Raw genomic sequence first — 57671 nt, forward strand, 5'->3', positions numbered from 1 at the left:
GTCTGCGAGCCGTCCTCGCCGGTCGCGACGACCGCCACCGTCCGCGGGGTGCCACCCTCGTTCATCGCCTCGATCCCGGTCACCGAGAAGGTCTCGGTGCCGTCCAGCCCGAGGGAGTCGGCCGACTCACCCTGGGGGAACTGCAGGGGCAGCACGCCCATGCCGATGAGGTTGCTGCGGTGGATCCGCTCGTAGGACTCGGCGATGACCGCCGCGACCCCGAGCAGTGCGGTGCCCTTGGCCGCCCAGTCCCGCGAGGAGCCCGACCCGTACTCCTTGCCCGCGAGGACGACGAGCGGCACCCCGGCCTCCTGGTAGGCGGCCGAGGCGTCGAAGATCGTCGTCTGCTCGCCGCCGGCGAGGAAGTTGCGGGTGAACCCGCCCTCGACGCCGTCGAGGAGGAGGTTCTTCAGGCGGATGTTCGCGAAGGTCCCGCGGATCATCACCTCGTGGTTGCCGCGGCGGGAGCCGTAGGAGTTGAAGTCCTTGCGCTCGACGCCGTGCTCGGCGAGGTAGCGGCCGGCGGGGCTGTCGGCCTTGATCGACCCGGCCGGGCTGATGTGGTCGGTCGTCACCGAGTCCCCGAGCTTGGCGAGCACCCGGGCGCCGCTGATGTCCGAGACCGGCTGCGGGTCCGCGCCCATGCCCTCGAAGTACGGGGGCTTGCGCACGTACGTCGAGTCGGCGTCCCAGGCGAAGGTGTCGCCCTCCGGGGTCGGCAGCGAGCGCCAGCGCTCGTCGCCCGCGAAGACGTCGGCGTAGTCCTCGGTGAACATCTCCTGGCTGATCGCCTGCTGCACCGTGCGCTCGACGTCGGCGGCCGAGGGCCAGATGTCGGCGAGGAAGACGTCGGCGCCGGACTCGTCCTGGCCGAGGGGCTCGGTGGCGAAGTCGAAGTCCATCGTCCCCGCGAGGGCGTAGGCGATGACGAGCGGCGGGGAGGCGAGGTAGTTCATCTTGACGTCGGGGTTGATCCGGCCCTCGAAGTTGCGGTTGCCGGAGAGCACCGAGACCACGGCCAGGTCGTTGTCGTTGATGGCCGCGCTGATCTCCTCGGCGAGCGGGCCGGAGTTGCCGATGCACGTCGTGCAGCCGTAGCCGACGAGGTGGAAGCCGAGCTTCTCGAGGTAGGGCCACATGCCGGCCTTCTCGTAGTAGCCGGTGACCACCTTGGAGCCGGGGGCCATCGAGGTCTTCACCCAGGGCGCCACCGTCAGCCCTCGCTCGACGGCGTTCTTGGCGAGCATCGCGGCCGCCATCATCACCGAGGGGTTCGAGGTGTTGGTGCACGAGGTGATCGAGGCGATCGAGACGATGCCGTGGTCGATGGTGAACGACACGCCGTCGGCGGTGGTCACCGGTACCCGCGTCGTCGGGCGCTCGGAGCTGTCGACGTGCGGCGGGGCCTCACCGCCGTTGTTGGCGTCCTCCCCCTGCGGCGAGGGGTCGGAGGCGGGGAAGGAGGCCGCCTCGCCCTGCGCGCCCTCGGTGTGCTCGACGTAGGCGGGCAGGACCTCACGGAAGGCCTTCTTGGCGTCGGTGAGCACGATCCGGTCCTGGGGTCGCTTCGGACCGGCGATCGACGGGACGACGGTGGACAGGTCGAGCTCGAGGAACTCGCTGTAGCGGGCCTCGCGGCCGGGGTCCAGCCACATCCCCTGCTCCTTGGCGTAGGCCTCGACGAGCGCGACCTGCTCCTCGGAGCGGCCGGTGAGCCGCAGGTAGTCCAGGGTGACGTCGTCGATGGGGAAGATCGCGCAGGTGGAGCCGAACTCGGGGCTCATGTTGCCGATGGTCGCCCGGTTGGCGAGCGGCACCGCGGAGACGCCCTCGCCGTAGAACTCGACGAACTTGCCGACGACGCCGTGCCTGCGCAGCATCTCGGTGATCGTCAGGACGACGTCGGTGGCGGTGGCGCCGTCGGGGATGGCGCCGGAGAGCTTGAAGCCGACGACCCGCGGGATGAGCATCGAGACCGGCTGGCCGAGCATCGCGGCCTCGGCCTCGATGCCGCCGACGCCCCACCCGAGGACGCCGAGCCCGTTGACCATCGTCGTGTGGCTGTCGGTGCCGACGCAGGTGTCCGGGTAGGCGACGCCGTCGCGCACCATGACGGTGCGCGCCAGGTGCTCGATGTTCACCTGGTGGACGATGCCGGTGCCGGGCGGGACGACCTTGAAGTCGTCGAAGGCCGTCTGGCCCCACCGGAGGAACTTGTAGCGCTCGCCGTTGCGCTCGTACTCGATCTCGACGTTGCGCTCGAAGGCGTCGGCGCGGCCGAAGACGTCGATCTGCACCGAGTGGTCGATGACGAGCTCGGCCGGGGCCAGCGGGTTGATCTTCGTCGGGTCGCCGCCGAGGTCGGCCATCGCCTCGCGCATCGTCGCGAGGTCGACGATGCACGGCACACCGGTGAAGTCCTGCATGAGCACGCGCGCCGGGGTGAACTGGATCTCGGTGTCCGGCTCGGCGTTCTCGTCCCAGCCACCGAGGGCCCGCACGTGGTCGGCGGTGATGTTGGCGCCGTCCTCGGTGCGCAGCAGGTTCTCGAGGAGCACCTTGAGGCTGTACGGGAGGGAGTCGCTGCCCTCGACCGCCGAAAGCCGGTAGATCTCGTAGGAGTGCTCACCCACCTCGAGCGTTCCGTGGGCGTCGAAGCTGTTCGTGCTGGCCACCGGGGCTCCCTTCAGGGTCGTTGCGTCGTCGCACGGTCCCGCATTTATCTTGACGTCAAGATATCTAACCACACGGGGTCGACCTCCGTCGAGCCTATGCCGCCGCACGAGCGAGCGCGACAGTGCCTCTCGGCTGGCGGCGCGGGGGGCACGGGAGGACACTCGGAGGATCCGCGGGGGGTCTGCGGACGGGGGCCCGGTCACCCACGCCGACCGGGAGAACACTGGAGCAGTGCCATGTCCACCACCATCCGACGTCTCACCGGTGCCGGGGGCACCGCCGTCCTTCTCGCCGCCGGAGCGCTGGCCGGCGCGCCGACGGCCTCCGCAGGCACCCCGTGCCCGAGCAACCGGCTGTGCTTCTACTTCAACTCCGACTTCGCCGGGGCCCGGGCGGACTACCGGCGCAGCGACGCGACGATGACCAACGAGCTGTTCAGCGACGGGGGCGGAAGCGGGTACAACGTCGTCGTCAACAACAACGCGGCGTCCGTGCGCAACCGGACCGGCGAGGTCGTCTACCTGTTCAACCGCGCCCACTGCACCCTGGCCGCGGGCGAGAGCGCCCCGGGCCTGGCTCCGGGTGCCAACGTCAACCTCGCCTCGGTCGGGCTGAAGAACAAGGTCTCCTCCTTCCTCATCGTCAACAAGGGACGGTGCATCGACCGGGACCAGACCGGAGCCTGAGAGCCCGCGCCGGTGCGGTGGCGCCCGGCGCCACCGCACCGGCCGGAGCTGGGCGACGCGACCTCACGCCGGTCTGCGTACGAAGTGGGCCACGCACTCGACGTGGTGGGTCATCGGGAAGGCGTCGAAGGCACGCAGCCGGGAGAGCCGGTAGCCGTGCTCCTCGAGCGCCGCCGTGTCCCGGGCGAGCGCCGCCGGGTCGCACGCGACGTAGGCGAGCGCCCGTGGCCGCAGCCTCGCCACGGCCGCGACGACCGCCGTCCCGGCACCCGTCCGCGGCGGGTCGAGCACGACGAGGTCGGCCCGTGGCGGCAGCAGCGGCGACCTCGACGCACGCGTCGCCCGTCCGCGGCCGCGCCGGCGCTGGGGGCGCGGCACGCCGAAGGCGTCGTCGACGCGGGCGGCGAGGACGACGACGTTGCCCGCGCCGGCGAGCGCGGCCTCGGCCCGCGCCGCCGCGTCGCGGTCGGCCTCAACGGCCACGACCTGGCCGCTCGGGCCCACCGCCTCCGACAGCGCTGCGGCGAAGAGGCCGACGCCGCTGTACAGGTCCAGGGCCCGCTCCCCCGGCCGGACGGCCAGCTCCTCCATCGCCGCGGCGAGGAAGGTCGACGCGGCACCGGGATGGACCTGCCAGAAGCCACGGGCCGAGACGGTGAAGTCCCGCTCGAGCCGGCCCTCGCCCTCCACCGCCGTCCAGGCCGCCCGTACCCGCTCGACGACGTCGGGCGGGTCCTGGCCCGGCACGGCGACCGCCACCGGGTCGCCGACCGAGGGCGCGACCGCGTCGACGACCTCCGCCCCGGGCCAGGGGCGCCCGGGGACGTCGAGCGCGCTGACCCCGTCGGCGGCGATCCGGCAGACGTCGACCGGCACGACCTCGTGCGAGCGGTGCCGGCGCAGCCCCGCCCGGCCGCCGGGGTCGACGGCGAACTCGACGCGGGTGCGCCAGCCGAGCCCCGCCCGGTCCCCGGGCACCGCCTCGACCTCGACGTCGACGTCGACGTCGAGCCCGGCGAGCCGGGCCAGCTGCTCGCGCACGACCCCGGCCTTGAGACGGCGCTGGGCGGGGAGCGAGACGTGCTGGAGGTCGCAGCCGCCGCACCGGCCCGGGCCGCTCCACGGGCACGGCGGCTCCACCCGGTCCGGCGAGGCCTGGAGGACCCCGACGGCGTCGGCCCGCACGAACCGGCCCCCGGCGCCCACCTCGGTGACCCGGGCGCGCACCCGCTCCCCGGGCACCGTGTGCCGGACGAAGAGCACCTGTCCCGCGTGACGCGCCACGCAGTGACCACCGTGGGCGAACGCGGTCGCCTCGACCTCGACCTCGTCGTCGACGGCGAGCCCCGGCGGCCGCTCCCCCGTCACAGGTCGCCGCGCCGGACGTCGCCGGCGACCGGGCCGTCCATCCGCTCCTCCATGCCCTGGGAGGAGGCGAGCTGCCACGGCACGGTGGACACCATGACGCCGGGGGTGAAGATCAGCCGGGTCCGCAGCCGCAGCGCACTCTGGTTGTGCAGCACCTGCTCCCACCAGTGGCCGACGACGTACTGCGGGATGTACACGACGACGAGGTCGCGCGGGTTGTCGGTGCGGATCGACTTCACGTAGTCGACCACCGGCCGGGTGATCTCGCGGTACGGGCTGTCGAGCGCCTTGAGCGGCACCGGGATGTCGCGCCGGTCCCACTCCTGCTGCAGCGCCTTGGTCTCGTCGGGGTCGACGGCCACGGTGACGGCCTCGAGGACCGAGGGCCGGGTGGCCCGCGCGTAGGCGAGCGCCCGCAGCGTCGGCTTGTGGATCTTCGCGACGAGGACGATCGCGTGCACGCGCGAGGGCAGCATCTGGGCCTTGGTGTCGCCCTCGATGACGGTCAGCTCGTCGCTCACGTGGTCGTAGTGCCGGCGGATGGCGAGCATGAGGAAGAACAGCAGCGCCATCGCGGCGATGGCGTACCCGGCACCGTGGACGAACTTCGTCGCGAGGACGACGACGAGGACCAGCCCCGACATCGTCGCGCCCACCGCGTTGATGACCCGGCTGCGCAGCATCCGCGAGCGCACCGCCGGGTCCTTCTCGACCCGCAGGTGGCGGTTCCAGTGCCTGACCATGCCGGTCTGGGAGAGGGTGAAGGAGACGAAGACCCCGACGATGTACAGCTGGATGAGCCGGGTGACGTCGGCGTCGAAGATGACGACGAGGAACGCGGCACCACCGGCGAGGATGAGGATGCCGTTGGAGAAGGCCAGCCGGTCGCCGCGGGTGTGCAGCTGCCGGGGCAGGAAGCCGTCGCGGGCGAGGATCGAGCCGAGGACCGGGAAGCCGTTGAACGCGGTGTTCGCGGCGAGCACGAGGATGAGCCCGGTGACGACCGAGACGAGCACGACCCCGAGGTGGAAGTCGGAGAAGACCGCCTTGGACACCTGGCCCATGACGGTGTCCTGGACGTAGCCCTCGCCGACCGGGACACCGTCGCGCAGCAGCTGGTTGGCCTCGTCGTCGGCGTACTTGACCTGGGTCCACCCGGCGAGCGCGACCATCGACATGAGCATGGTCACCGAGATCGTGCCCATGAGCAGCAGAGTCGTCGCGGCGTTGCGGCTCTTGGGCTTCTGGAACGCCGGGACGCCGTTGGAGATCGCCTCGACACCGGTCAGGGCGGCACAGCCGGAGGAGAACGCCCGCAGGAACAGGAAGGCCATGGCGATCGAGCCGAGATGGGTGAAGCCGTCCTCGGGGCGCAGCTGCAGCGGTGCGCTCTCGGCGAGCGGCAGGTCGCCGGCGAGCTTGCGGTAGAAGCCGACACCGGCCATCCCGAGAACGGCCGTCATGAACAGGTAGGTGGGGATCGCGAAGGCCGTCCCCGACTCCCGGACGCCGCGCAGGTTCATCCCGGTGAGGACCGCGATGATGGTCACGGCCGCCAGGGCCTCGTGCCCCCGGATGAACGTGAAGGCCGAGGCGGCGTTCTGCACGCCCGAGGAGACCGACACCGCGACCGTGAGGACGTAGTCGACGAGCAGCGCGCTCGCCACCGACAGGCCGGCCCGGGGGCCGAGGTTGACGCTCGCCACCTCGTAGTCCCCGCCGCCGCTGGGGTAGGCGTGCACGTTCTGGCGGTAGCTCGTGATGACGACGGCCATGACCGCGACGACGACGAGCGCGATCTTCCACGACTGGGTCAGGGCCAGGGTGCCGCCGGCCAGGCCCAGGGTCAGCAGGATCTCGTCGGGGGCGTAGGCGACCGAGGAGAGGGCGTCGCTGGCGAAGACGGGCAGCGCGAGCTTCTTCGGCAGGAGGGTCTCACCCAGCCGGTCGCTGCGCATCGCCCGCCCCACGAGGACCCGCTTGACGAGGCGGCCGGGCGTAGACACGAGGACAACTGTATGCAGAGCGGGCACCCCCCGTGCGCCCGTCCCGGACGCGGGTTCCGACGGGGGGGCCGCGTAGTAGCGTCGGGCCCGTGCACTTCGTCATCATGGGCTGCGGCCGGGTCGGCGCCTCCCTCGCCCGAGCCATCGAGCGGGCCGGCCACGAGGTCGCCGTCGTCGACCAGGACGAGGCCTCCTTCCGGCGGCTCGGCACCGCGTTCGAGGGGCGCACGGTGACCGGCGTCGGCTTCGACCGCGACTGCCTGCGCGCGGCCGGCATCGAGGAGGCCTACGCGTTCGCCGCGGTCTCCAGCGGCGACAACTCCAACATCCTCGCCGCCCGCGTGGCCCGCGAGAAGTTCGGCGTCGAGAACGTCGTCGCGCGCATCTACGACCCCGGGCGCGCCGAGATCTACCAGCGCCTCGGCATCCCCACCGTGGCGACGGTGAAGTGGACCAGCGACCAGATGCTGCGCCGCCTGCTCCCCCAGGGCCACGTCCCCGAGCACACCGACCCCTCGGGCCGGGTGGTCATCGCCGAGATGCCCGTCGCGGCGAGCTGGATCGGCCACCGGGTCAGCGAGATCGAGGTCGCGACGGGAGGCCGGCTGGCCTACCTCACCCGCCTCGGCGACGGGTTCCTGCCGGGCCCCGACACCGTGTACCAGGAGGGCGACCTCGTCCACCTCGCCCTCCGGCGCGAGGACCTCGCCACCGCCGAGCGCGTCCTCGACGCGCCGCCCCCGAGCCACTGACCCCGAAAGGCCCCCGACCATGCGCGTCGTCATCGCCGGAGCCGGCAGCGTCGGGCGTTCCATCGCCCGCGAGCTGATCCGCAACGGCCACACCGTGCTCCTCGTCGACCGGGAGGCCGACGGCGAGCGGGTCTCGAAGGTGCCCGAGGCCAGCTGGCTGCAGGCGGACGCCTGCGAGATCGAGGCGCTGTCCGAGGCCGGCCTGGCCGACTGCGACGTCGTCGTCGCCGCGACCGGCGACGACAAGGCCAACCTCGTCCTCTCGCTGCTCGCCAAGACCGAGTTCGGCGTGCCGCGCACGGTCGCCCGGGTGAACAACCCCAAGAACGAGTGGATGTTCGACGAGGCGTGGGGGGTCGACGTCGCCGTCTCGACCCCGCGGCTGATGACCGCCCTCGTCGAGGAGGCGGTGAGCGTCGGCGACCTCGTGCGGATCTTCGAGTTCCAGCAGGGACGGGCGATGATGGTCGAGATGACCCTCCCCGTCGGCAGCCCCTACGCCGGCAGCCGCGTCGGCGACGTCACCTTCCCCGGCGACACCGTCCTCACCGGGATCATCCGCGACGGCTCCCCCATCGCCCCGAGCCGCGACGACGCCCTCGAGCCGCTCGACGAGCTGCTCTTCGTCACCACACCCGACGCCGAGGCCGAGCTGGAGTCGATGCTCTCGCCCGGGACCCGCCACCGGCGTGAGGACGAGGACGAGGACTGAGCGGCGCCTCAGCGCCCGTCGGGGGTCTGCGTCTGCGGTGACGGCTCGAGCGGCGTGTGCCCGGAGACGAGCAGCCACCCCATGACGGCGACCCCGCCCACCCACAGCGGCCAGCCGAGGACGACCTTGGCGACCCCGAGCAGGGCCACCTGGGAGCCGGCGTACAGGGGGACCATGACGGCGAGCCGCACGACGTAGACCGCGACGAGCACCCAGGTCAGCCGGACGCACACCTGGACCATCCCGCGGTCGCGGCGCCAGCCGAAGGGGTCCTCGGCGGCCCGTGGGTCACCGGCGCCGACGAGGAAGCCGACCACCGGCCAGCGCAGGGCGATGGAGGCCAGGGTGCCGACGAGGAATGCGGCGCTCGCGAGGATGCCCGGGAGGAAGGCCGCCTCGGCCCGACCGGAGCGCACCGCGAAGAAGGCGGCGATGCCGGTGGCCAGGAGCGCCCCGAGGACGTGCTGCAGCGAGGACCGCTGGACCAGGCGCAGCGCGGCGAGGACCACGGCGAGGGCGACGGCGACGACCGCCGCGGCCCGCACGTCGTGCCCCGAGAGCGACCACACGAGGACGAACGCGACGGTCGGCACGGCGGTCTCGAGCGACCCGCGCCAGCCCCCGAGCGCGACCGAGAGCCGGTGGCGGATCAGCGACTCGACCGTCTGTGCGCTCGGCGCCACGGTCACCGGGTCCTCGGCGGTCACTGCTTCGGCAGGATCTCGTAGGACGGGTTGAAGATCGTCGGCACGCCCTTGTGGGTCGCGACCCGCCCCCGGGCCCGCAGGAAGGCGCCCGGCTCCACCCCGCCGATCGAACGCCGACCCACCCAGACGAGGTTGACCGACCCCTTGCCGTCCCACACCTCGGCCACGAGCGCGGGGACGCTGCGCCGCGGCGGCAGCGTGACGGTGCGGACGGTGCCGCACACACAGGCGGGGTAGCGCGGCGCGAGCGCGGTGAGGTCGTCGCCGCCCTCGGAGGCCGACTGCTCCTGCAGCTCGTCGGCGTCCTCCTCCAGCGGGGTGCGGGCGAGGTTGCGCAGCCGCTCGTGGACGCCCATCAGCGCACCTCGGTGATCTCGGGGCCACGCTCGAACGGGTCGATGCCGGTGCCCTCGGCGCTCTCGTCGTCCTCCGGCTCGGGCTGGGCGTCACGGGGCAGGCGCAGCGGGAGCAGCTCGCGCGGGGCCATCGGCTCACCGCCGCGGACGACGACCAGGCCGCGGAAGACCTCGAGCAGGGGCGCGGCCGCCGCGTCGTCGATGGCCGCGCGTCCGGACAGGACGCCCCGGAGGAACCACCGGGGGCCGTCGACGCCGAGGAAGGTCGCCGGTGCGAAGACGGTGCGTCCGTCCGGGCCGGCCGAGGGCATCCGGGTGCGCAGCTCGGTGCCGAGGTCGCCGGTGCGCTCCTCGGCGGTACCGCCCTGCGCCTGGACCGTGCGCGCGATCTCGGCGCGGATGTCCTCCCAGAGCCCGCTCGAGCGCGGCGCGGCGAAGGCCTGCACCTGCAGCGCGGACTCGCCGAGGACGGCGGTCGCCGCGTTGACCTGCTGGCTCTCCTGCTCGACCTCCAGGCGCAGCTCCATCCCCTGGACCCCCCGCACCCAGAGCGCCCCGAGATCGAGCCGGCCCTCCCGCCCCTCGACGTCGTTGACGTCGAACGGCCCACCCGGGCGTGGGGATGCAGCCTGCGCGGTGGGGACCTCCTCGGCACCGGCCTCGTCGGTCACGGCCTCCTCGGCCGGGTCGGCCTCGTCGGGCGCGACCGGCTGCGGGTCGGCGGGCTTGCTCCTGCGGAAGATGCTCACGGCGGTGGTCCTCGGACGGTGTGGCGGTCGGCGGGTCACCGGGTGGTCGGTCGGCCGAAGCCGCCGGTGGACCCGTGCCCAGTCTCCCCCCGGGCGCTCTCGGGAAGCGAATCGGTCGGGACGAAGTCGGCGTGCAGGTAGCTCTGGACGACGAGCTGGGCGACCCGGTCACCGACGTGGACGGTGAACGGCTCGTGCGGGTCGAGGTTGACGAGGTTGACGAGGACCTCGCCGCGGTAGCCCGAGTCGAGCGTGCCCGGCGCGTTGACGACGGTCACGCCGTGCCGGGCCGCGAGCCCGGAGCGCGGGTGGACCAGGCCCACCGTGCCCGGCGGCAGCGCCAGGGCGATGCCCGTCGGCACGAGCGCCCGCTCCCCCGGCGCGAGGGTCACCTGGGCGACGCTCGCCAGGTCGGCCCCCGCGTCGCCGTCGGTGCTGTAGCACGGCAGGAGGGCGTCCTCGTGCAACCGGCGCACGGCGACCGGGACGCGGGTGGGGGTGCTCACGGACGCAGGGTCAGGCCGCGCAGTCGCGGCAGACGAGCACGCCCGCCTTCTCGCTCGCGAGCTGGCTGCGGTGATGGACGAGGAAGCACCGCGAGCAGGTGAACTCGTCGGACTGGCGCGGGAGGACCCGCACCGAGAGCTCCTCGCCGGAGAGGTCGGCGCCGGGGAGCTCGAAGCCCTCGGCCTGCTCGGTCTCGTCGACGTCGACGCTCGAGGACCGCTTGTCGACCCGACGGTTCTTCAGCTCCTCGATGGAGTCCTCGGAGAGCTCGTCGTCGGTCTTGCGCGGTGCGTCGTAGTCGGTTGCCATGCTGGGGTCCACCCTTCGTCGTGCCGTACCGGCCCGGACAACGCACAGGCGGCTCGGTTTGTGCCCGGCCCGCCCTCGTGTGCGCGCCAGATTGTGCACCATGGCGGCCTCGGCCGCCACGCCGGTCCGGCCGACGGGCCCGGTGCGCCGCCGGCCCCAGCGTCCGTGCAGGTCAGGCGGGTGCGTCCGGCAGGCCGACGTGCTCGCGCGTCAGGGCCCGTACCCGGTCCGAGAGCGCCTCGGCGACCCCCGGCGCCGCGGCCCACGTCAGGGCCTGGGCCGCCACCTCGTCGAAGGGCCCCCCGACGCGCGCGCCGGCCTCCCGGGCCACGAGCTCACCGGCGGCGCGGTCCCACGCGTGCAGACCCGTCTCGTAGTAGGCGTCGAGCCGGCCGGCGGCGACCGCGCACAGGTCGAGGGCCGCGCTGCCCTGACGCCGAATGTCGCGGACCGCCGGCAGCAGCTCGACGAGCAGCCGGGCCTGTCGGGCCCGCAGCTCGGGGGCGTAGCCGAAGCCGGTCCCGACGAGGGCCAGCGCCAGGTCGCCCGTCGAGCGGGCCCGCAGCCGGCGGGTGTCCCCGCGAGCGTCCAGCCAGGCCCCACCGCCCTCGCGCGCGTGGAAGAGCTCGCCGCTCTCGGGGTTGGCGACGGCCCCGGCGACCGCGCGCCAGCGGCCGCCCTCCCCGGGGTCGCCGACGACGGCGGCCACCGAGACGGCGTACTGCGGCACCCGGTAGAGGTAGTTCGTCGTGCCGTCGATGGGGTCGACGACCCAGGTGACCCCGCTCGTGCCGTCGCGTCCGCCCTCCTCCTCGCCGAGCACGGCGTCCCGCGGGCGCAGGGCGGCGAGCCGGTCCAGGAGCAGCTCCTGGCTGCGCTGGTCCATCTCGGTGACGACGTCGGTCGGGGTGGACTTGGCGGCCACCCCGAGGTCCTCGGGCCGTTCCTCGACGACGAGCCGGGCCGCCTCCCGGGCGACCCGGCAGGCGACCTCCTCGAGCTCCGCGAGGTCCACCCCGGCCGGGACGGCGGGCTCGGGGCCCGCGGCCGCGCTCATCCGTCCCGCCCGCACAGGGCCGGCTTGGCGACCCGCAGGTTGGGGCAGCAGCCGGGGTCGCACACCGAGGGCCGCACGTCGCCCGGCAGCCAGGTCGCGGGCACGACGACCTCGCCGCGCGCCTCGGCGGCCCGCTCGAGGAGCAGGTCGACCAGGCCCGGGGCGAACTCGTCGTCGCCGTGCGGGGTCGGGACGCGCACGAAGGGCACCCCGACCCGCCGGGCCGTCTCGGCGGCCTCGGTGTCGAGGTCGTGGACGACCTCCATGTGGTCGGAGACGAACCCGATGGGCGCGAGCACGACCGGGGCGGAGGACTCGGCGGCGAGCTGCTCGATGCGGTCGTTGACGTCCGGCTCGAGCCACGGCTGGCTCGGCGGACCCGAGCGCGAGCAGAAGACGAGCTCACCGCGCACCGTGGCCCCCAGCTCGGCTCCGACGACCTCGTCGAGCCGCCGGGCCAGGCGCAGGTGCTGGTCGGTGTAGAGGTTGCCCTCGCCGTCCCCCGGCCCCGAGGTGTCGTCCATCGCGACCGGGATGGAGTGGGTGACGTAGAGCACCCGCGCCGCGCCCGGCTCGGGCAGCTCGCGCAGCGCCGCCGTCAGGGCCCGCGCCCAGGCCCGGCCGAGGCCGGGGTGGTGGACGTACTGGCGGACCTTGTCGACGACGAGCCCGTCGCCGGCCGGCCCCACCTGCTCGAGGGCGGCGGCGAGGTCCTCGCGGTACTGCCGGCACGAGGAGTAGCAGGAGTACGCGCTGGTGAACAGCGCCACGACACGGGTGGCGCCGTGGCCGAGCGCCTCGTGCAGGGCGTCGGCGAAGAACGGCTCGCTGTTGCGGTTGCCCCACAGCACGGGGACCTCCAGCCCGCGGCGCTCCAGCTCGGCGCCGAGCCGGACGATGAGGTCGCGGTTGAGGTCGTTGATCGGGCTGCGGCCGCCGCGGGCGTAGTAGTGCTCACCCACCTCGACGAGCCGCTCGTCGGGGATGTTGCGTCCGGCGGTCACCCGCCGCAGGTACGGCACGACCTCCTCCGCGGACTCCGGGCCACCGAAGGAGCCCAGGAGGATGGCGTCGTACGGGGCGAGGTCGGCGGCGGCGGACATGGGACCACGCTATCCGCCCGATCCGGGCGCGTCCGGCGTGGGCTCCACGGCCGGGGCCCCGGTCGGTGGCATCGTCGAGGGGACGACCAGCGACCCGGGAGATTGCGACATGCAGGACCTGCGCCTCATCGGCGTCCACGAGGACGGTCAGCACCTCCTGCTCGCGGGCAGCGACGGGGGGCGCTACCGGCTGCCCCTCGACGAGCCCCTGCGGGCGGCAGCCCGCCGCGACCGCCCCCGGCTCGGACAGCTGCAGATCGAGATCGACGGCGGGATGCGCCCTCGCGAGGTGCAGGCGCTCATCCGCCGGGGGCTCTCCGCCGAGGAGGTCGCCGACCGGGCCGGCTGGACCCTGGAGAAGGTCCGCCGGTTCGAGGTCCCCATCCTCGCCGAGCGCGAGCACGTGGCCCGGGTCGCCCGCGGGTGCGCCGTCGGCACGCGCGGCGCCGGCCCGGTGACCCTCGAGGAGCGGGTCGGCGAGCGGCTGCGCGACCGCGGTGTCGAGCGCGACCTCGTCGAGTGGGACTCCGCCCGGGACGAGGACGGTGTCTGGCAGCTGTCGATGACCTTCGCCGCCGGCGGCCGCCGGCGCACGGCGACCTGGCACTACGAGCCGCTCGGGGGGTCGGTGAGCCCGACCAACGACGAGGCCCGCTGGCTGAGCGAGGAGGCGACCTCGGGGCTCATCCCGGCCCCGCACCAGGCCGGTCCCTCGGAGGACCTCGACGTCTACGACGTCGACGCCGACGGCGGGATCGAGCCCGTGCCCGTCGAGCGTGCCGGCCACGAGCCGATCGACCTCATGGCCGCGATGCGCGAGCACAGTGCCCGGGGTCGACGCTCGCGCCGCCGGACCTCCCCGACACACACCCCGGGCGAGGAGCAGCCGCGCACCGACGCGCTGCCCATCGAGGAGCTCTCCGGCGACCTGCTCCAGGCCGGCCCGCCTCCGGTCGCCCGGGCCCGCAAGCCGGTCGCCGAGCACCTCGAGCCCGGCGACCCCCAGGCGGAGGCCGACACGCTCGTCGGGGGGTGGCCACACGACGGCGCCCCGGCGCCGACGGAGCCCTCGCCCGACGACACCGAGGCACCCGAGGGCGAGCACCCACCGCGGCACGCCCGCCCGGCGGCGAACCCCTCGCGCAAGCCGCGCCCGAGCGTGCCCAGCTGGGACGACATCGTCTTCGGGACCAAGGGCTCCGGCCCCGCCTGAGGCTCGCCCGGCGTCAGGGCCGCGGCGGCAGGGGGCAGGCGTCGAGGTCGAACGGCAGGGTGTCCGGGGTCGGGGACGCCGCGAGCGCCGCCCGGCTGTTCATGCGGCGCATGTGGTGACGCCGGCAGAGGACCTCGTACTCGACGACCCCCGCGCGCGCCGAGGCGGTGTCGCCGACGACGACCTGCTCCCCCTCGACGACCATGACCCCGTCGACGACCCGGGCGTTGTGCGTGGCCCGACGCCCGCACCAGCACAGCGCCTCGACCTGGAGCACCTCGACCCGGTCGGCGAGCTCGATGAGCCGCCGCGAGCCGGGGAAGAGCTCGGTGCGGAAGTCCGCGGTGATCCCGAAGGCGGTCACCTCGACGCCCATCTCGTCGACGACCCGCGCCAGCTGCTCGACCTGCCGGGTCGTGTAGAACTGCGCCTCGTCGCAGATGAGGTAGTCCACCCGGCCACCGGCGGTCAGCTGCTCGACGACCGCGTCCCAGAAGTCGAGGTCGTCGCCCACCTCGACGGCGGTGGTCTCGAGCCCGAGGCGCGAGGAGAGCACCGACTCCCCGGCGCGGTCGAGCTTGGTGAAGATCAGCCCCTCTCGCCCCCGGGCGCGCTGGTTGTGGTCGATCTGCAGGGCCAGGGTGGACTTGCCGCAGTCCATCGTCCCGGAGAAGAACACCAGCTCGGCCACGGGCGCCAACCCTAGGCGACGGCGGCGGGCACGTGGAGGACCGGCACGGCCAGCTCCTCGGCGGTCAGCCCACCGTGCATCCCGAGCAGTGCGAGCAGGGGGGCACGCATCCGCCCGGAGTCCATGACCGCGAGGTCGCCGTCGGCGACGACGACGACGTCCCCGATCCGCTCGAGGTTCGCCGGGGCCACCGGGCCGAACCAGCCGGCGGCCACGGCCTCCTCGCGCCGGCGCACCCAGGCCCGGGTACCGAGCCGCTGCGCCCAGGTCGCGGCGACGTCGCCGGCGGCTCCGGCGCGGCAGTAGACGTGCGTCGCGCGCGGCTCGCCACCGAGGTGGCGCACCCCGTCGAGCAGGGCCGGCTCGCGCGCGACGTCGACCCGGGTCTCGTGCGGGCAGGCGACCATCCCGTGGTCGGCGGTCACGGTGAGCGAGGTGTCCGGGGGGAGCCCCGCGGCGAGCCGGGCCAGCTCGGCGTCGACGAGCTCCAGCTCGGCGGTCCACTCCAGGGACTCCGGGCCGTGGACGTGCCCGAGCTTGTCGACCTCGCCCCAGTAGAGGTAGGTGAGCGTGCGCGGCGCGCTGCGCGCGGCCCGCAGGGCCACGTCGACCCGGTCGGCCAGCGGGTCCGCCGCCGCGAACCGGCCACCCCGCAGCGCCGCACGGGTCAGCCCGGAGCCGTCGAAGAAGGCGGGGCCGATCCGGGTCACCGTGACGCCGGCCGCCTCGGCCCGCTGGAACCACGTGCGCAGTGGCTGCCAGGACTCCGGCGGCGGCCCGTCCTCCCAGGACAGCTCGTTGAACACCCGGTCCTCCCCGGGCAGGAGCACCTCGTACCCGAGCATGCCGTGCGCCCCCGGTGGCGCTCCGGTGCCGAAGGTGCCCATCGAGGTCGCGGTCGTCGAGGGGAAACCCGCCGGCACCCGGCGGGTGGCCCCCGCATGCTCCCGGAACCACGGCGCGTGCCCGAGGCGGCGGGTCAGCTGGTCGGCGCCGAGGCCGTCGACGAGGACGACGACGGCGCGCCGGGCGGGGGGCAGGGCCAGCCGCCCGGACCAGCCGGCACGCCCGTCGTCGGCGGGCACCCCGAGCGAGGCGCAGACGCTCGGCAGGACGTCGGCGAGGCTGCCCGCCGCGTAGTCCGGCGCGGCAGGGCGGGTCACCCGCTCAGCCCCGGCCGATGGCGGCCGACAGGTCGCGCGCGAAGGACAGGGCGCGCGAGAGCTGGTCCTCGCCGTCGGCGGCGGCGGCGATCCGCAGCGCGATGTCGTCGCCCGTGACCGTCCCCTCGTAGCCGTGGTCGGCCTCGCAGTCGGGGTCGCTGCACGAGGCGGGGACGAGGTCGACGCGCGCCACGGTGCCCCAGCCGAGGGTCAGGGTGACCTCGCGGCCGAGGGACCCGGGGACGTAGCGCTCCGGGCGCTCGACGACGTGGGTGAGCATGACCCCCTTGACGGCGTGCAGCGGGATCGCCTCCGTCGTGGCGGTCGCGACGTCCTGGGGCGCGGGCGGCTCGTCCGCGTGGTCGTCGGCGTGCGCGATGAGCAGCCGCGAGGGCGTGAGCACGAGGACGGTGATGTGCCGGCGCACGACGTCCCGGTCGAAGGTGGTCTCCAGGTGCACGAGGTGGTTCTCGACCCGCTCCCCCGCCAGGGCGGCGGCGACGATGTCGCCGACGAGCGCCGGGAAGTACCCGGCACGCTCGATGTCGGCGGTGAGCTCCGCCGGGAGGACGGGGGCGTCGTGGGCGCTGGTCATGCCCCCATTGTGCCGTCCCGCCGCCCCCCGGGGACGGCGAGGCGCCCCTAGGTGAGCGAGCGGCGGCCGGGGTCGATCCGCCGCGGGGCGGGCGCCACGGTGATCTCCGCCCCGAGCACCTCCACCCCGCCGGGGTGGGCGTTGACCGGGTTGAGCACGAGCGAGGCCACCTCGGGCATGTCGTCGGCGAGCACCGAGATCCGGCCGATGAGGTCGGCGAGCGCGGCGCGGTGCACGGGCGTCTGCCCCCGGTAGCCGTGCAGCACGGGCGCGGCCTTGACCGAGGAGATCAGCTCCGAGACCGTGACGTCGGTGAGCGGTGGGATCCGGTAGGCGACGTCGTCGAGCAGCTCGGTCGGCAGGCCCGCGACGGAGAAGCCGATGACCGGGCCGAAGAGCGGGTCCTCCTCGGAGGTCACGACGCACGCGACGCCCTGGCTGGCCATCGTCTGGATGACGAACCGGTCCGCCTGCAGCGGGGCGAGCCGCTCGCTCAGCGAGGCCCAGGCCGCGCGCAGGGCCGACTCGTCCCCGAGGTCGACCCGCACACCGCCGCTGCCGCCCTGGTGGCGCACCATCGGCGCGACGGACTTCAGGACCACCGGGTAGCCGGCCTCCCGCGCCGCCGCGACGGCCTCCTCGACCGAGCCGACCTCCCGCCGGCCCCACAGCTGCACGCCGTAGGCGGCGAGCAGGGCGGTCGCCTCGTCGTGGGTGAGCCGGCGTCCGTTCGGGCTGACCGACAGCACGGTCTCGACGACGTCCTCGGCGACCCGCCGGTTGATCCCCACGGGGGCCACCGGCGTGCCCTGGTCCCGGGCCCGCCACTGCCCGTAGCGGGTGGCCGCGGCGAGCGCCCGCACGGCGTCCTCGGGCATGGCGTACACCGGGATGGCCCGCCGCTCTCCCCCGGTGCCCTGGACCGAGCCCCGGTCGTCGACGCCGCGCATCCCGAGGAAGGTCGCGACGCACGGCTTGTCCGCGTCCGCCGCGGCACCGCGTACCGCCGCGGCGACGTCCTGGTCCCCCGTGGCCAGGGGCGGGATGAAGCAGGAGACCACCGAGTCCACCCCGGGGTCCTCGAACGCACGGTCGAGGGCGGCCCGGAAGTCCGCGGCCGAGGCCTCGCTCGGCAGGCACACCGGCCCGTGGGCGACGGTGAGCCCCCAGCTGGTGCAGGCGTCACCGGTCAGCGCACCGAGGGCGGCGGAGTTGCCGACGATCGCCACCCGGTCGCCGGCGGGCAGCGGCTGGTGCACGACGAGCTGGGCGACGTCGAAGAGCTGGTGGACGTTCTCGACGCGGATCACCCCGGCCTGCTTGAGCATCGCCGAGAAGACCGCCGGACGGGCCTTGGTCTCGCGCACGGTGTGACCCGGGGGCACGCCGAAGCGGGAGACCCCGGACTTCACGACCATGACCGGCTTGATGAGGGCGAGCTTGCGGGCGATGCGGGAGAACTTGCGCGGGTTGCCCATCGACTCCAGGTAGAGCCCGACCGCGTCGGTCGCGTCGTCGTCGATCCAGTACTGCATGAAGTCGTTGCCCGAGACGTCCGCCCGGTTGCCGGCCGACCCGAAGGTCGAGATGCCGAGGTTGCGGCGGGCGGCGGAGGCGAGCACGGCGATGCCGAGGGCGCCCGACTGGGCGAAGAGCCCGAGCCGCCCCGGGGGCGGCACCGTCGGGGCGAGCGTGGCGTTGAGGCGGACCTGCGGGTCGTTGTTGACGATCCCGAAGGAGTTGGGGCCGATGACCCGCATCCCCGCGCCGCGGGCCCGGCGGACGAGCTCCTGCTGCCGGGCGGCTCCCTCCGGGCCCTCCTCGGCGAACCCCGCGGAGACGACGAGCAGCGCCTTGACCCCGGCCCGGGCGCACTGCTCGACGACACCGAGCACCGCCGTCGAGGGCACCGCGACGATGGCCAGGTCCACCTGGCCGGGCACGTCGAGGACGCTGGGGTAGCACGTGAGCCGACGCAGCGTGCGCGCGCTGGGGTTGACCGGCACGACCCGCCCGGTGAACCCGGACTCGGTGAGCCGGTCCAGCAGCTGGCCGCCGAAGGTGTCCCGCCGCCGGCTGGCCCCGACGACGGCGATGGTCTCCGGCCGCAGCAGGGCGCGCAGCGACTGCGCCTCCGCGCGGTGCTCCCGGCTCATCTCGACCGCGCGGGAGCGGTCGGTCGGCTCGATGTCGAAGCCGACCTCGACGACGCCGTCCTCGACCCGGCGGGTGACCTCGTAGCCGGCGTCGGCGAACACGGCGAGCATCTTGCGGTTCTGGGGCAGGACCTCCGCGGTGAACCGCGCGATGCCGAGGTCGCGCGCCACGGCCGCGAGGTGCTCGAGCAGCACCGAGCCGATGCCCTTGCCCTGGTAGTGGTCGCTGATGTTGAACGCGACCTCGGCGCTGCGGGCGTCGATGCGGTCGAAGCGCCCGATCCCGATGATCTCCTCGCGCATGGTCACCACCAGCGCCACCCGGTCGGTGTAGTCGACGTGGGTGAAGCGGTGCACGTCGGCGTCCGAGAGCCGGCGCAGCGGCGCGAAGAAGCGCAGGTAGATCGACTCGTCGGACTGCGCCTCGTGGAAGCGGCGCAGGGCGTCGGCGTCGTCGGGGCGGATCGGGCGCAGGCTCGCCACGGTGCCGTCGCGCAGGACGACGTCGGCCTCCCACGCGGCCGGGTACCCGGGTGGGAGCGTCACCTCCGCCATGGCCGACATCCTGCCATCCGTCGCCCCCGGCCGCTGCCGGGCACACTGGCCTCATGGAGCTGCGCGAGGTGGTCCGTCGGCGGCGGATGGTGCGCCGGTTCGACCCGGGCCGGCCGGTCCCCGAGAGCGTCGTGCGCGACCTCGTGGCCCTCGCGGTGCGGGCCCCGAGCGCCGGCTTCAGCCAGGGCTGGGACTTCGTGGCGCTGCTCGCCCCCGAGGACCGCGAGCGGTTCTGGGGCGCAGCGGCCGGCAGCGGGCCGCCCGACGCGTGGCTGCGCGGGGTCTCGGCCGCACCCGCGCTGCTCGTCTGCCTCTCCAACCCGGGGGCCTACCTCGACCGCTACGCCGAGCCCGACAAGGGTTGGAGCGACCGCTCCCTCGAGCACTGGCCGGTCCCCTACTGGGACACCGACACGGCCATGGCGGCGATGCTCGTCCTGCTCGGGGCACAGGACGCCGGGCTCGGCGCCCTCTTCTTCGGCGTCCCCGCGGGCCGCCACGGCGCGGTCCTCGAGGCGCTCCGCGTGCCGGACGACCGGCACGTCGTCGGGGTGGTCGCCCTCGGGCACGAGGCGGAGCGGGTCGTGGGGTCGGCCGCCACCCGGCCCCGGCGAACCGTCGAGGACGTCCTCCACCTCGGGCGGTTCGGAGTGTCGTGACGCCCGGGGCCCGGGCGTTTGTGAGGATGGCCTGGACCCCTGCCGGCACCCCCGGCTCCCCCGAGGACGAGGACACCCGGCACCACCATGGCCAAGCGCACGAGCACTCCGCCCCCCGAGGACGCTCTCGGGCGGGTCGTCGACATCGACGTCGAGGAGGAGATGCGCACCGCGTTCCTCGAGTACTCCTACAGCGTCATCTACGCCCGCGCCCTGCCCGACGCCCGCGACGGGCTCAAGCCGGTCCAGCGCCGCATCCTCTACGGCATGGCCGAGCTCGGCCTGCGCCCGGACCGCCCGCACGTGAAGTCCAGCCGGGTCGTCGGCGAGGTCATGGGCAAGTACCACCCGCACGGCGACCAGGCGATCTACGACGCGCTCGTGCGGCTGGCCCAGCCCTTCACGATGCGGCTGCCGCTCGTCGACGGCCACGGCAACTTCGGCTCCCTCGACGACGGGCCGGCCGCCTCGCGCTACACCGAGGCCCGGATGGCACCCGCCGCGCTGCTCATGGTCACCGGGCTCGACGAGGACACCGTCGACTACGTCCCGAACTACGACGACAGCCTCGAGCAGCCCGGGGTGCTGCCCGCCGCCGTGCCCAACCTCCTCGTCAACGGCACGAGCGGCATCGCCGTGGGGATGGCGACGAACATGCCGCCGCACAACCTCGTCGAGGTCGTCGGCGCGGCCCGCCACCTCATCGACCACCCGAACTGCTCGCTCGAGGACCTCATGAAGTTCGTCCCGGGCCCCGACCTGCCCGGCGGCGGCCGGGTCGTCGGGCTCGAGGGCGTGCGCGACGCCTACCTCACCGGCCGCGGCCGGTTCGTCACCCGGGCCACCGCCCGGATCGAGAAGGTGACCGCCCGGCGCACGGGCATCGTCGTCACCGAGCTGCCCTATCTCGTCGGGCCGGAGAAGGTCATCGAGCGGGTCAAGGTCCTCGTGCAGTCCAAGAAGCTCCAGGGCATCAGCGACATCAAGGACCTCACCGACCGCAAGAACGGCCTGCGGCTCGTCATCGAGGTCAAGAACGGGTTCAACGCCGAGGCGGTCCTGGCGCAGCTGTACAAGCACACCCCGATGGAGGACTCCTTCGGCATCAACAACGTCGCCCTCGTCGACGGCCAGCCGCAGACCCTCGGCCTGAAGGACCTGCTGCGGGTCTACGTCGACTTCCGGATCGAGGTCGTGCGCCGCCGCACCGCCTACCGGCTGGCCCGACGGCGCGAGCGGCTGCACCTCGTCGAGGGCCTGCTCGTCGCCATCCTCGACATCGACGAGGTCATCCAGCTCATTCGCGCCAGCGACGACGCGGCCGCGGCCAAGGAACGGCTCGTCGCCGTCTTCGACCTCTCGAGCGCGCAGGCCGACTACATCCTCGAGCTCCAGCTGCGCCGGCTGACGAAGTTCTCCCGGATCGAGCTCGAGGCCGAGCGCGACGAGCTGCAGCGGGCCATCGAGGAGCTCGAGGCGATCCTCGCCGACGACCGCCTGCTGCGGCGGACGGTCTCGGGCGAGCTCGCCGAGGTCGCCAAGGCCCACGGCACGCCGCGGCGCACCGTCCTGCTCGAGTCCGCCGGCACCGCCGCGACCCCGACGACGCCGCTGGAGGTGAGCGACGACCCGTGCTGGGTGCTGCTCTCCTCCACCGGCCTGCTCGCCCGCACCTCGGGCGCCGACCCGGTCCCCGCGGACGGCCCGCGGGCCAAGCACGACGCCGTCGTCGGTGCCGTGCGCACGAGCGCGCGCGGCGAGTTCGCGCTCGTGACCTCCCGCGGCCGGATGGTGCGGATGTCGGCCCTCGAGCTGCCCGCGCTGCCTCCCCTCGGGGGCGCACCGAGCCTGTCCGGCGGCGCCCCGCTCGCGGTCTACGTCGACCTGCCTCGCGGTGAGGAGCCGCTGACGATCGTCTCGCTCGACCCCGGCGGTCCGGGCCTCGCCCTCGGCACCGCCCACGGGGTCGTCAAGCGGCTCACGCCCGACTACCCCAAGGGCGGCGACTGGGAGGCCATCGGCCTCAAGGACGGCGACACCGTCGTCGGCGCCGTCGAGCTGCGCACCGGCGAGGAGGACCTCGTCTTCGTCACGAGCGACGCCCAGCTGCTGCACTTCCCCGCCGCCGCCGTCCGCCCCCAGGGGCGCGCGGCAGGGGGGATGGCCGGCGTACGGCTCTCGCCGACGGCCTCCGCGGTGTTCTTCGGCGCCGCCGCCCCGGACGCCGAGAACGTCGTCGTCACCGCGGCCGGCTCCGCCGACGCCCTGCCCGGCACCCAGCCCGGCTCGCTCAAGGTGACCCCGTTGCAGGAGTACCCCGCCAAGGGCCGCGGCACCGGCGGCGTGCGCGCGCACCGGTTCCTGCGCGGCGAGGACACCCTCGTGCTCGCCTGGGTCGGCGCCACCCCGGCGCGGGCCTCCGGCGCCGGCGGCGTCGCGCTCGAGCTGCCCCCGGCCACCGGCCGGCGCGACGGGTCCGGTAGCCCGCACGGCGCGGTCATCGCCGGGATCGGCGCCCCCGTGCGCTGAGGTGCGCGCGGCCGGACGGCCGTCGTGTTACGGGATCGTTACCGCCGAACGCCTCGGAGGCGTTGACTCGGTGCGTAAACGCTTTTACCTTTCTTCAGGATTTCCTCAGCGCCGAGGCACCGGCCGCGGCGCGCCCAGTGAAGATGGAGGCGGGCTATGCCCCTGAACTCGACGCGCCGCGCCGCGGCGCTCTCCGGAGCCCTCGCGCTGGCTCTCGGCGTGAGCGCCTGCGGCTCGAGCGACAGCGACGCCGGATCCGACGAGACCGGAACCGAGATCGACTGCGCGCCCTACGAGGCGTTCGGCGACCTCGACGGCACGACGGTGACGGTCTACACCTCGATCACCGCGCCCGAGGACGAGCCGCACATCGCCTCGTACAAGCCGTTCGAGAACTGCACCGGGGTGACGATCAAGTACGAGGGCTCCAAGGAGTTCGAGGCCCAGCTGCCCGTGCGCGTCCAGGGCGGCAACGCCCCCGACATCGCCTACCTCCCCCAGCCCGGGCTGCTGCAGACGATGGTCGCGACGGGCAAGGTCGTCGCTCCGCCGCAGGAGGTCGAGGACAACGTCGACGCGAACATGCCCGACTTCAAGGAGTACGGGACCGTCGACGGCACGTTCTACGCCGCGCCGCTCGGCGCCAACGTCAAGTCCTTCGTCTGGTACTCGCCGCAGATGTTCGCCGACGGCGGGTACGAGATCCCCACGACGTGGGACGAGCTGATGTCGCTGACCCAGCAGATCGCCAGCGACAACCCCGACTCCAAGCCGTGGTGCGCGGGCATCGAGTCCGGTGACGCCACCGGGTGGCCGGCCACGGACTGGATCGAGGACGTCATGCTGCGCACCGCGGGTGCCGAGACCTACGACAAGTGGGTCAACCACGAGATCCCGTTCAACGACGCGTCGGTCGCCGAGGCCCTCAACGAGGTCGGCAAGATCCTCAAGAACCCCGACTACGTCAACGGCGGGTACGGCGACGTCAAGACGATCGCGACGACCTCCTTCCAGGACGCCGGGCTGCCGGTCCTCGACGGCTCGTGCTACATGCACCGCCAGGCCTCGTTCTACGCGGCGAACTGGCCCGAGGGGACCAACGTCGCCGAGGACGGCGACGTGTGGGCCTTCTACCTGCCGGCGATGACCGCCGAGGAGCACCCGGTGCTCGGCGGCGGCGAGTTCGTCGCGGCCTTCGCCGACCGCCCGGAGGTCAAGGCCTTCCAGACCTACCTCTCCTCGGTCGAGTGGGCCGACGAGCGGGCGCGCACGTGCGGCAGCGGCGGCTGCGTCACGGCGAACAAGAACGCCGACGCCTCCCTGCTGGAGAACCCCGTGGACAAGCTCTCCGCGGAGCAGCTGACCGACCCGAACGCCACCTTCCGGTTCGACGCGTCCGACCTGATGCCGGGCGCCGTCGGTGCGGGCACCTTCTGGAAGGGCATGACCGACTGGATCATCGGCCAGGACGACCAGACCACGCTGGACTACATCGAGAAGTCCTGGCCGAAGTCCTAAGGACCGGCCGCTGACCGGCCCACCGGTCCGTCCCGGGGGCGGGGCGCACACCGCCCCGCCCCCGGCCTCTCCGCTGAACCCAGCCCGACCCGAAAGGCGGACCGCATGGCGCCCGTGACCCTCGCCGCCCTGCCCGCAACGATCCTGCCCGAGCCCCTCCTGCGCGCCGAGAGCGTCGGCGGCAAGTTCGCCCTCATGATCTTCGCCGTCGTCGTCTTCGCCGTCGTCTTCGGTCTGGTGCTCCTCCTGGCCACGCTCTTCACCGGCCGGCGCGGCGAGCAGGTGCAGGGCGCCCTCTTCGCCCTGCCGGTGGTCGGGCTGCTCGGCGTCGGCCTGGTCTACCCGGCGCTGCGCACGATCAACCAGTCCTTCAAGGGGCGCACCGCCGACGGGCCGTACTCACTCGAGAACTACGCGACGATGTTCACCTCGCCGGACCTGCTCGTCGTGCTGCGGAACACGGCGATCTGGGTGGTCCTCGTGCCCTTCCTCGCCACCGGGATCGGCCTGCTCTACGCGATCCTCATCGACCGGGCGCGGGGCGAGGCGTTCGCCAAGGCGCTGATCTTCCTGCCGATGTCGATCTCCATGGTCGGGGCGAGCATCATCTGGAAGTTCGTCTACGAGTACAAGCAGACCTCACGCCCGCAGACCGGCCTGCTCAACGGCATCCTCAAGCTCCTCGGGTTCGAGACCCGACAGTGGCTGCTCGACGTCCCGCTGAACACGCTCATGCTCATCGTCGTCATGGTGTGGATCCAGGCCGGGTTCGCCATGACCGTCCTCTCGGCCGCGATCAAGGCCATCCCCGACGACATCATCGAGGCGGCCAAGCTCGACGGCGTCAAGGGCATGGCGATGTTCCGGTACATCACCCTCCCGAGCATCCGCTCGGCCCTCGTCGTCGTCCTGACGACGATCGGCATCGCGACGATGAAGATCTTCGACATCGTCCGGACGATGACCGCGGGGCAGTTCGACACCTCGGTCGTCGCCAACGAGTTCTACAACCAGATCTTCCGGTACAACGCGCCCGGGATCGGGGCCGCCCTCGCGGTGCTGCTCTTCGTGCTCGTCATCCCGATCGTCGCGTACAACGTCGTGCAGATGCGCAAGGAGGCCTGACGTGAGCACCCTCGAGCCCACCGCGCTCCCCGACAAGGTCAGCGAGGAGATGGAGCAGACCACCCACCCGGGCCGGCCGCGCCGCCGCCGCCGCCGCTCCGCCGCCGGTGACGCCGCGCGCGCGGTCACCTCGCCGTGGGCCTCGCTCGTCGCCGTCGTCATCGCCGTCCTGTGGACCATCCCGACCATCGGGCTGTTCGTCACCTCCTTCCGCAGCCAGCTGGACATCCAGCGCAGCGGCTGGTGGACCTCCTTCCTCCACCCGGGCGACTACACGCTCGACAACTACACGCAGGCGCTGTCCTCGACGAGTACCTCGAACATCGTCCAGGCCTTCATCAACACGATCGTCATCACCCTGCCGGCGGTGGTGCTGCCGATCTTCCTCGCCTCGCTCGCGGCCTACGCCTTCGCCTGGATCCCCTTCCCCGGGCGGGACGCGCTCTTCGTCGCGGTCTTCGCCCTCCAGATCGTCCCGCTGCAGATCGCGCTCGTGCCGCTGCTCGACATCTACGTCAACAAGCTCGGGTTCGGCGCCTCGTACTGGAGCGTGTGGCTCTCGCACACGATCTTCGCCCTCCCGCTGGCGACCTTCCTCATCCACAACTTCATGAAGGAGCTGCCCGGCGAGCTCATGGAGGCCGCCCGGGTCGACGGGGCCGGGCACGTGACGATCTTCTTCCGGATCCTCCTGCCCCTGCTCACCCCGGCGATCGCCGCGTTCGGCATCTTCCAGTTCCTCTGGGTCTGGAACGACCTGCTCGTCTCCCTCGTCTTCCTCGGTGGCACGCCCGACGTCGCGCCGATCACGGTCTTCATCGCGGCGCTCGCCGGCTCGCGAGGCAGCGCGTGGTACCTGCTCTCCGCCGGTGCGTTCATCTCGATGGTCGTCCCCGTCGCCGTCTTCCTCGGCCTCCAGCGCTACTTCGTGCGCGGCCTGCTCGCGGGCGGCCTCAAGGGCTGAGCCGCCGCCCGGGACGACGAGGAGGTCGCCATCAGCACGATCACCGACGTGGCCCGGGCGGCCGGGGTCTCGGTCGCGACCGTCTCACGCGCCCTACGGGGCCTGGACCGGGTCTCCCCCGAGACCCGCCGGCGCGTCCTGGCCGTCGCCGAGCAGCTGCACTACGTCGCGTCCCCGACGGCGACCTCGCTCGCGTCCGGGCGTACCCGGGTCGTCGCCGTCGTCGCGCCCTTCCTCACCCGGTGGTTCTTCGCGACCCTGCTCAGCGCCATCGAGAAGGAGCTGCGCGCCCACAGCCACCACGCCATCCTCTTCGACCTCGAGGACGACACCTACGACCGGCGGCTGCCGCTCACCCAGAACATGCTCTGGAAGCGGGTCGACGGCGTCATCACCCTGAACGTCCCGATGGACCCCGAGGAGGTCGCCGTCGTCGAGCGGCTGGAGGTGCCCCTCGTCTCGGTCGGCTCCCCCGTGCCCGGACGGCCGTGCGTGCGGATCGACGACCGGGCGGCCATGCGCACCGCGGTCGAGCACGTCCTGGGTCTCGGGCACGAGCGGGTCGGCTACGTCGGTGTCGTCCCGGACACCGCCGCCCACGTGCAGACCCCCCGCGACCGGCTCGCCGCCTTCCGCGAGACGATGACGGGCGCCGGTCTGCCGGTGCCGGCCGAGTGGGTCCTCGGCTCGGACTGGACCGCCTGGTCGGCCGCCCACGACGCCCGGGCGCTGCTCACCGCCGGCCGGCGGCCCACGGCCGTGGTCGCCGCCTCGGACGAGATGGCCATCGGCGTGCGCGAGTGCGCCCTGCGCCTCGGGCTGCGCGTCCCGGAGGACCTCTCGGTCGTCGGGATCGACGACCACGTCCTCTCCTCGGTCCTCGGGCTGACGACGGTCCGCCAGGACGTCACCGCCCAGGGCCGGCTCGCCGCCCGGCTGCTCCTCCAGGTGCTCGCCGGCGAGGAGGTGCCGGCGCAGGACGTCGTCCTGCCGACCGAGCTGGTCGTGCGGACCTCGACCGGCCCGGCGCCGTGCAGTGCGCCGCGGGTCAGTTGACCGTCTCGTCCCCGGAGAGGTCCTCGGGGTCGCGCAGGTAGGTGCGCTTTCCGAGGAAGGCCCGGTTGGCCAGCCAGGTCAGCACCCAGAGCACGACGCCGATGCCGAGCAGCCACGCGGCGATGACGTACTCGATCGTGTCCCGCCCGGTGACCGGGAGGACGAAGAAGAAGCACGCCACGGCACCGACGACCGGCAGCACGGTCGGGGTGACGAAGTGGTCGCGCTCGATGACGTCGCGCCGCAGCACGAGGACGGCGACGTTGACGATGGTGAACACCGCGAGCAGGAGCAGGGCCGTGGTGCCGCCGAGGGCCGCCACCGCGTCCCCGCTGTTCTCCGTGACGAGGACGACGAGGCCGAGGGCCAGCGCCGTCGTGAAGAGGATGGCGACCCACGGGGTACGCCGGCCGCGGTGCACCCACCCGAGGACCGGTGGCAGCACGTCCTGGCGGGCCATCCCGTAGATGAGCCGGCTCGCCATGAGCATGTTGATCAGGGCGGAGTTGGCGACGGCGAACATCGCGATGAACGGCATGACCGACTCGATGGGGAAGTCCGGCATGCCGGCCGAGACGACCTTGGTCAGCGGCGTGTCACCCTCGCCGAGCTCGCCCACGGGCACGAGGGCGACGGCGAAGACCGCGACGAGCACGTAGATCAGCCCGGTGACCCCGATGCCGGTGATCATCATCCGGGGGAAGGTCCGGACCGGGTCGTGGGTCTCCTCGGCCATGTTCACGGCATCCTCGAAGCCCACCATGGCGAAGAACGCGAGCGAGGTCGCGGCGGTCACGGCCACGAAGACGCTGCGGTCCCCCGAGGTGTCGAAGACCGCCACCCGGGAGAAGTCGGCCTGGCCGCCGGTCGCGGCGTAGACCCCGACGAGGATGACGAGCAGCAGCCCGGACAGCTCGATGCAGGTGAGGACGACGTTGGCCTTGACGCTCTCCCCGACGCCCCGGAAGTTGACCGCGGCGACGAGGAGCATGAAGGCGAGCGCGACGCCGAGGACGAGGCCGGAGCCCTCGCCCTCGAGGCCGAACCCGTCGACGAGGTTGGCCGCGAACGCCTTGCTCGCCGTCGAGGCCGAGGTGATCCCCGAGGACATGACCGTGAAGGCGACGAGGAAGGTCACGAAGTGGATGCCGAACGCCTTGTGCGTGTAGAGGGCCGCCCCGGCGGCGGTCGGGTACTTCGTCACGAGCTCGAGGTAGGAGAACGCCGTGACGAGCGCGACGGCGAAGGCCAGCAGGAAGGGGGCCCACGCGGCACCGCCCACCTCACCGGCGATCTTGCCGGTCAGCGAGTAGACACCGGTGCCGAGGATGTCGCCGACGATGAACAGCAGCAGCAGCTTCGGGCCGATGGCGCGGTGCAGCTCGGTGTCCTCCTCGCCCGAGACCGACCCGGCGCCGTCGGGCTCGCGGACCTGTGTGCTCATCGCGTGCTCCCCTCGCCAGGACGCCGCGGGTAGGCGTCGGTCGCACCACTGTGGCCCCTGTGGGCCGGCCCGGCAAGGCGCCGCGCGCGGGGCCTTGCCGGCTCAGGCGTCGATCCGCTCCCGGTCGAGGGACTCGGCGCCCTCGATGATGAAGTCCTTGCGCGGGCCGACCTCACTGCCCATGAGCAGCTCGAAGACCCGGGCCGCCGCGTCGACGTCGCGCAGCGTGACCTTGCGCAGGGTGCGGTGGGCCGGGTCCATCGTCGTCTCCGCGAGCTGGTCGGCATCCATCTCGCCGAGGCCCTTGTAGCGCTGCAGGGGCTTGGTCCGTCGGCCCCGCTTGGCCAGCGCCGCGAGCGTGCGGCGCAGCTCGGCCTCGGAGTAGGTGTAGATGACCTCGTTGGCCTTGGCGCCCGGGTTGACCACCTCGACGCGGTGCAGCGGCGGCACCGCCGCGTACACCCGACCGGCCTCGACGAGGGGGCGCATGTACCGGAAGAACAGGGTGAGCAGCAGCGTGCGGATGTGGGCGCCGTCGACATCGGCGTCGGTCATGATGATGACCTTGCCGTAGCGCGCCGACCCCAGGTCGAAGGTGCGCCCGGAGCCGGCGCCGATGACCTGGATGATCGAGGCGCACTCGGCGTTGCCGAGCATGTCGGTGACCGAGGCCTTCTGGACGTTGAGGATCTTGCCGCGGATCGGCAGGAGGGCCTGGTGGTCGCTGCTGCGGGCGAGCTTGGCCGTCCCGAGGGCGCTGTCGCCCTCGACGATGAACAGCTCGGTGTGCTCGGGGTCGCTGCTGCGGCAGTCGGCGAGCTTGGCCGGCAGCGTCGAGGACTCCAGGGCCGACTTGCGCCGCTGGGTCTCCTTGTGCAGCCGGGCGCTGATCCGCGACTTCATCTCGGCGACGACCTTCTCCAGCAGCGTCGCCGCCTGCTGCTTGACCGGCCGCCGGGTCGTCGTGAGCAGCGCGGTCAGCTCGCGCTCGACGACCCGCGCGACGATCTGGCGGACCGCGGCGGTGCCGAGGACCTCCTTGGTCTGGCCCTCGAACTGCGGCTCGGCGAGGCGCACGGTGACCACCGCGGTGAGCCCGGCGAGGACGTCGTCCTTGTCGAGCTTGTCGGTGCCGGCCTTGAGCCGGCGGGCGTTGGCCTCGACCTGCTTGCGCAGGACCTTCAGCAGGGACTGCTCGAAGCCGGCGATGTGAGTGCCGCCCTTGGGGGTGGCGATGATGTTGACGAACGAGCGGACGGTCGTGTCGTACCCCGTGCCCCAGCGCACGGCGACGTCGACCCCGCACTCGCGCTCGACCTCGGTGGGCGTCATGTGGCCCTGGGCGTCCAGGACGGGGACGGTCTCGGTGAAGGTGCCCGTGCCCTGGAGGCGCCAGACGTCGGTGACCGGGGCGTCGCTCGCGAGGTACTCGCAGAACTCCGAGATGCCGCCGTCGTGGAGGAAGACCTCCTCGGTGGGCTGCTCGCCGCGCTCGTCGCGCACGCTGAGGGTCAGCCCGGGGACGAGGAAGGAGGTCTGCCGGGCCCGGCCGAGGAGGCTCTCGAGGTCGAGGGCGGCGTCGGCGAGGAAGATCTGCGGGTCGGCCCAGTAGCGCACGCGCGTGCCGGTGACGCCGCGCTTGGGCTTGCCCACGACCTCGAGGTCGCTCGTGCGGGTGTACGGGGTGAACTCGTGGCCGGGGTCCTTGGCGCCGTGGGCGCCGGCGACGTCGGAGAACATGCCGGGCTCGCCGCGGCGGAAGCTCATCGCGTAGGTCTTGCCGCCGCGGTCGACCTCGACGTCCATCCGGGCCGAGAGGGCGTTGACGACGGACGCGCCGACGCCGTGCAGCCCGCCGGACGCGGTGTAGGAGCCGCCGCCGAACTTCCCGCCCGCGTGCAGCCGGGTGTAGACCAGCTCGACGCCGGTGAGCCCGGTGCGCGGCTCGATGTCGACCGGGACGCCGCGTCCGTTGTCCCGGACCTCGACCGACCCGTCGCGGTGGAGGATGACCTCGACCCGGTCGCAGAAGCCGCCGAGCGCCTCGTCGACGGCGTTGTCGATGATCTCCCACAGGCAGTGCATGAGCCCGCGGGAGTCCGTGGAGCCGATGTACATCCCGGGCCGCTTGCGCACCGCCTCGAGGCCCTCGAGGACCTGGAGGTGGTGGGCGGTGTACTCGGACGCGGACTTGCTCGTCGCGGTCTTCTTCGCAGCGGTCGCAGGCACCTCCGCAGGGTAGTCGTCCCCGCCGTCGCCCCCGGTGAGGCGCACCGCACGCCCCCAGGACGTCGCCTCGTCAACGCCCCCCGCCCCGCCCGTCTCGCTCCACCCCATCCCCCCGTCTCTCATTCGACCAATAGGTCACGACAGGAACGTCACCGACGTGACCTATTGGTCACTCAGGCGACAGGGAACGTCACCGACGTGACCTATTGGTCGATTCGAGGACGGGGGGAGCGACGCCGGGAAGGTCACGATCTCGACACCACGCGGGCCGTTCGTGGCCCCCCTGCGCTCGGGGAAGCATCCGGCGTGCTTGACTGTTGGACGAGTCGCCGACCCGAGCCGACGATGCCGACCGGGCCGGTGACCGAGAGACAGCAGGACCGACGCGAGCCGAGGAGGCCGACGTGAACGCCGCACTGGCACCCACCCTGACTCCCGCGGACCGCTGTGACCGTTGCGGGGCCCAGGCCTACATCCGGGCCCGGCTGCACGCGGGCGGGGAGCTGCTGTTCTGCGCCCACCACGGCCGCGAGCACGTGCCCGCCCTGGCCGACAAGGCCGAGATCATCGACGAGAGCGAGCGGCTGACCGAGCCGTCGGTCCCCATCACCGACGCCTGACGTGGAGTCGATGGCGCAGGACGCCTGGCTCGTCCTGCCGCCGCTGCTCATCCTCCTCGGGCTCGTGGGCATCGTCGTGCCCGCCCTGCCCGGTACCGCGTTCGTCCTCGCCGGCGTGGCCGTGTGGGCCGTGACCACGCACACCGCGACCGCCTGGGTCCTGCTCGTCCTCGCCGTGCTCGTCGCCGCCGCCGGACGGGTGCTGCAGTACCTGCTCCCGGGCCAGCGGATGCGGGAGGCGGGGGTGCGCACCTCGACGCTCGTCGTCGCGCTGCTGCTCGCCGTCGTCGGATTCTTCGTGGTCCCCGTCGTCGGTGCCGTGCTGGGCTTCGTCCTCGGCGTCTGGCTCGTCGAGACCGGGCGAGGGTCCTCGCGCGGCGAGGCGTGGGTGCGGACCCGGCACGCGGTGGTCGCCGTCGCCCAGAGCATGGGCATCGAGCTCGCGGCGGCGCTCGTCGTCGCCGGGCTCTACGTCGTCGGGCTGCTGCTCGGCTGAGCCGGGCGCCCGCGCCCGCTCACCAGTTGTTCTCGCGCCGCTCCCAGCGCTCGTCGAGCCGGTCCAGCAGGGAGCTGCCCCGCCGACGGCCCTTGGCCCCCTTGGGGGCCGAGACCTCGCCGTCCTCCTGGACGAGCCCGAGCCGCGCGGGCCGGGGCGGGGTGACGGCGTAGGCGACCGAGGCGACCATAAGGGCGAACCCGAGCGCGCCGACCCACATCGTCGTGCTGATGCCGACGAGCACGAGGCCGAGACCGGCCAGGACCCCGACGGCCCCGAGGACCCACCGGCGCCGCTGCAGCGCGGCCAACCCTCGCCCCTTCATCTGCGAGGCGAACTTCGGGTCCTCGGCGGCGAGCGCCTGCTCCATCTGGTCGAGCATGTTCTGCTCGTGGTCGGAGAGGGGCACAGATCCTCCCGTGGTCGGCCGGGGCGACCGGCTGGACGCCCCGGGTTGTCCCTGGGTACTCAGGATAGGTCGCGAGGTGCCCCGGCGGAAGCGGACGGGTCACGTTGGACGAGACTGGCGGGCCGGACGACGTCTGCCCCGAACCGGGCCCGGGCCCGGTCGACCGCCCGGTCGGCGTCCCGCCAGCCGTGCTCACGCTCCCCGAGGACCCCCTGGAGCGGTGCCTGCGCGACGGGGACCAGGCCGGACATCCGGACCCCGACGAGCCGCACCCGCGCCCGCTGCAGGGCGAGGGCGTCCAGCAGCCCGACCGCGCTCGCGTGGAGCGCGCGGGCGGTGTCGACCGGGTCCCGCAGGGTGCGCGAACGGGTGATCGTCGTGAAGTCGCTGAACCGCACGGTGAGGGTGAGGGTGCGCCCGGTGAGGCCCGCGGCGCGCATCCGGGCGGCGGTCCGCTCGGCCAGGGCGAGCAGGTGGCGGCGGATGAGGACAGCGTCGTCGAGGTCGGACTCGAACGTCGTGCTGCTGCCGATGCTCCGCTCCCGCTGCTCGCGTTCGACGCGGCGGGGGTCACGCCCCCAGGCGAGGTCGTGCAGGTGGCCGCCGGTCGCCGGGCCGAGCGCCCGCTCCAGGGTGGCCCGCGGCGTGTGGGCGAGGTCGGCGACGGTGTGCAGACCGAGCCGGACCAGAGCCTCCTCGGTGCGCTCCCCGACCCCCCACAGGGCCCCGACGGGCAGCTCGTGGAGGAACGGGAGGACCTCCTCGCGTGGCACGACGAGCATGCCGTCGGGCTTGGCCAGCGTCGAGGCCAGCTTGGCGACCACCAGGCTCGGGGCGACCCCCACCGAGCAGGTGATCCCCTGCTCGTCGTGGACGGTGTCGCGCAGGAGGCGCCCGATCGCCGCCGGGCTGCCGTGGCTGCGTGACGCGCCGGAGACGTCGAGGAACGCCTCGTCGAGGGAGAGCGGCTGGACCCGGGGGGTCACCGAGCGGAAGGTCTCCATGACCGCTGCGGAGATCCGTGCGTACAGGTCGTGGTCTGGACGCAGCACCGTCGCCTGGGGGCACAGCCGGCGGGCCCGGGACATCGGCATCGCCGAGGTGACCCCGAAGCGCCGGGCCTCGTACGTGGCGGAGAGGACGACCCCCCGGTGGCCGCCACCGACGATGACGGGGGTCCCGACGAGGTCGGGCCGGGACAGCAGCGTCGCCGAGGCGTAGAAGGCGTCCATGTCGACGTGCAGGACGGTGCACCCGGTGTCGTCCGGGACGGTGGTGGCCGCCGGCCGCGGCGGGGCGAAGGGGCGGCGGCTCACCGCGCGCTCCCCCGGCGGCCCGGGACCTCAGCCGCGACGGGCCAGGACGTGGAGGGCGCTGCCCAGGCTGCCGAGGAGGCGGTGCTCCTCCGCCTGCGCGGCGGCCTCCTCGAGCGCGAGCAGGGCCGCCCGGTCGGCCTCGGAGTCCAGCAGCGCGGACGGGACGAGGTCGGCGAAGACGCGCACCCCCTGGACGTGGACCGGGGTGAGGCCGTGCTCCTGCACGAGCGCGACGACGGCCGGCTCGTCGAACCGGCGCGGGACGGGGTCCTCCTCGCCCCAGCGGCCGTCCGGACGCTCCAGGACCGCCCGGGCACGCTCGAGCCGGCCCGCGAGGGCGTTGCTGAGGACGGCGTGCAGGCGCTGGGCGACGACGAGGCTGAGGGTCGCGTCGGGCGCGAGCAGCGCCGCGGCGGCCCCGACCGCCGCACCGGGGTCGTCGACGACCTCGAGGGTGCCGTGGAGGCAGACCAGGTCGAAGGCGGCCTCCGGGCCGACGAGGGCGCCGACGGTGTCGGCGTCGCCCTGGAGGGCACGCACCCGCTGCTCGACCCCCTGTTCCACCGCGCGCCGGCGCAGCGAGAAGAGGGCGTCGGGGCTGGGGTCGACGACGGTGAGCTCGTGCCCGGCGACGGCGAGGGGGACGGCGGTGCCGCCGGTGCCGCCGCCGAGGTCGAGGACCCGCAGGGCCCGCCCGCGCGTGGCCCGCAGCTGCTCGGCGTGGGCGTCGAGGACCCGCTGGACCGCCGTCGTGCGCGGCGCGCCCGCGGGGCGACGAGCGCGGTCGTCGGACACGGTGGGACTCCTCGTCGGCGCCGGGATGGGGCTGGTGCGGTGCCCACCCTAGTGTCCCGAGCTGCCCGGGCTGGCGTGCCACAGCTTGCGGGACGGCAGGGCCGGCACCACCGGGCCGGACGGGGTGCCACGCCCGGCGCGGGGGTCGGCGCCGGCCGGGCGGATGTCGGCGTACGGCGACTGCCTGAACCCCGAGGCGTGCACGAGGACCCGCCGGCCGGCCTGCTCCTCGGCCGCCCGGGCCGCCTGCTCGGCCGCCTCGGCCCGGGCCACCGCGTCGGCCTCCCCCGCGGCCACCGCGCAGCGCACGGCGTCGAGACCCCCGAGCCGCCAGGCGTCCCAGAGGGCCGCGAGCTCCCATGCGCCGGTGGCCCGGACCGACACCCCTCGGTCGCCGGTGCGGCGCAGCACGCCGCGGACGAGCAGCAGCCAGCTGTGGAAGACGACCTCGGCGTAGGGGCCCTGGACGTCCTCGAAGAACGTGCAGTCCGACGGGCCCGTCCCGTCGTCGAGGGTGAGGAAGACGACCCGTCGCCCGGAGCGCACCGGCGGGGTCTGGGTCGCGACCTTGACCCCGGCGACCCACACCTCGCCACGGCTGCGGGTGGCGAGCAGGTCGCGGCTGCGGGTGACCCCGAGCGCGGTGAGCAGCGGCTCGTAGAACGCGACGACGTGGTCCGAGACGTCGAGACCGAGGACGTCGAGCTCGGCGCGCACCCGCTCCGGACCGGTCATCTCCGGCAGCCCGGTGCCGGCGACGAGCCGGGGACGGTCACCGAGGTCGAGGGTCAGCTGGGTCGGCCGGGCCCGGGCCGGGAGGACCTCTCGGGCCGCCCGGCTCTGCGCGGCCGCCCGGGCCCGGACGTCGGCGCCGGCCGGCTCGACCTCACGGGCGGGGACCTGCGGCACGGCCCGCCGCCGACCACCCCGGGGGCCGGCCCGCCCCCGGTCCCAGCGCTCGAGCTCGGCGACGTGCAGGAGCAGGTCGCGCCGGGTGACCCGGCCCCGCCGGCCCGGCCCCCCGGCGAGGGTGGTGCCGTGGAGGGCGTCGAAGGCGCCGGCGAGGACGAGCCGCTCGGTGACCGGGCGGCTCGGCCGGGCCCGGGCCCAGAAGTCGCCGAGGTCGGTGTAGGGCTGGCCGGCGACGGTCCGGGCGACCTCGGCCTCGCTGATGCCCTTGACGTCGGCGAGGGAGAGCCGGATGCCGTACGGCTGCGGGTCGCGCTTCCAGCCGGCCACCCGCTCCGCGCCCGAGGCCGCCTCCTCACCCGGGGCCTCGAGGACGGGCTCGATGCGGTAGGTGTCGCCGGAGGCGTTGACGTCGAGCCCGAGGACCGGGATGCCGAAGCTGCGGGCGTCGTCGAGCAGGAGGCGTTTGGGGTACATCCCCGGGTCGTGGGTGAGGACGCCCGCGAGGAAGGCCGCCGGGTGGTGCGCCTTGAGCCACGCCGAGTGCACGGTCGGCAACGCGAACGCCGCCGCGTGCGCCTTGCAGAACCCGAAGCTCGCGAAGGACCTCAGCACCTCCCAGATCCGGTCGCGGTCCTCGGCGGCGTACCCCCGGGCGGCGGCCGCGGGCCGCCACCATGCCTCGACCTCCTCCTGGCCCCGCGGGGTGCCCATCGACCGGCGCACCTCGTCGGCCTGGGCGAGGGTGACCCCCGTGGTCTCGGCGACGATGAGCAGCACCTGCTCGTGGAAGACGACGACGCCCTCGGTCTCCTCGAGGGCGGGCACGAGGCTCGGGTGGAGGAAGCGCCGCTCCCGCCAGCCGTGCCGGGACTCGAGGAACGGCGTGATCATGTCGGACTTGACCGGTCCGGGCCGGAAGAGCGAGATGTCGACGACGAGGTCCTCGAAGGCGCTCGGGCCGAGCTTGCCGACGAGCTCACGCTGGCCGGGGCTCTCGATCTGGAACATCCCGAGGGTGCGGGTCGTGCGGATGAGCTCGAAGGTCTCCGGGTCCTCGAGGGAGACCTGGGCCTCGTCGTCGAGGTCGATGCGCTGCCCGCTCACCCGCTCGACCTCGGCGACGGCGTGGGCCATCGCGGACTGCATCCGGATGCCGAGCACGTCGAGCTTCAAGAAGCCGAGGGTCTCGACGTCGTCCTTGTCGAACTGGCTCATCGGGAAGCCGAGCCAGCTGGCCTCGACCGGTGTGCGGTCGAGCATCCCCGCGTTGGACAGGACCACCCCGCACGGGTGGAGGGCGATGTGCCGAGGCAGGCCGTCGAGCGCCTCGACGAGCTCGAAGAAGGCCGTCATCCGGGCCGACCCCAGGCCGCGGGAGCGCAGCTCGGGCAGGTCGGCGACGGCGTTGCGGGCGTCCCGGGCCCGGATGTGCGGGAACGCCTTGGCGATCTCGTCGACCTCGAGCGGCGGCATCCCGAGCGCGGCGCCGACGTCGCGCACGGCGTGACGCACCTTGTAGGTGTCCATCATCGACACGCAGGTGACCCGCTCACCGCCGAACCGCTGCAGGACCGCCTCGTAGACCTCGGTGCGCCGGGCGGACTCGACGTCGATGTCGATGTCGGGCAGCTCGGCCCGCAGCGGGGAGCAGAACCGCTCCATGAGCAGGCCGTGGCGGACCGGGTCGACGCCGCTGATGCCGAGCAGGTGGTTGACGAGGCTGCCCGCCCCCGACCCACGGGCCGCGACCCGCACCCCGCGCTCGCGCACGAGGTCGGTGACCTCGGCGACGGTGAGGAAGTACGTCGGGTAGCCGAGCGAGGCGATGACGGCGAGCTCGGCGTCGAGCCGGTCGTGGACAGTCCGCAGGCGGGCCTCGCCGGCCCCGGGATAGCGCCGCCCGACCCCGGCCCGGGCGCGCCGGGTGAGGACGTCCATGGGGTCGGTGCCGGGGGCGATGCCGAGGACCTCGGGCTCGGGCAGGTGGACCGCGCCGATGCCCAGGTCCGTGCGAGGGTGCTGGACGCACTCGGCGGCGAGCCGGGCGGTCATCGTCAGGAGCCGCTCGGCCCGGGCGGTGTCGCCCCCGGTGACCGCGAGGGCTCGCGCGCGCATCTCACCCGTGCCCGCGAGATGACCGGCGTCGGTGACCCGGTCCAGGTGGCGGGAGTCGAGGACGACGAGCCGGCGCGCGGCGTCGAGGACGTCGACGGTGCGGACCTGCCCGGGCTCGGCGTGCCGGACCGCGGCGCTGAGGACGGCCGGCACCCCGGCGGCGTCGGCGAGGCCGAGCAGGTGCGCCGCCTGGGAGCGACATCCCGGGGTGCCCTCCGGCCCGCCGTGGAGGACGACCTCGAGCGCGAGGGCGTCGCGTGGCAGGAGGGCCCGCCACCGGGCGAGCAGGTCGCGGGCCCGGGCACGCTGCCCGGCGAGCAGCGCCCGCCCGACGTCGGAGTCCGGACCGAGGAGGACGACGAGTCGGGCCGGTCCGGCGGGCCGGGTGGGGTCCGCGGCGCCCGCGGGGCCCGTGTCCTCCGCCGGGGCGGTGCCGTCCGCCGGGGCCGTGCCGTCCGCCGGGGCCGCCCGGCGGGCCAGGAGTGCCGGTGTCGTGACCGGGACGCCGCGCTCACCGCGCAGGTGGGTGTCGGTGACGAGCCGGACCAGCGCCGCCCAACCGGCACCCGGGGCCATCCCTCCGGCGCTGCCGCGGGCCAGGACGGTGACCCGGGGCCGGCGGGGGTCGACGAGCGCCCCGCCCCGGACCGGGGTGCGCTGGCGCGGGGGTGGGGGGCCCGGCTGCAGCTCCTCGGTGGCCAGGTCGACGCCGAGGACCGGGTCGACCCCCGCGGCGGCGCACGCCTGGGCGAACCGGACCGCGCCGTAGAGGCCGTCCCGGTCGGTGAGCGCGAGGACGCCCTGGTCGAGGTCGACGGCCCGGGCGACGAGGTCCTGCGGCATCGAGGCGCCGTAGCGCATCGAGAACCCGGAGGCGACGTGGAGGTGGGCGAACCCGTCGATGCCGGACACGGGCGACCTCAGGCGGAGCGGACGGGTGCGAGCCGCCGGTGCAGGGGGGCGACGGGGAGCCCGAGCCGGGCCGCGACGAGGTCGACGAAGGTCTCGGCCTCGCGCAGGAGGTCGTCGGCCTCGCGGGCGACGACGTGCACCAGCCCGGTCTCGACGCCGACGCGCTGGCCGGTGACCTCGGCGAACCGCTGCGCCCACTCGGCGAGCTCGGGGGCGGTGCGCGTGGCGAGCACCCAGACGTCGTGCGGCCCGGAGCCGGGGGCCTCGGGAGCGGGCCGCGCGGCGACGAGCGCGGCCGCGGCCCGCAGGGCGGCCAGCGAGGCGTCGAGATAGCGCGCGGAGGCGAGGGAGGCGGCATACCCGCTGGTCAGGGCCTCGCGGGAGCGCTCGAGGAGGTCGAGGGTCGTCGCGGCGTGGGGCATCGGGGTCGCTCCTCGTCAGTCGTGGGCTCGCAGGAGGAGCCAGTGGTCGTCGTCACGGGCGAGGTCGAAGACCCCGACGGGGCCGACCGGCGGGCGGGCCTCCACCCGCCACACCCGCCGCTCGGTGGCCGGGTGCGCGCCGGCGGTGCTCGGGGCATCGCCCTGCCCCACCGCGCGCCACCAGGGACGCCGCTCCTGCCAGGTGTCGAGGACCGCGCAGACGGTGTGGCGCCGTCCTCGCCAGACGAAGGTGCGCGGGGTCCCGTCACGTCCGCCCGTGGGGCTCGGGGCGTGGGTCGTCACGACGAGCGGGTCGTCGTGACGATGCGCCATGGCCACCTCCGGGGCGGTCGGCGACCGGGACACCACGGCCGCTGGGAAGAGCTCGAACATCTGTTCGAGCAAGCCCCCACTGTAGCCCCCGCTCCCGGCCTGCCGTCAAGGCGCCGACCGCCCCACCCCATCCCGCCGGAAGACCTCTCCGAACCATGCCGACCGCGCCGGCCCGAGGCGATCTCGCTCACCCCTGGCGTCATGGCAGCAGGGACGAGCGAGATCGCCATGGTCTGTCGACCTGAGCATGAGTCGGAGAGGTCTTCCCCCGGCGGGGGTGGGGTAGGGGCCGCGGGGGCCCGGGGCGTCACTACGCTTCGGTCATGTCGCCCGAACCCGCTGGGGTCGTTCCCGAGGTCCCGCCTCCCCAGCGTGACCTCACCGCCCACCGGCGCGTCGCCGCGGTCCTGCAGACCCTCGCCCTCCACCACGTCCACCCCGAGCTGCGCCAGCTGCCCGGCGCGGTCCGGACCGCGCAGGCCGCCGCCGAGGCGCTCGGGGTGACGCCCGCCGAGATCGCCAACAGCCTCGTCTTCGCCGCGAGGACCGCCGAGGGCGCGACCGAGCCCCTGCTCGTGCTCGCCTCCGGCGGCCACCGGGTCGACACGACGAAGGTCGCCGGCCTGCTCGAGCTCGCGGACCTCGCCCAGGCGACCCCGGAGTTCGTCCGCCGGTACACCGGGATGGCGATCGGCGGCGTCGCGCCCGTGGGACACCCCGAGCGGATCCGGACCGTCGTCGACGTCACCCTCGGCCGCTACGACCGCGTCTGGGCCGCGGCCGGGCACAGCCACGCCGTCTTCGCCACGACCTACGACGAGCTGATCCGGATCACCGGCGGCACCCCGATGGACGTCGCCTGAGCCCGCTCCGCCCCGCCCCGCTCGTCCATCCGAGGACCGGCGCCCTCAGGGCTCGAGCCCGAGTGCGTCGTGGACCTCGAGGGTGGCCGTCGAGCGGTTCATCGTGATGAAGTGCAGCCCGGGCGCCCCCTCCGCGAGCATCCGCTGCCCGAGCTCGACCGCGATCGCCACCCCGACCGCCCGCACGGCCGCCGGGTCGTCCTTGACCGCCTCGAGCCGTTCGACGACCTGGGGCGGCAGCGGGGTGCCCATGAGCTCGCTCATCCGCTGGGTCTGCCGGTAGCTCGTCACGGGCATCAGGCCCGGGGTCACCGGCAGGTCGCGCCGAGCCGCCACCCGGTCGCGCAGCCGCAGGTAGCTCTCGGCGTCGAAGACCATCTGGGTGATCGCGAACTCCGCACCGGCGTCGGCCTTGCGCACGAGCACGTCGACGTCGTGCTCGAGGCCGGGGCTGTCGGGGTGGACGTCGGGGAAGGCCGCGACCCCGAGCGTGAAGTCGCCGAGCCCCCGCACGAGCCGCACGAGGTCCTCGGCGTGCTCGAGACCGTCCGGGTGCGGGGTCCAGGCCCCCCGGACGTCCCCCGGCGGGTCGCCGCGCAGCGCGAGGACGTTGCGGACCCCCGAGGCGGCGTAGTTCCCGACGACGCGCCGCAGGTCGGCGACCGACTGCCCGACGCACGTCAGGTGCGCGAGCGGGGTGAGCGAGGTCTCGTCGGCGATCCGGGCGGTGACCCGCACGGTGCGGTCCTGGCTGGTCCCCCCGGCGCCGTACGTGACCGACACGAACGCCGGGCGCACCCGCTCCAGCCGGCGCACGGCGTCCCAGAGCGCGGCCTCGGCGGCGTCGTCCTTGGGCGGGAAGAACTCGAAGCTCACCGAGGGGCGCGGCTCGCGCAGGCGCGCCGGGATGGACGCCACGAGGTGCTCCGGGCGCCCGCCTCCGCCGTAGTGGGCCATGGCGCCGAGGGTACGCGGGCGGGGACACCGTAGGCTGCCGGGAGCCACCATCCGACCGCCTCCTGCCCGCCGAGGAGACCCTCAGTGACCAGCGTGCTCGACACCGCCGACCTGCGGCGCCGGGTCCAGCGCGTGCTCGACGACGAGCTCGCCGCCCAGACGCTCGTGCTCGCCGAGCTCGGTCCCGACGTCGAGGACCTCCTGCACGCCGTCGGCGACCTGCTGCGCGGTGGCAAGCGGCTGCGCGCCGCCTTCCTCTACTGGGGTGCGCGCGGTGCGGGGCTGCCGGACTCCGAGGAGCTCGTGCGGCTGAGCAGCGCGATGGAGCTGTTCCAGGCGGCGGCGCTCATCCACGACGACGTCATGGACGACTCCGACACCCGCCGCGGGATGCCCGCAGCGCACCGGGCCCTCGCGACGCGGCACGCGGCCCGCGGCTGGAGCGGTGACGACGAGCGGTTCGGACTCGCCGGCGCCGTCCTCGCCGGCAACCTTTGCCTCACCTGGACCGACGAGCTCTACGCCACGTGCGGCCTGCCCCCGGCCGCCCTGGCCCGCGGCCGCGCGGTCTTCGACCGGATGCGCACCCAGCTCATGGCCGGGCAGTTCCTCGACGTCGTCGAGTCGGCCCGCCCGTGGGAGGGTCTCGGCGACGAGGAGCGGGTCGCCCGGGCCGGGCGCGTCATCCGCTACAAGAGCGCCAAGTACACCGTCGAGCACCCGCTGCTCATCGGGGCCGGCGTCGGCGGGATGGATCCCGCCGGGGTCGAGGCGCTCTCCCGGTACGGGCTCGACGTCGGACGCGCCTTCCAGCTGCGCGACGACCTCCTCGGTGTGTTCGGCGACCCCGACGAGACGGGCAAGCCGGCCGGCGACGACCTGCGCGAGGGCAAGCGCACCGTGCTGCTCGCCCACGCCCTCGCGGGCGCCGACGCCGGGGGGCGGGCCCGGGTCGAGCGGCTGCTCGGACGGGCGGACCTGGCCGTGACCGACGTCGAGGAGCTGCGCGGCATCATCAACGGCTCCGGGGCGGTGGCGCTGCTCGAGGACGAGATCGCCCGGCTCGCCGGGAGCGCACGGGCGGCGCTCGCCGAGGTCCCCGCCCTGGACCCGCTCGCCCGCGAGGTGCTGCACGACCTCGTCGCGACGGCGACCGCCCGCTCGGCCTGAGGCCACGGCGCGGCCGCGGGCCCCGGTGCGCTAGAAGGCCTCCTCCATCGCGCGCCGGCGCACCTCGGTCTTGAAGCCCGCCCGGATGGCGTCCAGCGGCGCACCGGCGACGGGCAGGGTGGGGTCGGGGGTGTGCAGCCAGCGGATGATCTCCGCGTCGTCCATCCCCCCGTCGGCGAGCACGGTGAAGGTCCCACGCAGGGCGGGGATCGGGCCGTCGTCGTCGAGGAAGCCGGCCGGGACGCAGAGCACGCCGCGCTCGCCGCGGCGCACCCCGAGCAGCTCACGGTCCTCGAGGAGCCCGCGCACCGTGGACAGCCGCACCCCGAGCAGCTCGACGAGGTCGGGCAGCGTCAGCCACCGCGGCACGAGGGTCTCGAGGTCAGGCAGGGGGTCCGGGGTGGTCTCGCTCACGCGGCCAGCGTGCCACGCGGGTCACGGGCGTGACGAGTCGGATGTACCGAGCCCACCCGAAACACACGGCACTCCGCTACCGTATGCCACACAGATCACAGAAACCTCGTACGACACGCCCATGTCGGACCGTCGAAGGACATTCCTCATGTTCGCGCTCGCCGCCCCACCCGTCGCCTCCGCCGAGCAGGCCGTCCTGCCCCACCTGACGGCGCGCGCGTGGCGGAGCTACACCGTCCGCTCCGGAGACACCCTCGACGGCATCGCCCGCCGGCACGGGAGCACGGTCCGCGCCCTCGTCGCGCACAACGACGTCCGCAACCCCAACCTCATCTACCCCGGTGACCGGCTGCGTGTCCCGGGCGGCTCGACGAGCACGGCCGGCGCGGCCGGCGCCCGCTCCGGCGGGGCACCGGCGGTACGCACCGCGCGCAGCGTCCACGTCGTGCGCCCGGGCGACACGATGGGCCAGATCGCCGTCCGCTACCGCGTCTCGCTGGCGAGCCTGCTCAAGGCCAACCGGCTCTCGGCCCGGTCGGTGATCTACCCCGGCGACCGGATCGTCGTGCGCCGCACCACCTCGCGCGCGGCCCGCTCGCGGGCCGGCTCGGCATCCGGCTCGGCCGAACGCCGGGCCACGAGCAGCCGCGCCAGCGCGACCACGGCCCGGTCCTACACCGTCCGCTCCGGGGACACCCTGAGCGGCATCGCGGCCCGCTACGGCTCCTCGGTCACCGACATCGCCCGTGCCAGCGGAGTCTCCAGCGCCGCCCTGCTGCGCATCGGCCAGCGGCTGCGCGTCCCGGTCACGGCCGGCCATCCCGTCGCCGACACCTTCAACGGGGTGCGCTACCCGAGCTCGGTCGTCGGGGCCGCCCGCGGCAACCACGACCGTCTCGCCGGCCGGGCCGTCCCGAGCCGTGCCGAGACCAAGCGGCTCATCGTCGCCACCGCCCGCCGCCACGGCGTCGACCCCAAGCTCGCGCTCGCCATCGGCTACCAGGAGTCCGGCTGGAACCAGCGCGCGGTCTCCCCCGCCAACGCCGTCGGGGTGATGCAGGTCATCCCCTCCTCCGGTCAGTGGGCCTCGAGCCTCGTCGGCCGCCGGCTGGACCTGCTCGACGCCCGGGACAACATCACCGCCGGCGTCGTCATGCTCCGCGCACTCGGGCGCTCGGCCTCGAGCACCAAGCAGGCGGTCGCCGCGTACTACCAGGGGCTCGCGTCGGTCCGCGAGCGTGGGATGTACGCCGACACCAAGACCTACGTCCGCACGGTCCTCAGCCGGCGCGCCACGATGTGACGCGCCGGGCGGTGCCCCGGGGAGCGGCCCGCCACTACGTACACTCGCACGGTGTCATCCACCGTGGACGCCCTCGTCGGGCGCACCCTCGACGGGCGCTACCGCGTCCTGTCGCGGCTCGCCGACGGCGGGATGGCCACGGTCTACCTCGCCCTCGACGAGCGCCTCGAGCGCGAGGTCGCCCTCAAGGTGATGCGCCCGCACCTCGTGCACGACGAGACCTTCGTCAGCCGCTTCCGCCGCGAGGCCCGCTCGGCGGCCTCCCTCTCCCACCCCAACGTCGTCGCGGTGTACGACCAGGGCGAGGACGACGGCCAGGTCTTCCTCGCCATGGAGTACGTCCCCGGCGCGACCCTGCGCGAGATCCTCCGCGAGGAAGGGCTCCTCTCCCCCCGGGCCGCCCTCGACGTCCTCGAGTCGGTGCTCATGGCACTCGCCGAGGCGCACGCCAAGGGCCTGATCCACCGCGACGTCAAGCCCGAGAACGTCATCATCAACGACAACGGGACGGTCAAGGTCGCCGACTTCGGGCTCGCCCGGGCGGTCTCGGGCCAGACGATGACGAGCTCGACGGGCGTCCTGCTCGGGACGGTCGCCTACCTCTCGCCCGAACAGGTCGAGCGTGGGGTCGCGGACGCCCGCTCGGACGTCTACGCCGCCGGGCTCGTCCTGTTCGAGATGCTCACCGGGACCAAGGCGTTCACCGGGGAGACGCCGATCCACGTCGCCTACCAGCACGTCCACGGCGGGGTTCCGGTCCCCTCGGCCCGGGTCGAGGACCTCCCCCCGGCGCTGGACGACCTCGTCGCCGTCGCGACCGCCCGCGACCCCGACGAGCGCCCGGCCGACGCCGCCGAGCTGCTCGCGCTCGTGCGCCGCACCCGCGCCAGCCTCACGCCCGCCGTCCTCGACGCGCGGCCCGAGGGCCCGGCTGCCGCCGTCGCGGCGAGCGTCCCGACCGCCACGGCCGCCCTCCCGGTCCGCGACCGCTCCGCCGTCGTCCCCGCCCAGGACGCCGAGCGCACCACGACGATGAACGTACCGGCGGCACCGCTCGAGGGCGTCGTCGTCGGGCGCCGGCGCCGCGGACGCAACTGGTGGCCGGCTGCGGTCGCCTCGGTCCTCCTCGCCGCCGCGACGGCGTGGTTCTTCTTCCTCGGCCCGGGTGCGGCCGCCACCGTGCCCTCCGTCCTCGACCGACCGCGGGAGGCCGCGCTGAGCGCGGTCGGCGCGGCACACCTGGAGGCCTCGGTCGAGGAGTCCTTCTCCGAGACCGTCGCCAAGGGGACGGTCATGGCCGTCGACCCGGGCGTCGGCTCGACGGTGCGGCGCGGCACCGAGGTGACGCTCACCGTCTCCAAGGGTCCGGAGCGCTACGCCGTGCCGGACCTCGCCGGCTCGACCGTCGCCGAGGGCAAGCGGCGCCTCGCGGCGCGGCACCTGGCCCTGGGGAAGGTCACCGAGGAGTTCTCCGAGAAGGTCCCCGACGGCCAGATCCTCTCGGTCCGCCCCGCGGCCGGCAGCAAGGTCAAGCGCGACACGAAGGTCGCCCTCGTCGTCTCCAAGGGGCGCCGGCCGATCGAGGTCCCCGACTACACCGGCGAGGACGCCGACGAGGCCACCGCCGCGCTCGGCGACCTCGGGCTCACGGTCGACGCCTCCCGGCAGGAGAACAGCGACACCGTGCCCGAGGGTGCCGTCATCAGCCAGTCCCCGCGCGACGGCACCCTCTTCAAGGGCGACCCGGTCACCCTCGTCGTCTCCAAGGGGCCGGTCATGGTCGAGGTCCCGAACGTCGTCGGCAAGCAGCTGGGCGAGGCCCGGCGCATCCTGCAGGACGCCGGCTTCCAGGTCGCCGTCGAGAAGGCCCTCGGGGGGATCTTCGGCACGGTGCGCTTCCAGGACCCCGCGAGCGGAACCGCGCCCCACGGCAGCACGGTGACGGTGACGATCGTCTGAGCCCGGTTCGGAGGACCGGGCCGCCTGCACCGGGGGACGTCGGCGGGGCGCCCGGTGGCTCAGTCCTGGGAGAGCATCTCCGCGACGAGGAAGGCCAGCTCGAGGCTCTGCTGGTGGTTCAGCCGTGGGTCGCACACCGACTCGTAGCGGGTCCCGAGGTCGGCGTCGAGGATCTTCTCCGACCCGCCGATGCACTCGGTGACGTCGTTGCCGGTGAGCTCGACGTGGATGCCGCCGGGGTGCGTACCGAGGCTGCGGTGCACCTCGAAGAAGCCCCGCACCTCGTCGACGACGTCCTCGAAGTCACGGGTCTTGAAGCCGGACTCCGAGGCGAAGGTGTTGCCGTGCATGGGGTCGCACACCCAGGTGACGAGCGCACCGGAGGCCGTGACCTTCTCGACGACAGCCGGCAGCGCCTCGCGCACCCGCCCGGCACCCATCCGGGTGATGAACGTCAGCCGCCCCGGCCGGCGGTCGGGGTCGACGAGGTCGACGATCCGCAGGAGGTCGTCGACGTCGGCGTCGGCCGAGACCTTGACGCCGACCGGGTTGCGCACCCGGGAGACGAAGTCGAGGTGCGCGCCGTCGAGGTCGCGGGTGCGCTCCCCCACCCAGATGAAGTGCCCCGAGGTGTCGTAGAGCTCGCCGGTCCGCGAGTCGACCCGGGTCAGCGGGCGCTCGTAGTCCAGCAGGAGCGCCTCGTGGGCCGAGAAGAACTCCGTCGTGCGCATGGCCTCGAAGTCGGCGCCGCAGGCGGCCATGAAGCGCATCGCCTTGTCGATGTCGCGGGCCAACCGCTCGTAGCGGGCGTTCGCGGAGTTCGTCACGAACCCCTTGTTCCAGTCGTGGACGCGGCGCAGGTCGGCGAAGCCGCCGGTCGTGAAGGCCCGCACGAGGTTCAACGTGGCGCTGCTCGCGTGGTAGGCGCGCACGAGCCGCTGCGGGTCCGGGGTGCGGGCCTCGGGGGTGAACTCGAAGTCGTTGACCATGTCGCCGCGGTAGGCCGGCAGCGTCCGCCCGCCGCGGGTCTCCTCGTCGCTGGAGCGCGGCTTGGCGTACTGCCCGGCCATCCGGCCCACCTTGACGACGGGCATCGACGCGCCGTAGGTGAGCACCGCGGCCATCTGCAGGATCGTCTTGACCCGGTCGCGGATGTTGTCGGCGGTCGCCGACTGGAAGGTCTCCGCGCAGTCGCCGCCCTGGAGGACGAAGGCCTCGCCCCGGGCGACCGCCGCCATCCGCTCCTGCAGGACGTCGCACTCGCCGGCGAAGACGAGCGGCGGGTAGCTCGCGAGCGTCCCGACGGCGGCCTCGAGCGCGGCGGGCTCGGGCCACACCGGCTGCTGGGCAGCCGGGCGGTCGGCTCCGGCGGCGAGCCGCTGGAGCGGGTCGGAAGTCGGGGTCGGGCTCACGAGCGACCATGGTAGGTGGGCCCACGCCCGGCCGGCGACGCGGGCCGGATGCCGGATGTGCTCAGGCCGGGTCCTCGTCCTCGAGCCCGTGGGCGAGGGCGAAGCGCACGAGCTCGACCCGGTTGTGCAGGTGGAGCTTGCCGAGGGTGTTCTGCACGTGGTTCTGCACGGTGCGGTGCGACACGACGAGCTGGGCGGCGATCTCCTTGCTCGACATCCCGGTCGCGACGAGCCGCAGGATCTCGGTCTCCCGGGGCGTGAGCGCTGGGATCGGCCCGTCGCCCTCGGGCCGGCCCTGCGCCCCCTGGGCCGCGCCCATCCGCCGGTACTCCCCGAGGACGAGCCCGGCCAGACCGGGGGTGAACACCGCCTCACCCCGGCCGGTCGCGAGGACGGCCTCGAGGATCTCCTCCGGGGCGGCCGACTTCACGAGGTAGCCGGTCGCCCCCGCCTTGATCGCGGCGAGGACGTCCTGCTGCTCGCCGCTGGCGGAGAGGATGAGCACCCGGGTCGGCAGGTCACCGAGCGCGCGGCACACCTCGTCCCCGCGCATCCCGGGGAGGTTGAGGTCGAGGACGAGGACGTCGGGGCGGACCGCCCGGGTGCGGCGGACGGCCGAGGGCCCGTCGCTCGCGGTCCCGACGACGGCGACGCCGCGGGAGACCAGGTCACGCTCGAGGGCGGCGAGCCACAGCGGGTGGTCGTCGGCGACGAGCACCCGCGGCGGCACGGCCGCGGCCGGCCCCGGCTCCTCCCCGGTCACGGCGCCTCCCCCGGTGGACGGCGCGGCACGACGATGCGCACGGTGCACCCCGCACCGGGGCGGGTGGTCCACACCGCCGACCCCCCGAGGTCCTCGACACGACCCCGGATCGAGGAGCTGACCCCGAGCCGCCCGCGCCCGGCCGCCGCGTGCAGCACGGCCGGGTCGGCGCCCACGCCGTCGTCACGCACGGTGAGCTCCACGCCCGTGGTGTCACCCTCGAGGAGCACCCACGCCCGAGCACCCTCCCCGGCGTGCCGTGCCACGTTGTCCAGGACCGCGGCCAGCGCCGCGTCGAGCTCGTGCGCCACCTGCGGGTCGACGAGGACCGGGTCGCCCGGCGCGGCGACGCTCACCCCCGGGCGCTCGTGGGCGCTCACGAGCACCCGCAGGTCCACGTCACCTCCCGGTCGGCCACCGAGGCGTGCCGGCTCGCCCGAGGTCCCGGTGCCGCTGACGAACCGGCGCAGCGCCCGTTCCTGGTCGGCGGCGAGCTCCGCGAGCTCACCGGCCGGCCCCGCGAGCTCGGTGCCGCGGCGGTGGATGTACGCGAGCGTCTGCAGGACCCCGTCGTGGACCACCCTGGCCAGCCGCTCGCGCTCGCGCAGCCGCTCACGCTCGAGGAGGACCTGCTCCTCGCGCACGAGGGCCGAGCGCGACAGGTCGACGGCGAGCCCCACGAGGCCCCCGAGGAGGACGAGGATGACGATGTTGTGCACCGTGGCCTGGGTGGGCCGCCCGGCGATCTCGGCCAGGTCGGCCGCCGCGACCACCGCGGCGGCGAGCAGCCCGCCCCGGGCGCCCGCGAGCACCGCGCAGCCGGCGACCGAGCCGGCCGCCCACACGGTCGGGAGGGTGACCTCCCCGGCGGCCACCGCGCCGGTCCCGTCGGCGAGGGGTGTCGCGAGGATCCCGCCCACCGAGATCACGACCTCCAGGGCCATGAGCCGCCGGCTGCGGTGCCGGTAGAGCAGCAGCCCGAGCGACCAGGCCGCCATCACCGCGAGCACGGCCACGGCCACCCAGGGCCGGACCATCTCGGCGCGCCGCTGCCAGGCGAGCAGGACCGCGTAGGCGGCGGCGATCGGGCGGAAGAGGTCCAGGCCGCGCAGGAACGCGTCGACGACGACCGGCTCCTGCCTCCCCGTCCGCGGCGAACGCGCCGCCAGCACCCCCATCGGACCCCTCAGCTCGCGCGCCGCTGCGGCCCCTGCTCGCTGCGCCCCTCGCCGTCGGCGGTGAGCCCCTCGGCGTCCAGGGCCTCCTCGAGCTCGCCGGCGGCCCGGCCCGGCAGAGCGGCCTCGGCCGCCGCGCGCGCGGTGGACCGGCGCTCGCGGGCGAGCCGGTCCTTCATCGCCGTCGCGTACATGTCGACGTACTCCTGACCGGAGAGCTCCATGAGGGCGTACATGATCTCGTCGGTGACCGAGCGCAGGACGAAGCGGTCGCCCTCCATCCCCTCGTAGCGGGAGAAGTCCAGCGGCTCGCCGACCCGCACCCCGACCCGCACGAGCTTGGGGATGCGAGCGCCGGTGGGCTGGGCCTTGTCGGTGTCGATCATCGCGACCGGGATGACGGGCACCCGCGCCTCGAGGGCCATCCGGGCCACGCCGGTGCGGCCCTTGTACAGCCGGCCGTCGGGGCTGCGCGTCCCCTCGGGGTAGAGGCCGAGCAGCTCGCCCCGACGCAGCACCTTCAGGCCGGAGCGCAGGGCGGCCTCGCTGGCCCGTCCACCGGAGCGGTCGATCGGCAGCTGGCCGACCCCCTTGAAGAAGGCCGCCGTGAGCCACCCCTTCAGGCCGGCGCCGGTGAAGTAGTCGGCCTTGGCGAGGAAGGTCATCCGCCGGGGCACGAGGAGCGGCAGGAAGATCGAGTCGGAGAAGGAGAGGTGGTTGCTCGCGAAGATCGCGGCGCCCTCCTGCGGGATGTTCTCCTCCCCCTCGACCCACGGCCGGAAGAGGAGGCGCAGGATCGGCCCGAGGACGACCGTCTTCAGCACCCAGTAGAACACCCGACCACCCTTCTGACCTTGTCGCGGGCAGCCTAGTGCACCCCTGCCCCGCCTCCCGGTGCGACGACGGCCGGGCTGCGCCCACCGGGTGTTCGCGTGCGAAGATCGTCCCGAGCACCGTGGAGCGAGGAGCGACCCGTGGACGAGCGGCCCGAGGAGATGGACGAGCGGGACGTCGACGCCCGGTTCGCCTCCATCGTCGCGGCCTGGGAGTCCGGCCCGCAGCCCCCCGCGGAGGCGTCGGGCACCGACCCCGAGCCCGTCGACCCCACCGGGCTCACGGGCGAGGAGCCTCCGGGCGACGGCGAGCCGGCGACGGACGGCGAGGACGCCCGCCCCCCGTGGGTCAACCCCTCCCCCGTCGAGCTCGTCCTCGGCGGGAGCCGGTGGCGCGCCCCTGACCCGGAGACCGGGGCACCCACGCCGCTCGACGAGGAGCACTTCGAGCCGCCCGCGGTCCAGCTGCCACCCCAGGAGGACCTGCACTTCTGGGGGGCGGTCGTCGGCCTCGTCGCCGGCCCGCTGTGCCTGCTCTACGTGGCGCTGGCCCGGCCCTTCCACAGCACCCGCTGGTTCCTCGCCGGGGTCGGCCTCTCGCTGCTCGGGTTCGTCCTGCTCGTCCTGCGCCAGCCCCGCCACCGCGACGAGGACGACGACGGCGCCCGGGTGTGAGCGGCCCCCTCGGCCCGGGCTGCAGTACCGGGCCCCGGGTGCGGCGCGAGAGCCGCCCGCCCTACCAGGCCAGCTCCCCGTCCTTGTCGAAGAAGCCACCCGTCGGGCCGTCCACACCGATCGACGCGAGGCGCGCCACGACCTCGGCACCGACGGCGGGGTCCGCCGCGGCCGCGTTGCCGTGGAGGTCGGTCGCCAGGAAGCCGGGGTCGACCGCGTTGAACCTCACCGACGGGACCGCCTGGGCGTACCTGACCGTGAGCATGTCGACCGCAGCCTTCGTCGCCGAGTAGACGATCGAGTGCACGCCGAACTGGTGGGACGTCGGCTCGGTGACGAGGGCGAAGGAGCCGAGCCCGCTGGAGACGTTCACGACCACCGGACAGTCCGAGCGGTGCAGCAGCGCGAGCGCGGCCTGGGTCACCCGGACCACACCGACGGCGTTGGTCTCGAACTGGTCGTGGGCGATCGGTCCGGTGAGCCCGTCCGCCCCGTCCAGACCGTCGAACACGCCGGCGTTGTTGACCAGGACGTCGAGCCGACCCTCCGCGTCCTCGATGGTGCCCAGGGCATCCTCCACGGAGTCGTCGTCGGTGACGTCGAGCTGGACGAACCGGGCGCCGAGCTCCTCCGCCGCCGCCCGGCCGCGCTCTGGGGACCTGGCCGCCGCGTACACGATGTGACCATCCCTCACGAGGCGACGGGCAGTCTCGTATCCCAGTCCCTTGTTGGCCCCGGTGACCAGGACGACCGACACCTCGAGATCCCTCCGCACATCGTCTCGTCCGATGCTGCTCTCCACCGGCAGGATACGGGTTCGTCGTCGGCAGGCCCGCTCCTGCGTGCGCACAGAGCGACCGGACCCCGACCCGCCGACGAGGCAGTGGCCACTCGCCCCACCGCGACCGAGAGCTCAGGCCCGCCCTCGGCTGCGCAGAGGTCCGCCGAGCTCGAGGTCGACCCAGGCGGGCCGGTGGTCGCTCGCCCGCTGCCACACGCCGTCGGGGACGGCGACCTCCCCGGCGTCGAGCACCCGGATGCCGGGCGAGACGAGGAGCACGTCGAGCCGGCGGCGGGGGGCCCGCGCCGGGTAGGTCGGCAGCGGCGGCCCGGCGAGCCGCAGGCCACCGGCGAGGAGCAGGCGGCCGACGGGACCCTCGGGCTCCTCGTTGAGGTCACCGGCGAGCACGACCGGCCCGCGTCCCGCGAGCGCGGCGAGCACCGAGCGGGCGTGCCGCACCCGCTCACTGGCCCGCAGCCCGAGGTGCACCGAGACGGCCGTGAGGACGGCGCCGTCGGCCAGCCCGACCTCTGCCTCGGCCCAGCCCCGGGTGCGGTCCGGCCAGCGTACGGGCAGCCGGTGGTGGGCCGCCCGCAGCAGGCTCGTGCGGGGTGAGGTGAGCACGGTCGTCCCACCGCTGCCGGTGTGCCGCCCGCTCCAGCGCATCCCGCACGCGTCGGCGAAGCGCCGCACCCGGGTGGGCCCCCCGAGCCGGCGGGGCACCTCCTGGAGGCAGAGGAGGTCCGGGTCGAGTGCGCGGACCAGGCGCGCGGCGAGGCGGTGGTCGTCGAGGAAGTCGCGGGTGTTGTACGTCGCCACCCGCAGCCGCTGTCCGGGCACGGTCAGCCGGCCGGCGAGGGCTCGGCGTCCCCGGCCCCCTCGGCGTGCTCGACGGCCTCGGACCACGCGAGGTCGGCGGCACCGACCCGGGCCAGGTCGGCCGCCCCGACGAGGCCGGCCTCGTTGCCGAGCTGGGCGGCGACGATCGCCGCCTCGGGCCGGTAGCCGCGGCCGGTGAGCTGCCCGCGGAAGGCGGCCCGGGCGGGCTCGAGGAGCAGCTCGCCCGCGGCGCTCACGCCCCCGCCGACGACGAACGTGCCGGGGTCGAGCGCGGCCGCGAGGTTCGCGATGCCGATGCCGAGCCACCGGCCGATCTCGCCGAGCAGCTCGCGCGCCAGGGCGTCGCCGTCGCGGGCGGCCTCGGTGACGAGCGGCCCGGTCAGCTCGCCGGGGTCGCCCCCCACCCGGGCGAAGAGGTCGGAGACGACGGGGCTGCCCGCCGACATCAGGGAGCGTGCCTCGCGCACGAGGGCGTTGCCGGAGGCGTACTGCTCCCAGCAGCCCCGGTTGCCGCACTCGCAGCGGATCCCGTCCGGCACGACCTGGAGGTGGCCGAACTCGCCGGCGATCCCGAACCGGCCCCGCAGGACGCGGCCGTCGATGACGATCCCGCCGCCGATGCCCGTCCCGAGGTTGACCATGACCAGCTGGCTCTCGCCACGCCCGGCACCGAAGCGGTGCTCGGCCCAGGCCGCGGCGTTGGCGTCGTTGTCGACGAAGATCGGCAGCGCGAGCCGCTCCCCGAGGGCGGTGCGCAGGGGCTCGTTGCGCCACGACAGGTGCGGGGCGAAGACGACCGTCGCCCGGTCGGCCGCGACGAAGCCCGCGGCGCCGACCCCGACGGCGACGACGTCCGCCTCCTGGGCGAGCAGCTCCTCGACGGCCGAGACGATGGTGTCCTCGACGACCCGCGGGCTCGTCGAGCGGTGGGGGGTGTCCCGGCGGGCGCGCCGGCGCACCCGGCCGGAGGCGTCGACCACGCCGGCGGCCACCTTCGTGCCACCGATGTCGACCCCGATGGCGAGCGGCCCGTCAGCCATCGCGGCCCTCCTGCTCGGGGTGGTCCTGCGGCGAACGGGCAGCGGCGAGGTCGGTGAGGACCGCCTGGGCGAACCCGGCGAGCTCGGCGAGCCCGCCGAGCGCCTCCGGGCTCAGCTGACGCACGAACGCCGAGGCCCGGCACAGCGGGCACCACCGGCACACGGGGTCCTCGCAGTGGAAGCCGGAGCCGTCCTCGCGCGAGCCGGTCTCCTTCGGTGACGTCCGTCCCGGGCCGGCGCCCGCGCCGTCGTCACCCTCCTGGCCGGCCCGCCGGATGCTCTCGAGGAGCCGCCCCGCCTCGTCGGCGACGCTGCCCACCTCCTCGTGCCAGCCCTTGGCGGCCATCGTCGCGTTCAGCCCTCGACGCGCTTCTTCAGCTCGGTCAGGGCGGTGCTGATGATGTGCTTCTCGGCCTTGCGCTTGAGCATCCCGAGCATCGGCATCGTCAGGTCGACCTCGAGGTCGTAGGTCACCCGGGTGCCGTCGCCGGCCTCCTCGAGGGTGTAGCTGCCGGTGAGCCCCTTGAGCAGGGTCGCCCGCACGAGGTGCCACGAGACGGTCCCGGTGCCGCCGTCGGTGACGTCCCAGTCGTACTCGAGGACGTACTGGTCCTTGATGGCGCCGGCGTCGAGGGTGAACTCGACCTGGTCGGCCCACCCGTCGCCGTCCTCGGTGAGCACGCTGCACTCCTTGACCTGCTCGGCCCACTGCGGGTAGGCCTCGAAGTCCGCGATGACGTCGAGCACCTCGCCGGGAGCGGCGGCGATCTCGACAAAGGAGCGGGTGCGGTCGGCCATGGCACCGCAGGCTACCCGGCCCGCGGGGCCTAGAGTTGTGGGGCTGCCCCACCCGCGTACGAAGGAGTCCGACGGTGCCCGAGACCTCCAGGCCGCTCGTCCTGCCCGCCACGAGCGAGGGGACGCTGGGCGAGGTGCCCGCCCGCCGTGCCGCGGAGCACCCGGACCGGGTGGCCTTCTCCGTCCGGGAGGAGGACGGCTGGCGGAGCGTGACGAGCGCGGGCTTCGCGGCGGAGGTCGACGCGCTCGCCAAGGGGCTCCTCGCCGCGGGGGTCGGGACGGGCGACGTCGTCGGCATCATGAGCCGCACGCGCTACGAGTGGACCCTCGCCGACTTCGCCCTGTGGGCGGTCGGGGCGGTGCCGGTGCCGGTGTACGAGACCTCCTCGCCCGACCAGGTCGAGTGGATCCTCGGCGACTCCGGCGCGGTCGCCGTGCTCGTCGAGACCGAGACCCACCTCGCGGCGGTCGAGAAGGTGCGCGGGCGGCTGCCCGCCCTCGAGCACGTCTGGGTCCTCGACCACGGCGACCTGGAGACGCTGGCGCGCGACGGCGCCGACGTCGGCGACGACGAGCTGCGCGCTCGGGGCGAGGGGCTCTCGCGCGAGAGCCTGGCGACGGTCATCTACACCTCGGGCACCACCGGCCGGCCCAAGGGCGTCGAGCTGACCCACGGCAACTTCCTCACCCTCGCCGAGAACACCGCCGAGGAGATCGCCGAGGTGGTCAAGGGCGAGGACTCGGCGACCCTGCTCTTCCTCCCGCTCGCGCACGTCTTCGCCCGGTTCATCGAGGTGCTCGCGGTCGCCGCCGGCGTGCGGATGGGCCACTCGGCGGACCTGAAGACCCTCATGGAGGACTTCGCCTCCTTCCGGCCGACCTTCATCCTCGCCGTGCCGCGCGTCTTCGAGAAGGTCTACAACTCGGCCGAGGCGAGCGCCGAGGCCGACGGCAAGGGGCGGATCTTCGCCGCCGCCGCCTCGAGCGCCATCGCCTGGTCGGAGGCCCTGGACGCTGGCACCGTCCCGCTCGGCCTGCGCCTGCGGCACGCCGTGTTCGACCGCCTCGTCTACGCCCGGCTGCGGGCGGCGATGGGCGGGCGGGTCCAGTACGCCGTCTCGGGCGGCGCTCCGCTCGGCACCCGGCTCGGGCACTTCTTCCGCGGCATCGGCGTCTCGATCCTCGAGGGCTACGGCCTCACCGAGACCACCGCCCCGGCCACGGTCAACCGCCCGGCGACGATGCGGATCGGCACCGTCGGCCCCCCGCTGCCCGGGGTCGGCATCCGGATCGCCGACGACGGCGAGGTGTGCATCCGCGGCATCAACGTCATGCGCGCCTACCGCGGCAACCCCGAGGCGAGCGCCCAGGCGGTCGTCGACGGCTGGTTCCACACCGGTGACCTCGGCGAGCTCGACGAGGACGGCTACCTGCGGATCACCGGTCGCAAGAAGGAGATCCTCGTCACCGCCGGCGGCAAGAACGTCGCACCGGCCGTCCTCGAGGACCGCCTCCGGGCCCACCCGCTGATCAGCCAGTGCATCGTCGTCGGCGACGGCAAGCCCTTCATCGCCGCCCTGGTCACCCTCGACGAGGAGATGTACCCGACGTGGGCGGCCAACCACGGCCTCGAGCAGGTCCCGCTGAGCAAGGCCAAGGAGGACCCCCAGGTCCGTCAGGAGGTGCAGCGTGCGGTCGACGACGCCAACACCGCCGTCTCCAAGGCCGAGTCGATCCGCAAGTTCGCCATCCTCGACACCGACTTCACCGAGCACTCCGGCCACCTCACCCCCTCGCTCAAGCTCAAGCGGACCATCGTCATGCGCGAGTTCGCCGACGAGGTCGATGCCCTCTACGGTGGCTGACCCGGGCGCGCGGGTGGCCACCCGTGGCCCCCTGCGCCTGCCCGAGGCCACCCTCGCGGTGGCGTGGCTCGCGTGGTTCGCCGCGGCCCAGTGGAGCGTCGTCCGCTTCCGCGTCCCGATCCTGCTCACCCTCACCGCGTGCACGGCGCTGCTCGCGTGGTGGCTCGTGCGGCGGCACCGCCTGGCCCCGGGCCGGTGGCTGGCCGCCGGCGTCGTCCTCGGGTCGGTGCTCCTCACCCTCACCGTGCCGTTGTTCACCTACCTCCGGGGCGGCTGGCTCTCCGCGGCGCTCACGGTGACGACGGGGGCGGGGGTGGCGTGCGCCGGGCTGCTCCTCGCACCCGGGCGACGGGCCCGGGGTGCCGCCCTTGGCGTCGCGGCGCTCGCCCACGTCGTGGTGGGGGCGCTCACGGTCCTCGGCGACCGCGCCCCCCGGATCGACGTCTGGGTCATCCTCCAGCAGGGTGCCGACGTCACGGGGCGCCTCGGCAACGTCTACACGGCGCAGTGGAGCGGGTCCCCGGGGGTCCAGGACCACTTCACCTACCTGCCGTGGATGGCGGTGCTCACGGCGCCGGGGAGGTGGCTCGCCGGTGATGTGCGGTGGGCGCTCCTCGCGTGGGGGCTGGTCCTGCTCGCCGGCCTGTGGGCCCTCGCCGGCGGCCGGAGCGGGACGGGCCGGGCCGCCGCCGGAGCCGCCGTGCTCGTCCTCGCCCCGGGCACACTCACCCAGGTCGACCAGGCGTGGACCGAGCCGGTCCTGGCCGCCCTCCTCGTGTGGTGGGCCGCCCTGGTCCGGCGTGGGCACGCCTGGTGGGCCGTCCTCCCCCTCGCGCTGGCCTGCGCGAGCAAGCAGCACCTCGCGCTGCTCGCGCCGGTGCTGCTCGTGTGGCGCCCCTTCGGGTGGCGTCGCACGCTCGCGACGGGGGCGCTGGCCACCGTGCTCGTGCTGCCGTGGGTGCTCGCCTCCCCGACGGCCTTCGTCGAGGACACGGTGACGACGCTGCTCGGCTTCCATCCCATCCGCTTCGCCAACACGTGGTACCTGTTCTTCCTCCACGAGTACGGCGTGAGCCTGCCGTTCGCCGTGACCGGCACCGCCATGGCCGGCGCGGTCGGCATCGCGGCGTGGGTGGTGTACCGGCGCCGCCCCCCGGTCGAGGAGCTGCTGCGCTGGCTCGCCCTGGTCCTCGCGGTGGCCAACCTGGTGAACAAGCAGGCGTTCTACAACCAGTTCTGGCTCGTGGCGGTCCTCGTGCTCGCCTCGCTCGTCGTCCCCCCGACGCGGACCGCGCCCGAGCCGGCGGCGGGCGAGGTCACGGGGCCAGGTCGGCGAGGCGTCGGCGCCAGTCCCGGGTGAGCCCGGCCCGGTCGGTGCCGAGGACGGCCGGCATCGCGGCGTCGCAGGCCCGCTCGGCGGCCGCCTCCCCGCCGGTCACCGAGCAGCGGCGCAGCAGCTCGTGCACCGCGTCCTCACCGGCGCGGGCGACGGCGGCCTCGACCACCTGCCAGGCCGCGAGGTAGCCCACCTCGAGGTCACCGGCCGCCGGGTCGAGCTCGTCGGCCGACGGGACCCGGGCCGGCGCGGTGCCGTCGGCCACGGCCCGG

53 protein-coding genes (2 of these 53 only partly in view) are annotated in these 57671 nt (G+C 74.2%); 19 read left to right on the plus strand and 34 right to left on the minus strand.

Annotation, left to right across the window (positions count from 1 at the left end; genetic code table 11):
* Positions 1-2675, minus strand: the 5' portion of a protein-coding gene (gene acnA, locus G8D98_RS02760) for an aconitate hydratase AcnA (RefSeq protein ID WP_166098681.1). The gene continues 97 nt to the left of window position 1, outside the view; 2675 of the gene's 2772 nt are visible here — the first part of the coding sequence; it begins with the start codon at positions 2673-2675; the stop codon falls past the left edge of the window.
* 237 nt (positions 2676-2912) lie between these two features.
* Here acnA and G8D98_RS02765 point away from each other — a divergent pair, with 237 nt between their 5' ends.
* Positions 2913-3362, plus strand: coding sequence for a peptidase inhibitor family I36 protein (locus G8D98_RS02765; protein ID WP_166098684.1), 450 nt, complete (start codon positions 2913-2915; stop codon positions 3360-3362).
* A gap of 63 nt (positions 3363-3425) precedes the next feature.
* Here the strand turns inward: G8D98_RS02765 and G8D98_RS02770 are convergent, their stop codons facing one another.
* Positions 3426-4730, minus strand: a complete 1305-nt coding sequence (locus G8D98_RS02770; RefSeq protein ID WP_229661685.1) for a class I SAM-dependent RNA methyltransferase — start codon at positions 4728-4730, stop codon at positions 3426-3428.
* Positions 4727-6736, minus strand: a complete 2010-nt coding sequence (locus G8D98_RS02775; protein ID WP_373868482.1) for an APC family permease — start codon at positions 6734-6736, stop codon at positions 4727-4729. Before G8D98_RS02775 ends, G8D98_RS02770 begins: the two co-directional genes overlap by 4 nt.
* An 89-nt stretch (positions 6737-6825) precedes the next feature.
* Between G8D98_RS02775 and G8D98_RS02780 the strand changes: the two genes are divergently transcribed.
* Both G8D98_RS02780 and G8D98_RS02785 read left to right on the plus strand, forming a co-directional pair.
* Positions 6826-7488: a potassium channel family protein gene (locus tag G8D98_RS02780; protein ID WP_166098688.1), complete on the plus strand. Its 663-nt coding sequence runs from the start codon at positions 6826-6828 to the stop codon at positions 7486-7488.
* A gap of 19 nt (positions 7489-7507) precedes the next feature.
* Positions 7508-8200: a potassium channel family protein gene (locus tag G8D98_RS02785; protein ID WP_166098690.1), complete on the plus strand. Its 693-nt coding sequence runs from the start codon at positions 7508-7510 to the stop codon at positions 8198-8200.
* Positions 8201-8208: 8 nt separating this feature from the next.
* On the opposite strand, the gene G8D98_RS02790 is transcribed toward G8D98_RS02785, so the two are convergent.
* The 7 genes from G8D98_RS02790 to G8D98_RS02820 all read right to left on the minus strand — a co-directional run bounded on the left by G8D98_RS02790 (position 8209) and on the right by G8D98_RS02820 (position 12988).
* Complete coding sequence (locus G8D98_RS02790) at positions 8209-8907, minus strand: DUF3159 domain-containing protein (protein WP_166098693.1); 699 nt, start codon at positions 8905-8907, stop codon at positions 8209-8211.
* The gene (locus G8D98_RS02795; RefSeq protein WP_166098695.1) at positions 8904-9263 is read right to left on the minus strand and encodes an OB-fold nucleic acid binding domain-containing protein; all 360 of its coding nucleotides are present in this window, start codon (positions 9261-9263) and stop codon (positions 8904-8906) included. Before G8D98_RS02795 ends, G8D98_RS02790 begins: the two co-directional genes overlap by 4 nt.
* A complete protein-coding gene (locus G8D98_RS02800) occupies positions 9263-10012 on the minus strand; it encodes a DUF3710 domain-containing protein (RefSeq protein ID WP_166098698.1) in 750 nt (249 codons plus the stop codon). The genes G8D98_RS02795 and G8D98_RS02800 overlap by 1 nt, the downstream gene beginning before the upstream one ends.
* Before the next feature lie 35 nt (positions 10013-10047).
* Positions 10048-10518: a dUTP diphosphatase gene (gene dut / locus G8D98_RS02805; RefSeq protein ID WP_166098700.1), complete on the minus strand. Its 471-nt coding sequence runs from the start codon at positions 10516-10518 to the stop codon at positions 10048-10050.
* A 10-nt stretch (positions 10519-10528) separates the two neighbouring features.
* The gene (locus tag G8D98_RS02810) at positions 10529-10828 is read right to left on the minus strand and encodes a DUF4193 domain-containing protein (RefSeq protein ID WP_166098703.1); all 300 of its coding nucleotides are present in this window, start codon (positions 10826-10828) and stop codon (positions 10529-10531) included.
* A gap of 172 nt (positions 10829-11000) precedes the next feature.
* On the minus strand, positions 11001-11885 hold the full coding sequence (locus G8D98_RS02815) for an inositol monophosphatase family protein (protein WP_166098706.1): 885 nt from the start codon (positions 11883-11885) through the stop codon (positions 11001-11003).
* On the minus strand, positions 11882-12988 hold the full coding sequence (locus G8D98_RS02820) for a ferrochelatase (protein ID WP_166098708.1): 1107 nt from the start codon (positions 12986-12988) through the stop codon (positions 11882-11884). The genes G8D98_RS02815 and G8D98_RS02820 overlap by 4 nt, the downstream gene beginning before the upstream one ends.
* Positions 12989-13097: 109 nt before the next feature.
* On the opposite strand from G8D98_RS02820, the gene sepH reads away from it, so the two are divergent.
* A complete protein-coding gene (gene sepH, locus G8D98_RS02825) occupies positions 13098-14201 on the plus strand; it encodes a septation protein SepH (protein WP_166098711.1) in 1104 nt (367 codons plus the stop codon).
* Between the two features lie 13 nt (positions 14202-14214).
* Here sepH and G8D98_RS02830 read toward each other — a convergent pair whose 3' ends face one another.
* Genes G8D98_RS02830 through G8D98_RS02845 form a run of 4 tightly spaced genes read right to left on the minus strand, consistent with a single transcriptional unit; the run spans position 14215 to position 19361 of the window.
* Positions 14215-14892, minus strand: a complete 678-nt coding sequence (locus tag G8D98_RS02830; RefSeq protein WP_166098713.1) for a thymidine kinase — start codon at positions 14890-14892, stop codon at positions 14215-14217.
* A gap of 11 nt (positions 14893-14903) precedes the next feature.
* Positions 14904-16055 (minus strand): alkaline phosphatase family protein, encoded by a 1152-nt coding sequence (locus tag G8D98_RS02835; protein ID WP_166098715.1) that lies wholly within the window; start codon positions 16053-16055, stop codon positions 14904-14906.
* A gap of 4 nt (positions 16056-16059) precedes the next feature.
* A complete protein-coding gene (locus G8D98_RS02840; RefSeq protein WP_166098717.1) occupies positions 16060-16650 on the minus strand; it encodes a DUF5998 family protein in 591 nt (196 codons plus the stop codon).
* 47 nt (positions 16651-16697) lie between these two features.
* The gene (locus tag G8D98_RS02845; RefSeq protein WP_166098720.1) at positions 16698-19361 is read right to left on the minus strand and encodes a bifunctional acetate--CoA ligase family protein/GNAT family N-acetyltransferase; all 2664 of its coding nucleotides are present in this window, start codon (positions 19359-19361) and stop codon (positions 16698-16700) included.
* Between the two features lie 53 nt (positions 19362-19414).
* Between G8D98_RS02845 and G8D98_RS02850 the strand changes: the two genes are divergently transcribed.
* From G8D98_RS02850 to G8D98_RS02875, 6 genes are all read left to right on the plus strand, one after another.
* Positions 19415-20020, plus strand: a complete 606-nt coding sequence (locus tag G8D98_RS02850) for a nitroreductase family protein (RefSeq protein ID WP_166098722.1) — start codon at positions 19415-19417, stop codon at positions 20018-20020.
* Between the two features lie 87 nt (positions 20021-20107).
* Positions 20108-22549, plus strand: coding sequence for a DNA gyrase/topoisomerase IV subunit A (locus G8D98_RS02855; RefSeq protein WP_166098726.1), 2442 nt, complete (start codon positions 20108-20110; stop codon positions 22547-22549).
* 156 nt (positions 22550-22705) lie between these two features.
* Positions 22706-24067: an ABC transporter substrate-binding protein gene (locus G8D98_RS02860; RefSeq protein ID WP_166098729.1), complete on the plus strand. Its 1362-nt coding sequence runs from the start codon at positions 22706-22708 to the stop codon at positions 24065-24067.
* A gap of 105 nt (positions 24068-24172) precedes the next feature.
* Complete coding sequence (locus tag G8D98_RS02865) at positions 24173-25192, plus strand: carbohydrate ABC transporter permease (RefSeq protein WP_166098731.1); 1020 nt, start codon at positions 24173-24175, stop codon at positions 25190-25192.
* A 1-nt stretch (position 25193) separates the two neighbouring features.
* Positions 25194-26156 carry a carbohydrate ABC transporter permease gene (locus G8D98_RS02870; RefSeq protein ID WP_229661684.1) on the plus strand — a complete coding sequence of 321 codons (963 nt, stop codon included), beginning with the start codon at positions 25194-25196 and terminating at the stop codon, positions 26154-26156.
* Positions 26157-26204: 48 nt separating this feature from the next.
* The gene (locus G8D98_RS02875; protein ID WP_229661683.1) at positions 26205-27212 is read left to right on the plus strand and encodes a LacI family DNA-binding transcriptional regulator; all 1008 of its coding nucleotides are present in this window, start codon (positions 26205-26207) and stop codon (positions 27210-27212) included.
* Here the strand turns inward: G8D98_RS02875 and G8D98_RS02880 are convergent.
* Together G8D98_RS02880 and G8D98_RS02885 are read right to left on the minus strand one after the other, a co-directional pair.
* The gene (locus G8D98_RS02880; RefSeq protein ID WP_166098734.1) at positions 27205-28656 is read right to left on the minus strand and encodes an APC family permease; all 1452 of its coding nucleotides are present in this window, start codon (positions 28654-28656) and stop codon (positions 27205-27207) included. The two genes, G8D98_RS02875 and G8D98_RS02880, sit on opposite strands and share 8 nt — an antisense overlap.
* 102 nt (positions 28657-28758) lie before the next feature.
* Positions 28759-30885, minus strand: coding sequence for a DNA gyrase/topoisomerase IV subunit B (locus G8D98_RS02885; protein ID WP_229661682.1), 2127 nt, complete (start codon positions 30883-30885; stop codon positions 28759-28761).
* Positions 30886-31289: 404 nt separating this feature from the next.
* On the opposite strand from G8D98_RS02885, the gene G8D98_RS02890 reads away from it, so the two are divergent.
* Both G8D98_RS02890 and G8D98_RS02895 read left to right on the plus strand, forming a co-directional pair.
* Positions 31290-31505, plus strand: coding sequence for a DUF7455 domain-containing protein (locus G8D98_RS02890; protein WP_166098740.1), 216 nt, complete (start codon positions 31290-31292; stop codon positions 31503-31505).
* A 10-nt stretch (positions 31506-31515) separates the two neighbouring features.
* Positions 31516-32001 (plus strand): DUF456 domain-containing protein, encoded by a 486-nt coding sequence (locus G8D98_RS02895; RefSeq protein WP_166098742.1) that lies wholly within the window; start codon positions 31516-31518, stop codon positions 31999-32001.
* Positions 32002-32020: 19 nt separating this feature from the next.
* On the opposite strand, the gene G8D98_RS02900 is transcribed toward G8D98_RS02895, so the two are convergent.
* From G8D98_RS02900 to G8D98_RS02925, 6 genes are read right to left on the minus strand one after another with little or no spacing between them, the layout of a single operon-like run.
* On the minus strand, positions 32021-32410 hold the full coding sequence (locus tag G8D98_RS02900) for a DUF3040 domain-containing protein (protein ID WP_229661681.1): 390 nt from the start codon (positions 32408-32410) through the stop codon (positions 32021-32023).
* 59 nt (positions 32411-32469) lie between these two features.
* Positions 32470-33726, minus strand: a complete 1257-nt coding sequence (gene dinB / locus G8D98_RS02905) for a DNA polymerase IV (protein WP_166098745.1) — start codon at positions 33724-33726, stop codon at positions 32470-32472.
* A gap of 27 nt (positions 33727-33753) precedes the next feature.
* The gene (locus G8D98_RS02910) at positions 33754-34521 is read right to left on the minus strand and encodes a methyltransferase domain-containing protein (protein WP_166098747.1); all 768 of its coding nucleotides are present in this window, start codon (positions 34519-34521) and stop codon (positions 33754-33756) included.
* A 48-nt stretch (positions 34522-34569) separates the two neighbouring features.
* Positions 34570-38460 (minus strand): DNA polymerase III subunit alpha, encoded by a 3891-nt coding sequence (locus G8D98_RS02915; protein WP_268238604.1) that lies wholly within the window; start codon positions 38458-38460, stop codon positions 34570-34572.
* An 8-nt stretch (positions 38461-38468) separates the two neighbouring features.
* Entirely contained in the window at positions 38469-38882 is a 414-nt protein-coding gene (locus tag G8D98_RS02920) for an SAV_6107 family HEPN domain-containing protein (protein ID WP_166098751.1), read from the minus strand.
* Between the two features lie 15 nt (positions 38883-38897).
* Positions 38898-39287 carry a DUF6504 family protein gene (locus G8D98_RS02925; RefSeq protein WP_205859675.1) on the minus strand — a complete coding sequence of 130 codons (390 nt, stop codon included), beginning with the start codon at positions 39285-39287 and terminating at the stop codon, positions 38898-38900.
* Between the two features lie 251 nt (positions 39288-39538).
* Between G8D98_RS02925 and G8D98_RS02930 the strand changes: the two genes are divergently transcribed.
* The gene (locus G8D98_RS02930; protein WP_166098753.1) at positions 39539-40078 is read left to right on the plus strand and encodes a YbaK/EbsC family protein; all 540 of its coding nucleotides are present in this window, start codon (positions 39539-39541) and stop codon (positions 40076-40078) included.
* Between the two features lie 45 nt (positions 40079-40123).
* On the opposite strand, the gene metF is transcribed toward G8D98_RS02930, so the two are convergent.
* On the minus strand, positions 40124-41035 hold the full coding sequence (metF, locus tag G8D98_RS02935; protein ID WP_166098756.1) for a methylenetetrahydrofolate reductase [NAD(P)H]: 912 nt from the start codon (positions 41033-41035) through the stop codon (positions 40124-40126).
* A gap of 84 nt (positions 41036-41119) precedes the next feature.
* Between metF and G8D98_RS02940 the strand changes: the two genes are divergently transcribed.
* Entirely contained in the window at positions 41120-42205 is a 1086-nt protein-coding gene (locus G8D98_RS02940; protein ID WP_166098759.1) for a polyprenyl synthetase family protein, read from the plus strand.
* 30 nt (positions 42206-42235) lie between these two features.
* Here the strand turns inward: G8D98_RS02940 and G8D98_RS02945 are convergent, their stop codons facing one another.
* The gene (locus tag G8D98_RS02945; RefSeq protein WP_166098761.1) at positions 42236-42619 is read right to left on the minus strand and encodes an Rv2175c family DNA-binding protein; all 384 of its coding nucleotides are present in this window, start codon (positions 42617-42619) and stop codon (positions 42236-42238) included.
* A gap of 148 nt (positions 42620-42767) precedes the next feature.
* On the opposite strand from G8D98_RS02945, the gene G8D98_RS02950 reads away from it, so the two are divergent.
* Together G8D98_RS02950 and pknB are read left to right on the plus strand one after the other, a co-directional pair.
* Complete coding sequence (locus G8D98_RS02950) at positions 42768-43922, plus strand: LysM peptidoglycan-binding domain-containing protein (protein ID WP_166098764.1); 1155 nt, start codon at positions 42768-42770, stop codon at positions 43920-43922.
* Between the two features lie 51 nt (positions 43923-43973).
* Positions 43974-45881: a Stk1 family PASTA domain-containing Ser/Thr kinase gene (gene pknB / locus G8D98_RS02955; RefSeq protein WP_166098767.1), complete on the plus strand. Its 1908-nt coding sequence runs from the start codon at positions 43974-43976 to the stop codon at positions 45879-45881.
* Between the two features lie 59 nt (positions 45882-45940).
* Here the strand turns inward: pknB and G8D98_RS02960 are convergent, their stop codons facing one another.
* The 4 genes from G8D98_RS02960 to G8D98_RS02975 all read right to left on the minus strand — a co-directional run bounded on the left by G8D98_RS02960 (position 45941) and on the right by G8D98_RS02975 (position 50067).
* On the minus strand, positions 45941-47293 hold the full coding sequence (locus tag G8D98_RS02960; protein ID WP_166098770.1) for a class II 3-deoxy-7-phosphoheptulonate synthase: 1353 nt from the start codon (positions 47291-47293) through the stop codon (positions 45941-45943).
* A 61-nt stretch (positions 47294-47354) separates the two neighbouring features.
* Positions 47355-48056 (minus strand): response regulator, encoded by a 702-nt coding sequence (locus G8D98_RS02965; RefSeq protein ID WP_166098772.1) that lies wholly within the window; start codon positions 48054-48056, stop codon positions 47355-47357.
* Entirely contained in the window at positions 48053-49234 is a 1182-nt protein-coding gene (gene macS, locus G8D98_RS02970) for a MacS family sensor histidine kinase (RefSeq protein ID WP_166098774.1), read from the minus strand. The genes G8D98_RS02965 and macS overlap by 4 nt, the downstream gene beginning before the upstream one ends.
* Positions 49235-49242: 8 nt before the next feature.
* Positions 49243-50067: a lysophospholipid acyltransferase family protein gene (locus tag G8D98_RS02975; protein WP_166098777.1), complete on the minus strand. Its 825-nt coding sequence runs from the start codon at positions 50065-50067 to the stop codon at positions 49243-49245.
* A 138-nt stretch (positions 50068-50205) separates the two neighbouring features.
* On the opposite strand from G8D98_RS02975, the gene G8D98_RS02980 reads away from it, so the two are divergent.
* Positions 50206-50739 (plus strand): hypothetical protein, encoded by a 534-nt coding sequence (locus tag G8D98_RS02980; protein WP_166098780.1) that lies wholly within the window; start codon positions 50206-50208, stop codon positions 50737-50739.
* Between the two features lie 61 nt (positions 50740-50800).
* Here G8D98_RS02980 and G8D98_RS02985 read toward each other — a convergent pair whose 3' ends face one another.
* The 5 genes from G8D98_RS02985 to G8D98_RS03005 all read right to left on the minus strand — a co-directional run bounded on the left by G8D98_RS02985 (position 50801) and on the right by G8D98_RS03005 (position 54198).
* On the minus strand, positions 50801-51541 hold the full coding sequence (locus G8D98_RS02985; protein ID WP_338088732.1) for an SDR family NAD(P)-dependent oxidoreductase: 741 nt from the start codon (positions 51539-51541) through the stop codon (positions 50801-50803).
* A gap of 111 nt (positions 51542-51652) precedes the next feature.
* On the minus strand, positions 51653-52339 hold the full coding sequence (locus G8D98_RS02990) for an endonuclease/exonuclease/phosphatase family protein (protein WP_229661680.1): 687 nt from the start codon (positions 52337-52339) through the stop codon (positions 51653-51655).
* Positions 52340-52362: 23 nt separating this feature from the next.
* Positions 52363-53400 (minus strand): ROK family glucokinase, encoded by a 1038-nt coding sequence (locus G8D98_RS02995; RefSeq protein WP_166098787.1) that lies wholly within the window; start codon positions 53398-53400, stop codon positions 52363-52365.
* Entirely contained in the window at positions 53393-53746 is a 354-nt protein-coding gene (locus tag G8D98_RS03000) for a hypothetical protein (RefSeq protein ID WP_166098789.1), read from the minus strand. The genes G8D98_RS02995 and G8D98_RS03000 overlap by 8 nt, the downstream gene beginning before the upstream one ends.
* A gap of 8 nt (positions 53747-53754) precedes the next feature.
* On the minus strand, positions 53755-54198 hold the full coding sequence (locus G8D98_RS03005) for an SRPBCC family protein (protein ID WP_166098792.1): 444 nt from the start codon (positions 54196-54198) through the stop codon (positions 53755-53757).
* A 74-nt stretch (positions 54199-54272) separates the two neighbouring features.
* Between G8D98_RS03005 and G8D98_RS03010 the strand changes: the two genes are divergently transcribed.
* A complete protein-coding gene (locus G8D98_RS03010; RefSeq protein ID WP_166098794.1) occupies positions 54273-56063 on the plus strand; it encodes an AMP-dependent synthetase/ligase in 1791 nt (596 codons plus the stop codon).
* On the plus strand, positions 56056-57423 hold the full coding sequence (locus G8D98_RS03015; protein ID WP_187566789.1) for a hypothetical protein: 1368 nt from the start codon (positions 56056-56058) through the stop codon (positions 57421-57423). The genes G8D98_RS03010 and G8D98_RS03015 overlap by 8 nt, the downstream gene beginning before the upstream one ends.
* Here G8D98_RS03015 and G8D98_RS03020 read toward each other — a convergent pair.
* Positions 57380-57671 carry part of the coding region annotated (locus G8D98_RS03020) for a hypothetical protein (RefSeq protein WP_166098797.1) on the minus strand (this coding region is incomplete at its 5' end). The annotated region continues 880 nt past the right edge of the window, so 292 of the 1172 annotated nt are shown. The two genes, G8D98_RS03015 and G8D98_RS03020, sit on opposite strands and share 44 nt — an antisense overlap.

This window comes from Phycicoccus endophyticus, assembly GCF_011326735.1.
Lineage (GTDB): Bacteria > Actinomycetota > Actinomycetes > Actinomycetales > Dermatophilaceae > Phycicoccus > Phycicoccus endophyticus.

Bases quoted from the DNA above. Each gene is read 5' to 3' on its own strand.
- G8D98_RS02765 (WP_166098684.1), top strand. From the start codon at position 2,913: ATGTCCACCACCATCCGACGTCTCACCGGTGCCGGGGGCACCGCCGTC.
- G8D98_RS02785 (WP_166098690.1), top strand. From the start codon at position 7,508: ATGCGCGTCGTCATCGCCGGAGCCGGCAGCGTCGGGCGTTCCATCGCC.
- G8D98_RS02795 (WP_166098695.1), bottom strand. From the start codon at position 9,263: ATGGGCGTCCACGAGCGGCTGCGCAACCTCGCCCGCACCCCGCTGGAG.
- G8D98_RS02810 (WP_166098703.1), bottom strand. From the start codon at position 10,828: ATGGCAACCGACTACGACGCACCGCGCAAGACCGACGACGAGCTCTCC.
- G8D98_RS02815 (WP_166098706.1), bottom strand. From the start codon at position 11,885: ATGAGCGCGGCCGCGGGCCCCGAGCCCGCCGTCCCGGCCGGGGTGGAC.
- G8D98_RS02820 (WP_166098708.1), bottom strand. From the start codon at position 12,988: ATGTCCGCCGCCGCCGACCTCGCCCCGTACGACGCCATCCTCCTGGGC.
- sepH (WP_166098711.1), top strand. From the start codon at position 13,098: ATGCAGGACCTGCGCCTCATCGGCGTCCACGAGGACGGTCAGCACCTC.
- G8D98_RS02840 (WP_166098717.1), bottom strand. From the start codon at position 16,650: ATGACCAGCGCCCACGACGCCCCCGTCCTCCCGGCGGAGCTCACCGCC.
- G8D98_RS02845 (WP_166098720.1), bottom strand. From the start codon at position 19,361: ATGGCGGAGGTGACGCTCCCACCCGGGTACCCGGCCGCGTGGGAGGCC.
- G8D98_RS02850 (WP_166098722.1), top strand. From the start codon at position 19,415: ATGGAGCTGCGCGAGGTGGTCCGTCGGCGGCGGATGGTGCGCCGGTTC.
- G8D98_RS02855 (WP_166098726.1), top strand. From the start codon at position 20,108: ATGGCCAAGCGCACGAGCACTCCGCCCCCCGAGGACGCTCTCGGGCGG.
- G8D98_RS02860 (WP_166098729.1), top strand. From the start codon at position 22,706: ATGCCCCTGAACTCGACGCGCCGCGCCGCGGCGCTCTCCGGAGCCCTC.
- G8D98_RS02865 (WP_166098731.1), top strand. From the start codon at position 24,173: ATGGCGCCCGTGACCCTCGCCGCCCTGCCCGCAACGATCCTGCCCGAG.
- G8D98_RS02880 (WP_166098734.1), bottom strand. From the start codon at position 28,656: ATGAGCACACAGGTCCGCGAGCCCGACGGCGCCGGGTCGGTCTCGGGC.
- G8D98_RS02895 (WP_166098742.1), top strand. From the start codon at position 31,516: ATGGCGCAGGACGCCTGGCTCGTCCTGCCGCCGCTGCTCATCCTCCTC.
- G8D98_RS02920 (WP_166098751.1), bottom strand. From the start codon at position 38,882: ATGCCCCACGCCGCGACGACCCTCGACCTCCTCGAGCGCTCCCGCGAG.
- G8D98_RS02930 (WP_166098753.1), top strand. From the start codon at position 39,539: ATGTCGCCCGAACCCGCTGGGGTCGTTCCCGAGGTCCCGCCTCCCCAG.
- metF (WP_166098756.1), bottom strand. From the start codon at position 41,035: ATGGCCCACTACGGCGGAGGCGGGCGCCCGGAGCACCTCGTGGCGTCC.
- G8D98_RS02950 (WP_166098764.1), top strand. From the start codon at position 42,768: ATGTTCGCGCTCGCCGCCCCACCCGTCGCCTCCGCCGAGCAGGCCGTC.
- macS (WP_166098774.1), bottom strand. From the start codon at position 49,234: ATGGGGGTGCTGGCGGCGCGTTCGCCGCGGACGGGGAGGCAGGAGCCG.
- G8D98_RS02995 (WP_166098787.1), bottom strand. From the start codon at position 53,400: ATGGCTGACGGGCCGCTCGCCATCGGGGTCGACATCGGTGGCACGAAG.
- G8D98_RS03000 (WP_166098789.1), bottom strand. From the start codon at position 53,746: ATGGCCGCCAAGGGCTGGCACGAGGAGGTGGGCAGCGTCGCCGACGAG.
- G8D98_RS03005 (WP_166098792.1), bottom strand. From the start codon at position 54,198: ATGGCCGACCGCACCCGCTCCTTTGTCGAGATCGCCGCCGCTCCCGGC.